The 57,671-nt window shown below is 68.6% G+C and carries 44 protein-coding genes, 2 tRNA genes and 1 pseudogene (1 of these 47 running past the window's edge); 8 read left to right on the top strand and 39 right to left on the bottom strand.

The genetic code is table 11. The annotated features are described in order from the left end of the window. From ACLZN2_RS15565 to ACLZN2_RS15510, 12 genes and pseudogenes are all read right to left on the bottom strand, one after another. Window positions 1-642: the 5' end (the start) of a hypothetical protein gene (locus ACLZN2_RS15565; protein WP_416979041.1), read on the bottom strand. It extends 918 nt beyond the left edge of the window; 642 of the gene's 1,560 nt are visible here — the first part of the coding sequence; it begins with the start codon at window positions 640-642; its stop codon lies beyond the left edge, outside the window. 183 nt (window positions 643-825) lie between these two features. Next, window positions 826-2,109 (bottom strand): nucleotide sugar dehydrogenase, encoded by a 1,284-nt coding sequence (locus ACLZN2_RS15560; protein WP_416979040.1) that lies wholly within the window; start codon window positions 2,107-2,109, stop codon window positions 826-828. A gap of 9 nt (window positions 2,110-2,118) precedes the next feature. Further along, window positions 2,119-3,765 (bottom strand): glycosyltransferase family 2 protein, encoded by a 1,647-nt coding sequence (locus ACLZN2_RS15555; RefSeq protein ID WP_416979039.1) that lies wholly within the window; start codon window positions 3,763-3,765, stop codon window positions 2,119-2,121. Beyond that, window positions 3,762-5,342 (bottom strand): glycosyltransferase family 4 protein, encoded by a 1,581-nt coding sequence (locus tag ACLZN2_RS15550; protein ID WP_416979038.1) that lies wholly within the window; start codon window positions 5,340-5,342, stop codon window positions 3,762-3,764. Before ACLZN2_RS15550 ends, ACLZN2_RS15555 begins: the two co-directional genes overlap by 4 nt. Further along, window positions 5,332-6,309, bottom strand: coding sequence for a Gfo/Idh/MocA family protein (locus ACLZN2_RS15545; protein WP_416979099.1), 978 nt, complete (start codon window positions 6,307-6,309; stop codon window positions 5,332-5,334). The genes ACLZN2_RS15550 and ACLZN2_RS15545 overlap by 11 nt, the downstream gene beginning before the upstream one ends. A 44-nt stretch (window positions 6,310-6,353) precedes the next feature. Further along, on the bottom strand, window positions 6,354-7,469 hold the full coding sequence (locus ACLZN2_RS15540; RefSeq protein WP_416979037.1) for a DegT/DnrJ/EryC1/StrS family aminotransferase: 1,116 nt from the start codon (window positions 7,467-7,469) through the stop codon (window positions 6,354-6,356). A 478-nt stretch (window positions 7,470-7,947) separates the two neighbouring features. Continuing rightward, window positions 7,948-12,231 (bottom strand): Rne/Rng family ribonuclease, encoded by a 4,284-nt coding sequence (locus tag ACLZN2_RS15535; protein ID WP_416979098.1) that lies wholly within the window; start codon window positions 12,229-12,231, stop codon window positions 7,948-7,950. 279 nt (window positions 12,232-12,510) lie between these two features. Then, window positions 12,511-13,307, bottom strand: a pseudogene (locus tag ACLZN2_RS15530) (TIGR03936 family radical SAM-associated protein); the annotation flags it as partial. A gap of 48 nt (window positions 13,308-13,355) precedes the next feature. Next, a complete protein-coding gene (locus ACLZN2_RS15525; RefSeq protein ID WP_416979097.1) occupies window positions 13,356-14,522 on the bottom strand; it encodes a hypothetical protein in 1,167 nt (388 codons plus the stop codon). A gap of 85 nt (window positions 14,523-14,607) precedes the next feature. Beyond that, window positions 14,608-14,964, bottom strand: a complete 357-nt coding sequence (locus ACLZN2_RS15520; protein WP_416979036.1) for a carboxymuconolactone decarboxylase — start codon at window positions 14,962-14,964, stop codon at window positions 14,608-14,610. A 6-nt stretch (window positions 14,965-14,970) separates the two neighbouring features. After that, window positions 14,971-15,324, bottom strand: coding sequence for a hypothetical protein (locus ACLZN2_RS15515; protein WP_416979035.1), 354 nt, complete (start codon window positions 15,322-15,324; stop codon window positions 14,971-14,973). 232 nt (window positions 15,325-15,556) lie between these two features. Continuing rightward, the gene (locus tag ACLZN2_RS15510; RefSeq protein WP_416979034.1) at window positions 15,557-15,967 is read right to left on the bottom strand and encodes a hypothetical protein; all 411 of its coding nucleotides are present in this window, start codon (window positions 15,965-15,967) and stop codon (window positions 15,557-15,559) included. A 280-nt stretch (window positions 15,968-16,247) separates the two neighbouring features. Here ACLZN2_RS15510 and ACLZN2_RS15505 point away from each other — a divergent pair, with 280 nt between their 5' ends. Next, window positions 16,248-16,784, top strand: coding sequence for a hypothetical protein (locus ACLZN2_RS15505; RefSeq protein WP_416979033.1), 537 nt, complete (start codon window positions 16,248-16,250; stop codon window positions 16,782-16,784). A 167-nt stretch (window positions 16,785-16,951) separates the two neighbouring features. On the opposite strand, the gene ACLZN2_RS15500 is transcribed toward ACLZN2_RS15505, so the two are convergent. Both ACLZN2_RS15500 and ACLZN2_RS15495 read right to left on the bottom strand, forming a co-directional pair. Then, window positions 16,952-17,404, bottom strand: coding sequence for a hypothetical protein (locus tag ACLZN2_RS15500; RefSeq protein ID WP_416979032.1), 453 nt, complete (start codon window positions 17,402-17,404; stop codon window positions 16,952-16,954). 49 nt (window positions 17,405-17,453) lie between these two features. Beyond that, on the bottom strand, window positions 17,454-18,083 hold the full coding sequence (locus ACLZN2_RS15495; protein WP_416979031.1) for a DUF6368 family protein: 630 nt from the start codon (window positions 18,081-18,083) through the stop codon (window positions 17,454-17,456). A gap of 326 nt (window positions 18,084-18,409) precedes the next feature. On the opposite strand from ACLZN2_RS15495, the gene ACLZN2_RS15490 reads away from it, so the two are divergent. Continuing rightward, a complete protein-coding gene (locus ACLZN2_RS15490; RefSeq protein ID WP_416979030.1) occupies window positions 18,410-20,029 on the top strand; it encodes a recombinase family protein in 1,620 nt (539 codons plus the stop codon). Window positions 20,030-20,252: 223 nt separating this feature from the next. Here ACLZN2_RS15490 and ACLZN2_RS15485 read toward each other — a convergent pair whose 3' ends face one another. The 4 genes from ACLZN2_RS15485 to ACLZN2_RS15470 all read right to left on the bottom strand — a co-directional run bounded on the left by ACLZN2_RS15485 (window position 20,253) and on the right by ACLZN2_RS15470 (window position 23,753). Continuing rightward, window positions 20,253-21,608, bottom strand: a complete 1,356-nt coding sequence (locus ACLZN2_RS15485; protein ID WP_416979096.1) for a replication initiator — start codon at window positions 21,606-21,608, stop codon at window positions 20,253-20,255. 299 nt (window positions 21,609-21,907) lie between these two features. After that, window positions 21,908-22,105: a hypothetical protein gene (locus ACLZN2_RS15480; RefSeq protein ID WP_340377378.1), complete on the bottom strand. Its 198-nt coding sequence runs from the start codon at window positions 22,103-22,105 to the stop codon at window positions 21,908-21,910. Further along, a complete protein-coding gene (locus ACLZN2_RS15475) occupies window positions 22,102-23,403 on the bottom strand; it encodes an FtsK/SpoIIIE domain-containing protein (protein ID WP_416979095.1) in 1,302 nt (433 codons plus the stop codon). Before ACLZN2_RS15475 ends, ACLZN2_RS15480 begins: the two co-directional genes overlap by 4 nt. Beyond that, on the bottom strand, window positions 23,403-23,753 hold the full coding sequence (locus ACLZN2_RS15470; RefSeq protein ID WP_416979029.1) for a hypothetical protein: 351 nt from the start codon (window positions 23,751-23,753) through the stop codon (window positions 23,403-23,405). The genes ACLZN2_RS15475 and ACLZN2_RS15470 overlap by 1 nt, the downstream gene beginning before the upstream one ends. A gap of 167 nt (window positions 23,754-23,920) precedes the next feature. On the opposite strand from ACLZN2_RS15470, the gene ACLZN2_RS15465 reads away from it, so the two are divergent. Then, window positions 23,921-24,700 (top strand): GntR family transcriptional regulator, encoded by a 780-nt coding sequence (locus ACLZN2_RS15465; protein WP_416979028.1) that lies wholly within the window; start codon window positions 23,921-23,923, stop codon window positions 24,698-24,700. A gap of 410 nt (window positions 24,701-25,110) precedes the next feature. Here the strand turns inward: ACLZN2_RS15465 and ACLZN2_RS15460 are convergent, their stop codons facing one another. After that, window positions 25,111-25,281: a hypothetical protein gene (locus ACLZN2_RS15460; RefSeq protein WP_416979027.1), complete on the bottom strand. Its 171-nt coding sequence runs from the start codon at window positions 25,279-25,281 to the stop codon at window positions 25,111-25,113. A gap of 443 nt (window positions 25,282-25,724) precedes the next feature. Further along, window positions 25,725-26,285, bottom strand: coding sequence for an ATP-binding protein (locus tag ACLZN2_RS15455; RefSeq protein WP_416979026.1), 561 nt, complete (start codon window positions 26,283-26,285; stop codon window positions 25,725-25,727). A 211-nt stretch (window positions 26,286-26,496) separates the two neighbouring features. On the opposite strand from ACLZN2_RS15455, the gene ACLZN2_RS15450 reads away from it, so the two are divergent. Next, entirely contained in the window at window positions 26,497-27,870 is a 1,374-nt protein-coding gene (locus ACLZN2_RS15450; protein WP_416979025.1) for a sporulation protein, read from the top strand. 3 nt (window positions 27,871-27,873) lie between these two features. Here the strand turns inward: ACLZN2_RS15450 and ACLZN2_RS15445 are convergent, their stop codons facing one another. The 13 genes from ACLZN2_RS15445 to ACLZN2_RS15385 form a co-directional block, all read right to left on the bottom strand. Continuing rightward, window positions 27,874-28,788 carry an aminoglycoside phosphotransferase family protein gene (locus tag ACLZN2_RS15445; RefSeq protein ID WP_416979024.1) on the bottom strand — a complete coding sequence of 305 codons (915 nt, stop codon included), beginning with the start codon at window positions 28,786-28,788 and terminating at the stop codon, window positions 27,874-27,876. 375 nt (window positions 28,789-29,163) lie between these two features. Further along, entirely contained in the window at window positions 29,164-32,493 is a 3,330-nt protein-coding gene (locus ACLZN2_RS15440; protein WP_416979023.1) for a type ISP restriction/modification enzyme, read from the bottom strand. Between the two features lie 647 nt (window positions 32,494-33,140). Further along, window positions 33,141-35,105 (bottom strand): TIGR03960 family B12-binding radical SAM protein, encoded by a 1,965-nt coding sequence (locus ACLZN2_RS15435; RefSeq protein ID WP_416979022.1) that lies wholly within the window; start codon window positions 35,103-35,105, stop codon window positions 33,141-33,143. Between the two features lie 77 nt (window positions 35,106-35,182). Then, complete coding sequence (locus ACLZN2_RS15430; RefSeq protein WP_416979021.1) at window positions 35,183-36,688, bottom strand: CHAD domain-containing protein; 1,506 nt, start codon at window positions 36,686-36,688, stop codon at window positions 35,183-35,185. A gap of 127 nt (window positions 36,689-36,815) precedes the next feature. Further along, complete coding sequence (gene rodA, locus ACLZN2_RS15425; RefSeq protein WP_416979020.1) at window positions 36,816-38,015, bottom strand: rod shape-determining protein RodA; 1,200 nt, start codon at window positions 38,013-38,015, stop codon at window positions 36,816-36,818. Continuing rightward, complete coding sequence (mrdA, locus tag ACLZN2_RS15420) at window positions 38,012-40,306, bottom strand: penicillin-binding protein 2 (RefSeq protein ID WP_416979019.1); 2,295 nt, start codon at window positions 40,304-40,306, stop codon at window positions 38,012-38,014. Before mrdA ends, rodA begins: the two co-directional genes overlap by 4 nt. Window positions 40,307-40,488: 182 nt before the next feature. Further along, window positions 40,489-41,160 carry a rod shape-determining protein MreD gene (gene mreD, locus ACLZN2_RS15415; RefSeq protein WP_416979018.1) on the bottom strand — a complete coding sequence of 224 codons (672 nt, stop codon included), beginning with the start codon at window positions 41,158-41,160 and terminating at the stop codon, window positions 40,489-40,491. 15 nt (window positions 41,161-41,175) lie between these two features. Next, complete coding sequence (mreC, locus tag ACLZN2_RS15410) at window positions 41,176-42,111, bottom strand: rod shape-determining protein MreC (protein ID WP_416979017.1); 936 nt, start codon at window positions 42,109-42,111, stop codon at window positions 41,176-41,178. Between the two features lie 185 nt (window positions 42,112-42,296). Beyond that, entirely contained in the window at window positions 42,297-43,316 is a 1,020-nt protein-coding gene (locus tag ACLZN2_RS15405) for a rod shape-determining protein (RefSeq protein ID WP_030779466.1), read from the bottom strand. Window positions 43,317-43,542: 226 nt separating this feature from the next. Then, window positions 43,543-43,956, bottom strand: coding sequence for a nucleoside-diphosphate kinase (gene ndk, locus ACLZN2_RS15400; RefSeq protein ID WP_416979016.1), 414 nt, complete (start codon window positions 43,954-43,956; stop codon window positions 43,543-43,545). Between the two features lie 106 nt (window positions 43,957-44,062). Next, complete coding sequence (locus ACLZN2_RS15395; protein WP_416979015.1) at window positions 44,063-44,401, bottom strand: DUF4233 domain-containing protein; 339 nt, start codon at window positions 44,399-44,401, stop codon at window positions 44,063-44,065. Window positions 44,402-44,412: 11 nt separating this feature from the next. Further along, window positions 44,413-45,897, bottom strand: coding sequence for a bifunctional tetrahydrofolate synthase/dihydrofolate synthase (gene folC, locus ACLZN2_RS15390; protein WP_416979014.1), 1,485 nt, complete (start codon window positions 45,895-45,897; stop codon window positions 44,413-44,415). Between the two features lie 161 nt (window positions 45,898-46,058). Then, a complete protein-coding gene (locus ACLZN2_RS15385) occupies window positions 46,059-48,683 on the bottom strand; it encodes a valine--tRNA ligase (protein ID WP_416979013.1) in 2,625 nt (874 codons plus the stop codon). A gap of 135 nt (window positions 48,684-48,818) precedes the next feature. Between ACLZN2_RS15385 and ACLZN2_RS15380 the strand changes: the two genes are divergently transcribed. Further along, the gene (locus tag ACLZN2_RS15380; RefSeq protein ID WP_416979012.1) at window positions 48,819-49,802 is read left to right on the top strand and encodes a hypothetical protein; all 984 of its coding nucleotides are present in this window, start codon (window positions 48,819-48,821) and stop codon (window positions 49,800-49,802) included. An 87-nt stretch (window positions 49,803-49,889) separates the two neighbouring features. Here the strand turns inward: ACLZN2_RS15380 and clpX are convergent, their stop codons facing one another. From clpX to ACLZN2_RS15355, 5 genes are all read right to left on the bottom strand, one after another. Continuing rightward, window positions 49,890-51,179, bottom strand: coding sequence for an ATP-dependent Clp protease ATP-binding subunit ClpX (gene clpX / locus ACLZN2_RS15375; RefSeq protein WP_390655279.1), 1,290 nt, complete (start codon window positions 51,177-51,179; stop codon window positions 49,890-49,892). A gap of 180 nt (window positions 51,180-51,359) precedes the next feature. Beyond that, window positions 51,360-52,040, bottom strand: a complete 681-nt coding sequence (locus tag ACLZN2_RS15370; RefSeq protein ID WP_359005208.1) for an ATP-dependent Clp protease proteolytic subunit — start codon at window positions 52,038-52,040, stop codon at window positions 51,360-51,362. 608 nt (window positions 52,041-52,648) lie between these two features. After that, window positions 52,649-53,257, bottom strand: a complete 609-nt coding sequence (locus ACLZN2_RS15365; protein ID WP_416979094.1) for an ATP-dependent Clp protease proteolytic subunit — start codon at window positions 53,255-53,257, stop codon at window positions 52,649-52,651. Window positions 53,258-53,500: 243 nt separating this feature from the next. Next, complete coding sequence (gene tig / locus ACLZN2_RS15360) at window positions 53,501-54,916, bottom strand: trigger factor (RefSeq protein WP_416979011.1); 1,416 nt, start codon at window positions 54,914-54,916, stop codon at window positions 53,501-53,503. 234 nt (window positions 54,917-55,150) lie between these two features. Continuing rightward, window positions 55,151-55,227: transfer RNA gene (locus ACLZN2_RS15355), tRNA-Pro, on the bottom strand. A gap of 166 nt (window positions 55,228-55,393) precedes the next feature. Between ACLZN2_RS15355 and ACLZN2_RS15350 the strand changes: the two genes are divergently transcribed. Both ACLZN2_RS15350 and ACLZN2_RS15345 read left to right on the top strand, forming a co-directional pair. Beyond that, window positions 55,394-55,464: transfer RNA gene (locus ACLZN2_RS15350), tRNA-Gly, on the top strand. Window positions 55,465-55,578: 114 nt separating this feature from the next. Further along, window positions 55,579-55,797 carry a hypothetical protein gene (locus ACLZN2_RS15345; RefSeq protein ID WP_416979010.1) on the top strand — a complete coding sequence of 73 codons (219 nt, stop codon included), beginning with the start codon at window positions 55,579-55,581 and terminating at the stop codon, window positions 55,795-55,797. 53 nt (window positions 55,798-55,850) lie between these two features. On the opposite strand, the gene ACLZN2_RS15340 is transcribed toward ACLZN2_RS15345, so the two are convergent. Next, window positions 55,851-56,045, bottom strand: a complete 195-nt coding sequence (locus ACLZN2_RS15340) for a hypothetical protein (RefSeq protein ID WP_189709090.1) — start codon at window positions 56,043-56,045, stop codon at window positions 55,851-55,853. A gap of 388 nt (window positions 56,046-56,433) precedes the next feature. Here ACLZN2_RS15340 and ACLZN2_RS15335 point away from each other — a divergent pair, with 388 nt between their 5' ends. Beyond that, window positions 56,434-57,585, top strand: coding sequence for an acyltransferase family protein (locus ACLZN2_RS15335; protein ID WP_416979009.1), 1,152 nt, complete (start codon window positions 56,434-56,436; stop codon window positions 57,583-57,585). The last annotated feature ends 86 nt before the right edge of the window (window positions 57,586-57,671 follow it).

The following is a 57,671-nucleotide window of genomic DNA, read 5'->3' as shown; positions in this document are numbered from 1 at the left end:
GAAAGGCGCCTGGCCCCCGACACGGTGCCCCATCATGCGCCGCAGGCCCTTGGCCAGGGGTGCGAGCTCCGGGTCGGCGGCCAGGTCCAGGACACGTACCTCGACGTCGGCGTGCTGCTCGTACCGCTCGGTGATGAGCGGGAGGAAATTGGCGTTGGCCCGATGGACGACGAGAAGCCTGAGGGGGCGGTCCTGCGGCGCCGGCGCGGCGGGCTCCTTGCGGCCGCGCGGCTTGGTTATCGCGCGCATGACACGGCTGCGGTGGATCGGGGCCGTGAAGCCCTCGGGATCCTCGGCCAGCGGCGAGGTCAGCCCGTCGACGTGCGGGACCCGGTGGAAGGCGAGCAGCAGCGCCTTCGCCGCCAGCCCTGCCGCGTTCACCCGTTGCCCCTCCTTGTACAGCGCGTCGGCGCAGGAGAGCTCGGCCGCGTAGGCCGCCTTCAGACGGCGTGGGGTGAGGCCGTGGGACAGCTCCAGGTCTGCGGCCTCGGCCAGCAGGTCGGCCTTCAGCCTGGCCTCACCCGCGTGCTTGGCCAGGACGTTCAGCAGGCGCGCTCCCGCGCTCGGGACCCCCGCTCCGGCCAGGCGGGAACTCAGCCAACGGGTAGGGGTGACGAACCGCTCAGCGGGAATCCGGTACACCGGCACAGCGTAGCTCCAGTCCGCGCACAGGACGCGAGGTCCAGCGCCGATCAACGACGAGTGGCACCTGAGGACGGCGGCTGTCCCCACCGGGCAAACCTGGACGTCCGTGGCCCGGAGGGGGCACGACGGGCGCGGCCCCGGCCGAGTGGCCGGGGCCGCATCCTACGACGGTCGGCTGTGTCAGCCGCCGATCACCACCCGGCGCACGCCCTTCCAAGCCTCCGGGTCCGTCGTACGACGCCCGTCGACGAGGACCGTGACGTCCGGCAGGTCGGCCGGGGTCAGGGTGCGGTACTCGGCGTGGTCGGCCTGGAGGATCGCCGCGGTGACCTTCTCGCCCTGGTGCGGGGTGAGGCCGTGCGCGGTCAGCTCCTCCGCGGTGTACATCGGGTCCGAGACGTACGGGACCGCGCCGCGCGCCTTGAGGGCCTCGACGGTCGGGAAGACGCCCGAGAACGCCGTCTCCTTGACGCCACCGCGGTAGGCGGCGCCCAGGACGAGGACGTTCACGCCGGTCAGGTCGCCGTAGGCGGCGGCCAGCAGGTCCACCGCGTACTCCGGCATCGCCGCGTTCGCCTCACGGGCGGAGCGCACGACGGTCGCGGACGGGTCGTTCCACAGGTACATCCGCGGATAGATCGGGATGCAGTGGCCGCCGACCGCGATGCCCGGCTGGTGGATGTGGCTGTACGGCTGCGAGTTGCAGGCCTCGATGACCTTCTTGACGTCGATGCCGTTCTGGTCCGCGAAGCGCGCGAACTGGTTCGCCAGGCCGATGTTGACGTCCCGGTAGGTCGTCTCGGCCAGCTTCGCCAGCTCGGAGGCCTCGGCGGTGCCCAGGTCCCACACGCCGTTGGCCTGCGGCAGGTCGGCGCGCTCGTCGAAGTCGAGGACCTGCTCGTAGAACTCCACACCGCGGGCCGTCGACGCCTCGTCGATGCCGCCGACCAGCTTGGGGTAGCGGCGCAGGTCGGCGAAGACCCGGCCGGTGAGGACGCGCTCCGGGGAGAAGACGAGGTGGAAGTCCTCGCCCGCGGTCAGGCCCGAGCCCTCGGCGAGCATCGGCGCCCAGCGGGTGCGGGTGGTGCCGACCGGGAGGGTCGTCTCGTACGAGACCAGCGTGCCGGGCCTCAGGCCCTGCGCGATCGCCTTGGTCGCCGCGTCCATCCAGCCGAAGTCCGGGGTGCCCTCGGCGTCCACGAACAGCGGGACGACCACGACGACGGCCTCGGACTCGGCGACCGCGGACGCGGTGTCCGTGGTCGCGCTCAGCAGACCGGCGTCGACAGCCTGCTTCAGCTTGACGTCCAGGTCGTGCTCACCGGGGAACGGCTCAACACCGGCGTTGACCAGCTCGACGACCTTCTCGTTCACGTCCGCGCCGATGACCCGGTGGCCCTTGGAGGCGAACTGCACCGCCAGCGGGAGCCCGATCTTGCCGAGCGCTACTACACAGATGTTCATGGAGGGTCGCTACTTCTTCCTTTTGGAACGGGACTTCAGTTTCCGGACAAGGCCCCCCAGCGCCCGCCGGACCACAGTCCTCTTCGGGGGGTACATCTGGGCCGTGTCGACCACCACGCGTCCCTTGGGGTTGACCAGGGCCGACGCCCGGTACGGGTCGTCGTCCCGGCCCCACTTGCGGGCCAGCGGCATGGGCAGACCCTTGCCGCGCACGGGGATCTCGTACGTGGAACCGGCCACGTCGACGTAGACGCGCACGCCCCACTTGCCGGTGACCGGCTCCAGCGGGACTCGGGCGTGCAGCACGGTGGCGGCGGTGCCGTTCTCGGCCGGCTCCACCCTCATCTCGCCCACCACGGGCGCGAGTTCGCGCTCGGGCTTCAGCCGGCGCGCGCCCGGCTTGTCCGCCGACTTGGGCATCGCGCCCTTCACCAGCCGCAGGGCGGCACTGTCGACGTCCCCGAGGACCGGCACCCGTACGGACGCCGTGTAGGCGAGCTTCTCGCCCTCCTGCTCCCACGCGGAGGACAGCAGGACGGTGCCCTTGGCGAGGCGGCCGGGGACGGCCTCCCCGACCAGCTCGTAGACCCGGTCGGACACCCCGATACGGGGGTCGCGGAAGCCGGGGTAGCGGGCGTAGGCGCGCTCGCCCTCCACGACGAACGGGGGCGCCCCGTGCTCCTTCTCCGAGGAGATCGCCTCGGCCAGCTCGTCGATGGCGACGGCCTGCGCCAGCGCGATCCGCACCCGGCGCTTGACGTCCATGGCGTCGCGGACACCGTCGGTGAGGTAGGCGTCCGCGAGCCGGCCGATGCCCGTGCAGAGCTGCCGCTGCAACTCCCGGTCCAGGGACGGGAAGTCGTCCTGAACGAGCTTGGCCAGCTCCCAGGTGAAGTGCCGGCGCAGGACGGCGTCCCGGCCCGGGCCCGCGTCGATCAGCCCGGCCGTGAAGTCCATGATCTCGGCCGCCGCCCGCAGCCGCGCCAGATGGTCCGCGCGGTAGGTGATGTTGCTGGCGTCACCGCGCTTGACCGCGTAGTAGCAGGTGTAGTCGGCCACCACCGAGATCTTCCGGGCGCGCACGCACGCCTCGATGGTGAACGGCTGGTCACTGCCCACGGGCAGGTGCTCGGGGAAACGCAGGTGGTACTTCTCCACCATGTCCCGCCGGAACAGCTTGGTGTTGGCCAGGGTGAACGGCAGCGCCGAGTCGTACAGGCTGACGTCCGCGACGTTCTCCTTGTACAGCGCCTGGTGCACATACCGGCCGTTGGTGCCGACCATCTTGCCGACGACGACGTCGGAGTCGTGGGCGTCGGCGCACTTCACCATGCGCTCCAGCGCCTCCTCGCCGAGGAAGTCGTCGGAGCCGATGAAGTAAACGTAACGGCCGGTGGCCACGTCAAGCGCACGGTTGCTGGGCGCGGCCGGGCCGCCGGAGTTCGGCTGGTGGATCACCTTCACGGTGTCCGGGTACAGCGCCGCGAACCGGTCCAGCTCGCGGCCGCTGTCGTCCGTGGAGCCGTCGTCGACGGCGACGATCTCCAGGCGCTCTCGGCCGATGCTCTGCCCGATCAGGGAGTTAAGACACTCCGTCAGGTAGGGCATCGTGTTGTACACCGCGACGACGACGCTGACGTCCGGTGTCCCGCTCATGCGTCGGCCTCCACCGTTCTGCGCGCGGCCGCCGGGCGGACGGCGCTGCCGGGAACCAGCCGGGTGTAGACCTTGTCGAGCAGCTCGGCCTGGGCCTCCCAGGTCCACTCGTCGAGCAGGCCGTCCTTGTCGTACACGGCCCGGTAACGGTCGGCGTCACCGAGCACCGACTTCACGGACCGCACGTAGTCCTCGACGTCCTCGGCCTTGAAGACCTCGCCCTGGCCGGTGCGCTGGACCATCTCGCCCATCGTCTTCACATCGCTGACGATCAGCGGCAGCCGGGCGTGCGAGTACTCGAAGAACTTGGTGATCAGCGCGATCTCGTGGTTCGGCCAGTGGTGGATCGGGATGACCCCGAGGTCCGCCGTCGCGAGGAAGCGCACCACCTGGTAGTGCGGCACGTACGGCAGGATGTGCAGCCGGTCGGAGACGCCCAGTTCCTCGGCGCGCTCGCGCAGGGTCCGCATGTACTCGGACTCGGTGTTGAGCACGACGAAGGCCGTGTGCACCTCGGCCAGCTGCGGCAGCGACTCGACCATGATGTCGAGGCCGCGCTGCGGGGCGGCGGCACCGCTGTACACGGTCAGCGGCACGTCCGGACCGATCCCGCACAGCTCGCGCAGGTCCGGGACCGGCTCGGCGGCCTGCTCCGGGGAGATCTCCGCGTCGGGCGCGTTGAGCACCACGGACGGGCGTTCCTTGAGGCTGTGCCGCTCCTGGAGCATCCCGGCGAGCGTGTCGGACACCGTGGTGACGGCGTCGGCGTGCCGCGAGTACTCCAGCTCGTGCGCGCACTGCGCCTTGTGCCAGCGCGGGTGCGAGTTCCACGGCTTGATGCCGGGCAGGAACTCGTGCGCGTCCCACACCAGCTTGACCTTGCGGCCGCGGGCCCGCCCGCGCAGGGTGGCACGGGCGCCGACGCCCAGCATGCGGAAGTCGTTGGCGTGGATCAGGTCCGGGTCGAGCTCGTCGATGACCTTGCCGTACGCCAGCTCCAGGTCCCACAGGTTCGGGTCGAGCCGACGCCAGCTGCGGGTGCCCATGGTCCTGTGCCAGAACGCGGTGGTGAAACGGTCCAGCGGCGAGTCCATGTCCTTGCGGCGCTTCTCCAGCGCGGCGGTCTTGCGCGCCCGCAGGTTCACCCAGTTCTGCACGAACCGGGACGCCAGCCGCGGCAGCACCAGGCGCAGCCTGGTGAGGAACGAGCCCTCCTGCTGGGCGAGGATCAGCCGGATGTTGAGATCGGCGCGCCAGGCCTTGATCTTCTGCCGGCGGTACGCGGCCAGCGGCCCCGGCTTGTACGCCAGCGGCGAGCGCAGCACGGCCCGGCGGTACTCATGACGGCGACGCTGCATCGGACTGGGCACCGGCAGCAGACGCACCTGCGCCTTGCCGATCTCCCAGGTCGTCTCGCTCTTCCCCCTGCCCTTGCCGAGCAGGATCACGTCCCACCCGGCCTCGGCGGCCGAGCGTGCTTCCTTCTGCACGCGCGAGTCGCCGTTCACCCCGTTGTCGACGAGCATGACGATGCGTCCACGCACCGCCGGCTGCGCCGACGTGTTCTCAGCTGCCATGAGTTGCCAGGTCCTCCACCTGAAGGGAAACGCTGCGGTTCTGTGTAGCCGACTCCAGCACGGCGGCCGCCACCTGAACAGTGCGCATTCCCTGGCGCAGGGTGCAGATGTCGGCTTCCTTGCCGAGCACCGCGTCCCGGAACAGCTCGTGCTCGACGAGCAGCGGCTCGCGCTTGGGGATGGCGTACCGGATCATGTCGCCCTCGGACACCCCGCGGAAGGCCTGGAGAGCCTCCCACTCGGTGGTGACGGCGGCGTTGGAGTGGAAGGTCAGGTCGGCGGTGAGGGTGTCGGCGATGAAGCAGCCGCGCTCACCGGTCACCGAGGTGAAGCGCTCCTTGAGCGGGCTCAGCCAGTTCACCAGGTGGTTCACCATGGTGCCGTCGTCGAGGCGGCCCACCGCGGAGACCATGTCCTCGTGGACTCGGCCGCTCTTGGAGACGGTGTGCGCGGCGATGGACACGTACTCGCGCCCGGTCACCCAGCCGGTCAGGTCGATGTCGTGGGTGGCGAGGTCCTTGACCACGCCGACGTCCGCGATGCGGTGCGGGAACGGGCCCTGGCGGCGGGTCACGACCTGGTAGACGTCACCGAGTTCACCGGCCTCCAGGCGGGCGCGCAGCGAGCGCAGCGCCGGGTTGCAGCGCTCGATGTGGCCGACACCGGCGACCAGAGAGCGCGACTCGAACGCCTCGACGAGGCGGCGGGCGCCGTCCACGGTCTCCGCGACGGGCTTCTCGATGAGCGCGCACACCCCGGCCTCGGCGAGCGCCAGACCGACCTGCTCGTGCAGGTGGGTGGGGCAGGCCACGACCGCGTAGTCGACGCCGAGGGCGATGAGCTCCTCGACCGTGTTCAGGATCGGCGCGCCCTGGGCGGCGCCGAACTTGTCGCCCATCGGGTCGACGACGCCGACCAGGTCGACGCCCTCCAGACCGGACAGGACACGGGCGTGGTGACGCCCCATGGAACCGAGGCCGACGAGTCCCGCGCGCAGCGGCTTCCCGGTGCTCACAGCTGCTCCCCCAGCGTGTTCACGGCGGCGGCGATCCGCTCGAGGTCGCTCGCGGACAGCGAGGGGTGGACGGGCAGCGACACGACCTCGGCGGCGGCGCGCTCCGTCTCGGGCAGGTCCCAGGTACGGCCCGCCTTCTGATCCGGCTCCCAGTACGGCTTCAGCCGGTGGATGGGGGTCGGGTAGTAGACGGCGTTGCCGATACCGGCCTCGGCCAGCTTCGCCATGGCGGCCTCGCGGTCGCCCTGGATGCGCACGGTGTACTGGTGGTAGATGTGCCGGGCGCCCTCGGCGACCTTCGGCGTGACCACGTTCGGCGCGGTGATGTGCTCGGTGAGGTACGCGGCGTTGGCGATGCGCTGCTCGGTCCAGCCGCCGAGCTTGCCGCGCTGGACACGGCCGATCGCGGCGGAGACGTCCGTCATCCGCACGTTGGCGCCGACGATCTCGTTGGCGTAGCGCTGCTCCATGCCCTGGTTGCGCAGCAGGCGCAGGGTGCGGGCGACCTCGGCGTCACCGGTGGAGATCATGCCGCCCTCGAGGCTGTGCATGTTCTTCGTCGGGTAGAAGCTGAAGGTGCCGGCGGCACCGAAGGCGCCGACCGGGGTGCCGTTCAGGGCGGCCGCGTGGGCCTGGCAGGCGTCCTCGACGACGGCGAGACCGTGCTGCTCGGCGATCGCCATGATCTTGTCCATGGCGGCGGGGTGGCCGTACAGGTGGACCGGCATGATCGCGGCGGTGCGCGGTGTGATGGCCGCCTCGACCGCGGCGGGGTCCAGACAGAAGGTGTCGGCGTCGATGTCGGCGAAGACCACGTCGGCGCCGACCAGCCGTACCGCGTTGGCGGAGGCCGCGAAGGAGAACGACGGCACGATCACCTCGTCGCCCGGGCCGAGGCCGAGGGCCATCAGCGACAGGTGGAGGGCGGAGGTGCCGGAGTTGACCGCGACGCAGTGACGCCCGTCGACCAGCTCCGAGAACTCCTCCTCGAAGGCGGCCACCTCGGGACCCTGGACGACCCGGCCACTGCGCAGAACACGCACCGCGGCCTCGATCTCGTCCTCGTCGATCACGGGTCTGGCGGCCGGTATGAACTCATGGGCGTCGGTCATCGACATCCCCTCCTCTACGGCGACCTCTGCAGGCGCACCACGTCATGCGGTCGGGAAGGGCCATGTCGATGCTCAGCACGGCCGCATCCCTGGTTGTCCATGGCCGCCTGTGGGCGGATGGACGGCTTGTACACAGGAGCCCGCCCCCCGAGGGTTCCTTGCGGGATTCAGCCGTGCCCGGCCTGACGACCGGATGTGCTCATCGGCTGTGGTCACGGTGTGCATGTCTTTGGCCACCGGGACCAGACTGCACGTTACCAGCACGCGGACGGCAATTTTCCCGGGCGTTACCACAGAGAAACCACCACCCTGGGTGCACTCGATCACAAGCAAGACACAGCGTAACTCTGCGGTAGACACAGTGCGACGCGAGGTGAGCGGGCGAGGTCCGAGGCCGGGGCCGGGTCGCCCGGACGACGGCGCGGGCGCCCGGTTCGCACCGGACGCCCGCGCTTTCGTCGCACCGCAGGTGAGGGGGTCAGCCCTCGGTCGCCTGCGCTGCCGCCGTCTTCTTCGCGGCCGTCGCCTTGGCGGCCGTCGCCTTGGCGGCCTTCTTGGCCGTCGTCTTCTTGGCGGCGGTCTTCTTCGCGGCCGTCTTCTTGGCCGTCGCCGTCTTCTTGGTGGCGGCCTTCTTCGCCGTGGCCTTCTTCGCCGTCTTGCGGGCGGCCGTCTTCTTGGCGGGAGCGGCCTCCTCCTCGTCGGCGACGGGCGCGGCTTCGGTGACCTCCGCCTCGACGGGCTCAGTCTCGACGGACTCGGCCTCGATGGACTCCGCCTCAGCCTCCGCCGCGGCCGACGGGACGACCACGACGGCCGTCTCCTGGGACGCGGTCGGCGCGGTGGCCTTGCGCACGGCGCGGCGCCGCGGGCGGGCCGGGGCCGCGCTCTCGGCGACCGGCTCGGCGGCCGGCTCGGCCTCGGCGGGCTCCGCCGGAGCGGCCGGGGCCTCCACGGCGGCGGCCTCGACGACCGTCACCACGGCGGCCTCGGCACCGGCGGGCGAACCGGCCGGCGCGGACACCTTGCGGGTGGCGCGACGACGGGTACGGCCCTTGGGCGCGGCCTCGTCGACAGCGGGCGCCTCGGCGGCGGGGGCCTCGACGACCGGGGCCTCCACCGCGACCGGCTCGGCCTCCACCGCGACCGGCTCGGCCTCCGTCTCGACGGTCACGGCCTGCGCCGTGGGCACCTCCGCGAGCGCCTCGACGGACGCTTCGGCGAATTCCTCGGCGGGCTCCTCCGCGACGAGCACCTCGCCGCGGCCCGCCCTGCGCCCGGCGCCCTTCGGCGCACCGGCCGGAGCGGACGCCCGGCGGCTCGCCCTACGACGGCTGCGACCACGTCCGGCCGCGGCCTCCGCCTCGGCGACGCTGCTGTACAGCTCCTCGTCGGGCGCGAAGTCGGCGGCGGACAGCGCGACCGGCTCGGCCACCTCGGCGGCGACCTCGGCCTCGCTCTCGGCCTCCTCCTCGACGCTCACCAGCGGCTCGGCCGTCTCGACGGCCACGGCCTCGTACTCGTGGGCGTCGCCGCCCCGGCCGCGCTTCTTGCGCTTGCCGCCGCCACCGACGGAAGTGGGCTGCTCCATGTGGACGATGACTCCACGCCCGTTGCAGTGGACGCAGGTCTCGGAGAAGGACTCCAGCAGACCCTGGCCCACCCGCTTGCGGGTCATCTGCACCAGGCCCAGCGAGGTCACCTCGGCGACCTGGTGCTTCGTACGGTCGCGGCCCAGGCACTCCAGCAGGCGGCGCAGCACCAGGTCCCGGTTGGACTCCAGCACCATGTCGATGAAGTCGATCACGATGATGCCGCCGAGGTCGCGCAGCCTGAGCTGACGCACGATCTCCTCGGCCGCCTCCAGGTTGTTCCTGGTGACCGTCTCCTCCAGGTTGCCGCCCTGGCCGGTGAACTTGCCGGTGTTGACGTCGACGACGACCATCGCCTCGGTCCGGTCGATCACCAGCGAACCGCCGCTGGGCAGCCAGACCTTGCGGTCCAGCGCCTTGGCGAGCTGCTCGTCGATCCGGTAGGTGGCGAAGACGTCGACCTCGGAGGTCCACCTCGACAGCCGCTCGGCGAGGTCGGGCGCGACGTGCGAGACGTACCCGTGGATGGTCGACCAGGCGTCGTCGCCGCTGACGACGACCTTGGAGAAGTCCTCGTTGAAGATGTCGCGGACGACCCGGACGGTCATGTCCGGCTCGCCGTACAGCAGCGTCGGCGCGTTGCCGTTCTTGGACTTCTTCTGGATGTCCTCCCACTGCGACTGGAGCCGCTCGACGTCACGGCGCAGCTCGTCCTCGCTCGCGCCCTCGGCGGCGGTGCGCACGATGACGCCCGCGTCCTCGGGGACGATCTTCTTCAGGATCGTCTTCAGCCGGGCCCGCTCGGTGTCGGGCAGCTTGCGGCTGATACCGGTCATCGAGCCCTCGGGGACGTACACGAGGTAGCGCCCCGGCAGGGAGACCTGGCTGGTGAGCCTGGCGCCCTTGTGCCCGATCGGGTCCTTGGTGACCTGCACGAGGACGGACTGCCCGGACTTCAGCGCGCTCTCGATGCGGCGCGGCCCATTGGCCATGCCCAGCGCCTCGAAGTTGACCTCACCGGCGTACAGGACGGCGTTGCGGCCCTTGCCGATGTCGATGAACGCGGCCTCCATCGACGGCAGCACGTTCTGGACCTTGCCCAGGTAGACGTTGCCGACGTACGAGGTCGACTGCTCCTTGTTGACGTAGTGCTCGACGAGCACGCCGTCCTCCAGGACGCCGATCTGCGTGCGCTCGCCGCTCTGGCGGACGACCATCACACGCTCGACGGCCTCGCGGCGGGCCAGGAACTCGGCCTCGGTGATGATCGGGACGCGGCGGCGGCCCTGCTCACGGCCTTCGCGGCGGCGCTGCTTCTTGGCCTCCAGACGCGTGGAGCCCTTGATGGACTGCACCTCGTCGGACGGCTCGGAGGGCTTGCGGGGCTCACGGACCTTGACGACGGTCCGCTCGGGGTCCCCGTCGCCCGGCTCGGTGTCGACGCCGGTGTCCCCGGCACGACGACGACGGCGGCGCCGGCGACGGCTGCCCGCGGTGGAGCCGCCGGCCTCGTCCTCGGCGTCCTCTTCCTCCTGCTCGGCGGTGTCCTCGGCGTCCTGCTCAGCCTGCTCGGCGGCGAGTTCGTCGGACTCGGCGTCGACGCCCTCGGCCTCACCGTCGGCGGCCTCGCCCCGGCGGCGACGACGTCCACCGCGGCGGCGGCGACGGCGCGAACCGGTCTCCTCGCCCTCCTCGTCGCCCTCGACACCGTCCTCGGCGGCCTCGTCGGCCTCCTCCGGCTCGGTCTCGTCCTCGGCGACGGGCGCGGCCTCGGTCCGCTCGGCGGCCTCGGTCTCCTCCGCGAAGGCGGCACCCCGGCGACGCCGGCGACGGCGCGAGCCGGTCTGCTCCTCGGCGGGAAGCTCCGCGGCGGGAAGGTTCTCGGCGGGAAGGTTCTCGGCGGGAAGGTTCTCCGTCTGCTCGGTCTCCTCGGCCTCCACCGGCTCCTCGGCGGACGCGGCGGCAGCCTCGGCGGCGGCGCGCTGCGGCGTCTGGAACTGCGGCTCGGCGAACACGGGCGCCTGGAACACGGCGACCGCGGGCCGCGCGGGCCGGCGCGGCGCGTCGCCCTCGCCGTTCTGCGCGGGCGCGGGCTCGGAGAACCCACCGGCGGCCCGGCGCACGACCCGCCGACGGGCCCGCCGCGTACCGGCCTCCTCGTCGGAGGGGGCCTCGGCGACAGCCGGGGTTCGGGTGGTGGCCTCGACGGCCGGGGCCTGGGCGGCGGCGGTCCGGGCGGTGGAGGCCGGAGCCTGGGCGGCGGGCTCGGGGACCTTCACCTCGGCAGCGGCGGGCTCGGTCTCGGCGGTCACAGCCGTCACGGCCGTCTCGGTCTCGCCCTCGGCAGCGGCACCGGCGGGCGCGGTCACCCGGCGGGTGGCGCGACGACGGGTACGCGGCGCGGGAGCGGCCTCCTCGGCCTCGACCTCGGCGGCGGCGGCCGGGGCCTCGGCGGGCGTCTCGGCCACGGACGGCTCCGTCTCCACGCTCACCGCGGTCTCGGCCGGAGCACCGGCGGGCGCGGACGCCCGACGGGTGGCCCGGCGACGGGTACGGGGCGCGGGAGCGGCCTCCTCGGCCTCGACCTCGGCGGGAACAGCAACCTCAGCCGCAGCCTCGGTCGCAGTCGCAGCCTCAGCCTCAGCCGCCTCGGCCTCAGCCTCAGCCGGGGCACCGGCAGGCGCCGACGCCCGACGGGTGGCCCGACGACGGGTACGCGGCGCGGGCGCGGCCTCCTCGGCCACCGGCACGACAGCCTCGACCTCCACCTCGGCGGCAGCAGCCACCGGCACCACCGTCTCAGCAGCAGCCTCAGCCGCCTCGGCCTCAGCCGAAACCGGGGCACCGGCGGGCGCCGACGCCCGACGAGTGGCCCGACGACGGGTACGCGGCGCGGGCGTGGCCTCCTCGGCCTTCTCCGCCACAGCCCCGATCTCCTCGGTCTCCTCGGTCACGGCGACCTCTTCGGTCTCGACGACCTCGTCCGCCAGTTGCTCGGCGGTCTCCACGGCCGGTATGGCCGGCGCGGTGATCTCGGCCCCGGCCTCGGCGGCACCGCTCGGCGGGCCGGCCGGGCGGGAAGCGGCACGGCGCCGCCGACGCGGCGGCAGGGTGTCGCTGGGGGTGTTGTTCTGTTCTTCGGAACCCTGGGTGGGTTCGGTTGGCTCGAGCATGCGGGTGTGTCTCCCGTCAGGCTCCCGGGCGCCGCACCGGGCCCGGCGCCGATCACGAGGGATCGGTCGCCGTTGACGTCCGCGGCTCGCGCTGTGCGCGGTGCCGCCGTCCGGGGCGCGGCCGCCGCACGGGAGCTCTCTGTGTCCTGTCTCGCCGGTTCCGTAGCCCTGTTGCGACGGCCTGGCGAAAGTCTTCTGGTGGGTGCGCTGCCCGACCCAGGTGGCTCCCGAGTACGAGGGCGGCGCTACGACGCCCGTCCCGATGCGGGACCTTCCATGCGCCGACGCCTTCGCGGCGGCAGTCGCTAGGCCGTTGTGAGGGCCTCGACTGCCTCGCGGTCGGGCGCGAGCGGGTCGGTCACCACGCCGGTCTCTTCATCGAGCAGCCCCTGCGCCAGCCTGGTCACCGCTGCGGGGACCGGCGGCGCCAGGTCGGCCACGGCGCGGAGACCGGACAGGACGTCGTCGGGTCGTACGGCAGGCGTCACGTGCCGAACAACCAGCCGCAGTATCGCACAGGGCCGGTCGGTCGGCCTATCAGCCGTTTCACTCAGTGTTTCGAGCTGCGTTTCGAGCTGCGTGTCGGGTTGTGTTTCGAGGTGTACGACCGCCGGGCGGGCGTCGAAGGTGCGCATGCCGTTCTTGGTCATGCGCTGGACCTCGACGGACTCGGCGACGTTGAAGACCTGGACGGCGCTTTCGGCGTCGGCCGGGTCCACTCCGTCGAGCCGCAGTTCCCACACGGAGGCCGTGAGCCGGTCGGCCAGGCCCGAGGTGCGGGCCTCGACCGCGTCGACGACGTCGAGTCCGGTGGGCAGCGACTCGTCGAGCAGCGCGCGCAGCGTCTCCGGTTCGCGCGCCGCGGTGAGGGCGATCTCCAGGTACTCCGCCTCACTGCCCGTGCCGGTGGGTGCGGCATTGGCGTACGACACCTTCGGGTGCGGCGTGAACCCCGCCGAGTACGCCATCGGCACCTCGGCACGGCGCAACGCACGCTCGAAGGCGCGCTGGAAGTCACGGTGGCTGGTGAACCGGAGGCGGCCGCGCTTGGTGTAGCGCAGTCGGATGCGCTGCACCGCGGGTGCGGGCGGCGGGCCTTCGGGCTGTCGCTTGCCCAGTGTCGTTCAGTCCTTCGTGAGGTTCGTGAGAGCGGTCGTACTGCTATCAAGAGTACGTGTGCCGAGCGGCCTCGGTTCCCGTCCGCGCACCTCTTCCCTCTCCCGGGGCCGTCCGGCCCGCTCCCGGGGTTCCCCGAGCAGCATCCGCCGTACGTCGGCCCGTGCCTGCCGTACGGTCTCGCGTGCGGAGGCGAGGGCCTGCCGGGTCGCCCGGCCCACGGCGCGCGCGGCCTGCGCGGCAGGCTTCAGGACGACATCGCGTACGACGTGCCCGACCGGGGTGAGGACGGTCCGGTACACCCATCGCACCGGCTCGACGAAGATCCATCGGAAGACGGCGGCGAGGAACCGCCCGACGGCGCGCGAGATGTGCCCCGCGATCCGCCAGGCGTGCCCGAGCGCGTCCCCGACCTCGCGCGCGAGGACGCCGAGGAAGCGCCACAGCGGGGCGAGCACCCAGCGCCACAGCGCGAGCGCGGGCAGCACCAGCAGCACCCGGGCGATCCAGTACGCGGCCACCCCGAGCCCCGTGACCAGCAGCCCGAGCAGCCGCCACAACCCCAGCGCGCACCAGGCGGCGGCCCGTCCAACAGGCGCGAGGATCCACTCGTACACCCAGAGGCCGGGTACGACGACCAGGTACCGGACCAGCCACAGCACGGGGACGACGACCGCGTACCGCACGAACCACAGCACGGGTACGACGACCCCGTACCGCACCAGCCACAGCACCGCGTGCCCGGCGGGCGTCAGCACGCGCGCGTACAGCCACTCCAGTCCCGCGGCGACGCCCCGCCCCAGCCAGCGGACGGCGTGCCCGACCGGGGTGAGGACGTACCGGTACAGGGCGACGACGGGGACCACCAGGAGCACCCGCCCGAGCCAGGCCAGTGCGCGGCCGGCCGGGACGAGGACGTACCGCCACAGTCCCACCAGCGGCCACACGAACAGCATCCGCCCCAGCCACAACAGGGCGCGGCCCAGCGGCCTGAGCAGGGTGTCCCGCAGGAAGCGGCCGGTGACGACCAGCGCGTCCCAGACCATCCGGACGGGCACGACCAGCACGAGCACCACGATCCGCACGGGCAGCCGGATCGCGACGACGAGACATCCGTCCGGCTGTTCCGACTGCTTCGGCTGCTCCGGCTCGGCGGGCGGTTTCTGCAGGTCCATACCGGTGTAGACGCCGCAGCCCGCCCGCTGGATGCACCGGATCAGCCGGACGGATGACAAGTGCGTGCCCGGCGTGGGCGGTGGTTCAGGACTTGCCGCGGCTCTGCGCCTCGGCGTTGGCGATGGCTTCCGCCTCGGCCTCGGCCATCGCGATGGCGACGCCGAAGGCCCGCGCGATGTGACCCGCCGCCGACATGACGCGTGCGCTGCCCACGACGGGTGCGATGGCGACGAGGACGTCCTGCAGTTCCTCGACGGTCAGTTCGGCCTTGATCGCCGGGTCGATGTGCGCGAGGTAGGAGACGGCCGGCGCATCGACGGCCACGAGTGCGGCGATGCGGGTGAGGATGAGCGTCCGGTCGTCCATGTGACAGCGCTCGACGGAGTCGATGGTCATGGCGGCGAGCGTGTCGAGAACGGGGGCCTCGGATGCAGTTGCCATGTCGAATCACCTTTCTACGTTTCCTGCGTTTCCTGCGTTTCCCGTGTTGTACGGGGTCGGTGTCAGGCGCTGCGCCTGGCCAGGGTCTTGCCCAGCTCCCGCTCCAGGTCGAGCTGAACTCCACGAGCATCCCCACACGTCGGGGCCACGGACCGCGCCGGACAGCTTCTGGCGTTCGAGGTTCTCCGGGTGCACCCGCACCGCCAGGACCTCCGCCGCCAGCCGCCGCTGATGGTCGGCGAGCAGTTCGACGCCACACTGCAGCAGCTCGAGCCGCACCTTGCTGCCGGGCTCGCTGCCGGGCTCGACCCGCAGCGGACGGACGAACTCCGCGATCCGCTCGGCCCTCTCGTCGCCCATCGCCCGCTCGTCCCTTCGCCACCGTGGCCCCCGATCCCCACAGCAGGATCGACCCGACCGGCGAGGCGGGCCTCACCCTCTACGGGTGGTCCGCCCGGGCCCGCGCCCGTCGTAACCGCAGCGCCAGAAAAGCCACGCCAGCACGCCGCGGACGCGCCCGATCAGCCCACCCCGGCTCCCAGCCGACTGCTTCACCCCTGTCAAGGCCGATCCGGACCAGCCGCCAACCGGCTCAGAAGTCGGCAGTACGGTTGAAGCTTGTGATGTTGAGTTTGATCCCCTTTACGCTGTTGAGCGTTGTGGGGTACTCACCCCGGGCAGTCTGACCCGGTCGCACATCGGTCTCCAGTTGCGTTCCGTTCTCCAGCCGGGTGCCAGTGGCGTCGACCGCCTCCCAGTCCCACGAATAGTCGGACCTCTCGCTGCTGCTGTTCTTGATTGTCCAAACGACCCAGACGTCGGTGATACCGGCCTGTGACCGGTCGTCCAGCTGAAAGCTGATGAGGTCCGCTCGTTCGCCCAGGGCCTCTCGCGTCTTCTCCTGCGGCGACTTCTCAGTGGTGGTGCCGCTGGGCGCAGCCGCGGTGGTCTCATCACCGTCGCTCTGGGCGGTCACCAGCACGACCACGACGATGACGGCCACCGTGGCCAGCGCGCCGACGCACCCCCAGAGGCAGCCACGACCCCTCGGTCGCCTCCGCGGTCGCCCTGGGGGAGACGTCCACTGCCCAGGCGGCTCACTTTCCGGCATGCCGACCTCCCTCGTAGCGGATACCGCCACGTTAGGAAGCCGGCCAGAGGCTTGCGAACGGTGAGCAGCCACTCAGGCGACAGCCACCAAGGAGGCCGGCCGGCGAATGACTCGCATCCGCGACCGGAAACTTATGTTCACATCATCGACTTCGGGTAACTAAAGTTGTCACATGACCTTGCATGAGATCACCCCCGAAGAACAGGTAGAGCTCGACAAGGCCCTCTACGACGCTCTCAACCCACTCGCATCGGCCATGCGCTCCCGAGCCTCCGGGCTACCCGGAGACCGCAGGTGGGAGGCCGACCCGGTCGAAGTCGCGCTGTCCGCACTCGCCACCTGGAAGGTCGTGGACACCGAGGTCAAGCGGTTGACGGCGATCGCAGCAGGAACCGCTGGTTCCTACGGTGCGAGCTACGAGCAGATGGGAGCCGTCTGGGGTATCACCCGGCAAGGCGCCCGCAAGAAATGGCCTGACGCCATCAGCCGCGCGACAACCACCACAGCCACAGCAAGCGCTCCACTCGAACTGTGCGGCGGGAGGGCCGAGTTGATGCAGGACCCTTCGTCCGGCGACTGGAGGTGGACAGGCAAGGGCGCCGACGGAACGCACGGGGCGGCCGAAGGTGACACCTGGTACGCGACGAAGGAAGAGGCCGCAGCCCATGCAGGGGCCTTTCTGAGGGAGCATGCCGTCCATCAGCCCTGAGGACAGCGTCCCACCGTCAAGAAGCTCCTCGGAGTTCACGTCCGAGGGGCTTCCTGCACTCACATCCACTCCACCTCCGCCGCAGTGGTCGGAGCGGAGTTCTTCACCCTCAGCGGCAGCAGCTTCTTGCCACTGTTGCTCAGTTGCGGCCATGTGTCGTACTGGGGCTACAACGCAAACCACACGCCCAGATCACGGGGCGCCCCCGTCTGGATGAAGCTGCGCACTACAGCCCATGCGTGGTCGACACTCAGGACAAAGTCACCCGTGAACTCTGCTGGGTCATCCATGATCGGAACGTCAACCAAGGCATCCACGGGGACAGTGCCATCTCCCACGAGGAGTGACATCCCCTCAGCGTCATCGATCAGATGGATCACCGCGTGATCACCTCGGAAGCCGAGGGTCAGCCGAGGAAGCTCCCTGTCCGGCAACCGGACCTCGACGTACCCCTGACCACGGGAACGCAGTTCGCTGAAGCGGTCCACCAGATCCCTCACATCCGAACGTCTCTCGCCTGCGGAGAACCGTCCCGATTCCGGCGACGTCGTCGCCCACACCACGCTCAGAAAGGCATCCGCCGGGGCGGCCGACCCGCTCGCCGCATGATCAGGCAACATGGCGAACGTTCCAGGTCACAGCACCACCTCCGCTGCGGATCTGTCCGAGCTACTTGACCAGCCGGAAGGCGGGGTGCCCAGCCCAGGCCCGCAGGAACTCCGCCGTTCCCAGCGCCATGCAGTCGTCCGCGATCCCCAACACCCCCGGAAGGGCAGCGACGACCGACGCCTGTCCGTCCAGCAGTTCGGCGTTGGCCACGCCTCCGATGACGTCCATGACAGCGGCGGTCAGCAGGGCCGTGGTCACGTGGTCGATCTCGCGATTGCAGCAAGCGCTGACATTGACGGCATGGGTCGGTCTGAAGCCGAGGATGGCCTCCACCTCGGGCTCGTCCGCGTGCTCAGCCTCGAAGGTGCTCTCGTCGCCGACACCCGGCCCCATCAAGTAGACCAGGAAGGGCCGACGCCAGTCCTCGCGCTGCGGATTGAATCCCACCAGGGCCGTGAGCTCCTCGTCCGCGATGGTGTTACCGAGGAGTGGAAGCGGGAACGGCTTTCGCCAGTCCTTCTCTCGCCTGTCCTCGACGCCCAGTCGCTCTGCGGGCACGTTGACGTCGAAGAACCCAGGCCGCTTCTCGTCGAAGTGGGAGGAGAGCCCCACCATCAACGCGCGGAACTCCCGCAGCGCAGCCGGGGAGAGCGGCTCCGCCAACTCGATCACCAACGTCGGACCAGACATGCTGGGAGCCTAGTTTGATCGGCTCCGCGACCGCTCAAATTATTCCCACACCGAGTCCAGCCGGCCCGAGCCCTGACGCCGCCGACCTACCCGTCGCGCCTTCAGAACCCCGAGAGAGCCAAGCGCCGCGGCCACCTCATCCGTGGCCTCCGCCACAGCCTCAGTGATCCGCCGCAGCGCCTCACTCACCCCGCCCCCGCTCCAGCCGACCGGAGCCGACTACTTCACCGTCAGCGGCAGCAACTTCTTGCCGGTCGGGCCGATCTGAATTGAGGTGTCCATGGCAGGGCATACACCAACGGCTCTAAATCCAGTACCGTGCCGCCATGGCTACCCGATCCAGGAAGCGCACCCCAACTCACTTACAGGCGTACGACGTCGACACCGAGTGGACCGCAGCAGACTTGGCGGTCCTGGAGGACCTGAAGAAGGCCGAAGCCCTGTTGCCGGACGACGCCCCCAGGGCGTTGCTCTCCATCCGCCTGTCGGTCCTCACCGACGAGACGACCTCCCCCATCCGCCAGGAACTCGATCTGCGGAAGCTGGCCCTGGAGCGAGGCCGCCGAGTCGTCGGTGTCGCCAGCGACCTGAACGTGTCGGCGACGAAGGTCCCGCCCTGGAAGCGCAAGGAGCTGGGCGACTGGCTCAACAACCGCGCGCCGGAGTTCGACGAGATTCTGTTCTGGAAGCTGGACCGTTTCGTACGACGCCTCACGGACCTCAGCACCATGATCGAGTGGTGCCTGAAGTACGGGAAGAACCTCCTGTCAAAGCACGACTCGATCGATCTGACCACGACGGCCGGAAAGATCATGGTCACGATCATCGGCGGTATCGCCGAGATCGAGGCGGCCAACACCAGCACGCGCATCACGAGCCTGTGGGACTACGCCAGGACCCAGACGGATTGGGTCGTGGGCAAGCCGACGTACGGCTACGAGACGACGGAGAACGAGGACGGCAGAGTCGTCCTCGCCATCAATGAAGAGGCATACAGAGCACTGCACTGGTGTCGCCGCGCCGCCCTGCGGCCGAAGCCTGCATCCGCGCGACGCATGTCCAGGGTGCTCATCCGTGCCGGAATCTGCGGACCGGGCCTGACAACGTCGACGATGCTCCGCCGGCTCAGGAACCCCGGGCTGATGGGGTACCGCGTGGAGGAGAACAAGGTCGGAGGCGTACGCCGCTCGAAAATCGTGCTGGGCAACGACGGGAAGCCCATCCGTGTCGCGGACCCGATCTTCACGGAAGAGGAGTTCGAGACCCTGCAAGCGGCCCTGGACCGGCGAGGGAAGAACCAGCCCACCCGCGCCCCCGGCGGAGCGACACGGTTCCTGGGGGTGCTGCTCTGCGACGACTGCGGCAGCAACATGACCGTTCAGAAGACCACGCACAAGGGCCGGCACTACGAGTACCTGCGATGCGGCATGTGCAAGAGCGGGGGCCACGGCGCACCGAACCCCCACCACATCTACAGCAAGTTCGTCGAAGACGTCCTGAAGGTTCTCGGCGACGACCCCGTCATGGTGCGGGAGTACCGCCAGGGCGCCGAAGCCCGCAAGGAGCAGAAGCGTCTTGAAGAGTCCATCAGCTACTACATGACCGGTCTCGAACCTGAGGGGCGCTTCACGAAGACGCGCTTCACACGGGAGCAGGCCGAGAAGACCATGGACGACCTGATCAAGCAGTTGGAGGCCATCGACCCAGAGTCGACGCAGGACCGGTGGGTGGCCGTGCACAACGGCAAGTCGTTCCGGGAACGGTGGGAGGAAGGCGGCATGGAGGCCATGGGCGCCGATCTTCTCCGGGTGGGCGTGAAGTGCAGGATCACGCGAACCAAGGTGAAGGGGGTACGCGCTCCGCACATCCACATGAAGCTCTTGATCCCCAAGGACGTACGGGACCGTCTGATACTCAAGGAAGACGACTTCGCGGAAGCCTTCTGACCCGAGACAGGCAGCGAACGACTGAAGCCGCCTTCCCAGCAGGTATGGGAAGGCGGCTGCTTCTGTCAGGAGAACCACAACGCCGGATCAAACGGTTCTTCCGTCCCGTCGTCGGTCACGATGACGATTTCGCTTTCAATGACTGTGAGAGTTTCGCTGTCACCGCCCCTTGGCATTGGCAGGGGGCTGACGTGCTGCGTAGCGCGCTTGGGAAGAGCCGCCGTCAGAGCAGTTCCCCCTCTCGTTGCACTTCCACGGCAAGCCGTCTGGACTCCGCGAGGTCTTCGGCGACTCCGGCCGCGATGAGGGCCGCGCCTGGGGTGTGGCCGGAGCCGACGTAGCGCCAGTTGTGTTCGGTGATCGCGTCAGGGGTGTCCATGTGGCCCATGTGGTGGGCGCGTTCGGCGCGCAGTGCTGCGTAGGTGGTGGAGTAGGCGCGGGATTTGGTGAGGATGTGGCCGCGGTAGCCGAGGGTGTGGGTCCAGGGGCGGAGGCGGAGGGGTTCGTACTCGGGGAGGCCTCCGAGGCGCCAGCAGGCGCGCATGAGGGTGCGGACGTGGGTGCTGACGGACGCCGACTCGATATCAGCCCGTGTGGTCGGGGGATGGTCGAGGCCAGCGCCGGTTTCGCCCGCTCCCTTGGTCACGTACTTGGCCACGTACGCGGCCACGGCGTCGTCATCGGGGCCGTCACCGTCGGTGCGCAGTGGCCGAGCGTCGATCTGCTCACCCCAGCACAAGGCCCTCTCACCCACGGCCGGGCTGTAGGACGAGTGGACCAGGACGCGCCGGGCGGACTTGCATACGGCATCGATGAGGAGCTGCACAGTGCCCCAGGCCGGGGGTTCGTCGTCGGATCCGTTCGGTCCGTCGAGGCGGACGACGGCATGGACGTGGACGGCCGCGCGCTTCTGGTACTCGGCGACGCGGGCGAAGGAGAGCCGGGCGTGTTCGGCGAAGCGGGACTGTACGAGGCCGACGGAGGAGGCCAGGCGCCGCCGGACGTCGATGACGAAGCGGTCCCACAGCTTGGAGGCGTGCGCGTGCCACAGGACGTGCCCTGTGTAGTCGTAGCAGTCGGGGCAGAGCGGTTGGCCGATGATCGAGGCATCTGGGGCGTGGAGGGTGCCGCAGTCGAGGGGGCGCGCGTGCTCGCAGGTGCGGCGATCTCGGCGGGGTCGGCACTGTTCCCCGGCACGGTGGACCGTTCCGAAAGAGGGGGCAGTGAGCGTGACGAACAGTCGAGGCCGGTAACGGACGGCCGGGGGAACGTTCTTGCCTCCGAGGAGGCCAGCGCGGACGAGGTGGAAGGTGTCTCCGGCGTGGAGCCGGGAGCAGGCCGGGCAGATGGTTGCACGGCGGTTGCGGCAGCGGACGAGGAGACGTTCGCCGGGTTCGTTGCGGGTGTCGTAGTGGCGGAGGATCTCGCCAGTCGCTCCGTCCAGGGTGGTGGTGGAGCCGGAGAGGTGGATGGGGTGGGCGCATCCGCCGGTTGCGGTGATCTGCTCCAGCCAGCGCACGAACTTCGGGTCTTGGGCGAGGCGTATGGCGTCGCGGTCGGTTTCGGGGAGCTGACGCAGGCGCGCCGCGCGGTCGAGGGCGGCGCGCCAGTCAGCCGGGGTGTACTCCGGGGTGATGGTGGTGACCTTCCAGGGCGGGCCGCCGAAGCGGCCGGGACGGTAGTGGGTGGTGCGCCGTGGGACATGGGGATCACTCCCTTGCGTTGGTCGGGGTGTGGAGACGGGGTCAGCGGATGGTGCCGGTGCCGCGGCAGATGCGGCAGCGCCGGATGCGTCCGGTCCAGGTGCGGCGGGCGCCGTCGCCCTTGCAGTGGGGGCACCTCACGCGAGGCATGGGCATGGTCGGGTGTCCTTTCTGCTCAGGTGTGGGAGAAGCCGCTGATGAACCAGGTCACGAGTCCGTGGATGGTGAAGATCACCGGGGTCTGGCCGAGGTAGACGCCGAAGAGGCCGACGCAGACCGCTTCCCAGGCGCGCACGTCGCGGGAGCGGACGAGGAGGACGGTGATGATCCCGAAGATCACCGCGAACGTGAACGCCGTACCTTCGCTGATCACTTCGACTCTCCTTCCAGCGCCGCCAGGGCGCGGGTGACGAGGGGCAGTTCCGGGGTCATCGCGCCGTACTTGCGGGCCGTGGCCACGGCCTCATCCGTGGGGGTCAGGTGGGAGCGGGCGCGGCTCCAGCCGCCGTCCGGGCCGGTACAGACGGCCACCCCGCGCTCTTCCGGTGTGATGGCTTGGGCGACGGCCACGGCGTCCTTGTTGAGGTCGCCGAGGGTCATCTCTGCCGTGCCGGGGTCGTTGACCCGGTGGCAGATCCGGCCGCCGAGCTGGGCGCGCAGCGCGGTGACACCAGGCCCGAGGTCGGATCCGACCCGTTGGCCGGCCACGACCAGGTGAATGCCGAGGGCGGCCCCGAGCTGGGCAAGGCGCAGTAGGAGTGTGGAGCACTGTTCGGCTTCCGCCCTGCTCTCGCGGGTGCCGTCGGACAGGTACAGCTCTGCGATTTCGTCGACCAGGACCACGACCGGCACGGGGCGGAGCTTGTCCGGGAGCTCCCAGATCGAGCGGACCCCGGCCGACCGGCACGCGCTCATCCGGTCCTGCATGTCGACCACCAGCGCGGACAGCACGGCCACGGCCTCACGGCGGCAGGTGGCCAGTGCGGTCAGGCGTGCGGTGAACAGGCCGAGTTCCATGCCGCCCTTGCAGTCGATGCCCACCAGGGCGACGCGCTGTGTGGCGAGTTGCGAGATGAGCCGGGCCAGCAGCGTCGACTTACCCGAGCGAGTAGCCCCGGTGATCAGCCAGTGCGGGACCAGGCGCAGGTTCATCACCCACGCCCCGCCGGTCTCCAGCGCGCCGATGAGCGCGGAGAGGAGTTCGGCCGGAGCGGTAGCTAAGCCCGGCCGCTCCAGCGGATCGCTTGCCATGGCGGTCAGCAGCACGAGGCCGCGTTCCGGGGAGGTGACCCGCACCGCGTGCACCTTCCAGGCGTGGACGAACGCGTCCGCCGCTTTCAGGTAGGTCGCCGGGGTCTGGCCCGCGTGCAGCCGCACCAGCACGGACAATCCCATCGGGGTGAGGTGGGGGAAGGAGCAGCGCGGAGCCACCGGCCGCACCGGGTCACCCTTCACCAGCAGGTGACCGACGAGCGTGCGCGCCGGGAGCCGGGACACCGCCAGGTCGTTGAGCACGGCGACGCGCCGCCAGGTGGACACCACCCGCCACGCGGTGACCGGGTAGCCGACGAGGTACCAGTGCCAGAGCGGCCGGTGCCGGCGCACCAGGTCACCAGCGACGAGCATCCAGGCGAGCACGGCCAGGGCGAGGGCGATGATGTACGGCTCCATCACGCCTCACCACCCTTGCGCGCCGCCGCCGGAGCACCATGCACGGGCGTGATCGCATCGGCGCGGAAGCTGACGCCGTGCCGGTCACCCATCGACCACATGAACGCCACCAGCCCGGTGACCTTGACGATCTGTCCTTCCTCGATCCCGGTCGGCTCACCGCTGACGGCGATCTCGATGACGGAGATCCGCCGCCCGTCCTGCCGCACGGTCACCGCGACGGTGTAGACGGGGTTGCCGTCCCGGTCCTTCTTCACCTCCTGTGTCTCGGAGTTGCTGATCTTCACTTCCGGAGCGATGGCGCACCGCAGTACGCCCAGCCGCGCCGTGTCCACGGGAATGGACTGCATTTCTTCGGCCTCCCTGGCCAGTCACGACGCCAGACTTCTACTGACGTCACTTGTCCTTACGAGTAAAGAGTGTGGAGTGCTGTACGGCGAATGCGCAACTACTTATGCTGACGAGTGACGCCGCACGTGCGACGTGCCTATGACCCCGACCCGTCGGAGATGCCCAGATGTCGGAGATCCAGCGCCCCGGAGCCCTCTACCAGCAGGTGGCCGCCGCCATCCGCGAAGCGATCCTGTCGGGCGAGTTCGCACCCGACTCCCTGTTGCCGTCCGAAGCCCAGCTCATGGCCCGCTACGCCGTGTCCCGTCCGACCGTCCGCAACGCCATCGCGGCCCTGCGAGCGGAAGGGCTGATTGACGTCCGCCACGGCAAGGGCAGTTTCGTGCGCTCCGACGGACAGCCGTCGTTGACGATCGAGCGCCGGATCAGCCGCACCGCCGACGGCCGGTTCGTCATGCCCAACGGCGATGTCTGGCAGGAGACCGAAGAGGCCAGCGCCTACCGGACGCACACCACCAAGGCCACCGGCCGACTCCTCGAACTCGGCGAGGAAGAGGCCCTGTACGGCTGTGACCGCTTGCTGTTCGACCCGAGCACGGGCACCCGCGCCATGCACCGCACGCTGATCCCGTTCGCCGTCGCCGAAGCGGTTCCGATGCTGGCCGAGGAGCCGTGCAAGCGCCCGGCAGCGTTCTACCGGCAGCTCACCGAGGCCGGCCACAAGCTCACGTGGTCGGAGACCGTACGCGCCCGGATGCCCCTGCCCGACGAGCGCACCGCGCTCCAGCTCCCCGACGCGACGCCGATCCTGCACCTGTCCCGTGTCACCCACGACTCCGACGACCGGCCTCTGATTCTCGAAGAACTCCGCATCGGTGCCGACCGGGCCGAACTCACCTACCGGATCACCGCCGACAAGCAGCCCGCGCGACGCACCCGCCCCTGAGCTGCGAGCCTGATCGGTCGAAACAGCCTTCACTTCCTCAAGGGCGCGCCGGCGGCGCGCCGGGGCGCCCGGCCGCCCCGGCCGGGCGTGCGGCGTGACCGCCGGTCCCGGCCGAGCGCCGGACGCCCCACACGACAGCACGCCCGAGGAGTCGAGGCGAGGACCGGCCGCCCGGGGCCGGAGTCCACGGGGCCGGGGGTCGCCGGCCGGAGAGATTTTAGGCAGCTCCCATGGGGCGAGCCTCGAAGAACAGGGGGCCAATCGGGCACAACCGCGGGCAGGTGCACCACCTGCCCGATTCGCCTGAGCAGCGTAAGGCCCCCTGTTCACTCGCCCCATGGCAGCTACCGCCCAAAATCTCTCCGTCCGACGACGTGCCCACGCGCACCGATCCCCAGCGGAAACACCCTTCACGGCGCACCGCCGTCACCGTCCACGAGCCCCGCCAGGAGCCCCGCGAGCCGCACGGCCGCACCGGGCACGCCCACCAGACGGACCATCCCGCGTCCCTCGTCGTCCGTCGAAGCCACCGCGCGCAACTGCGACGGCTCGAACTCCGCCGTGAGAAGCGCAAGGTTCACCTGATCAGCAGCCGCCCTCGCCACACGCCAGCCCGCCATGTAGTCCACGCCACGCACCCAAAGGCCGTGATCCGCACCTGTCACGTCAGGCCCGTCGTCCGGCCCGTGATCACCAGTACCGATTGCCTTGCTCACTTCAGACCCCGATCTAGGTAACGGATCGTCAACTTCCTTTGACCGGGGCAGAAACGCAGCACGACGGCCCCGGTACCATCAGGCACCGGGAACCGCCGTGTTCCCAGCCGGGCCACCCTTCGCTTTCCAGGGCATACGGGGTGGCCCGGTCTCGGTATTGGGTTGTGAAGCGCGGCCCCTCGCTCAAGGGGATTGGGAGAGCCCCGGCGAGGGGCCGCACCTCTTGGCCGGAGTGGTCACCTCCAGCCGGGACCGGGCCGCCGTCCACTCCCGATCGCGTGGGAGTGGTAGGGGTGACGGCCCGGAGATCAGCAGGGTTTTCGCTCGGTGGCGCCGCCGTCACGGTCGAAGCGGCACCAGATGGTCTTGCCGCCCTGATCACCGGGACGCCACCAGACCGACGAGGCCAGCCGCTGAACGATGAAGAGGCCACGGCCGTTGTCCGGCAGGACCGCTTCCGACAGCTCCCCCGCCAGACCGGGCGAGAACGCGTCTCCGAGCGGCAGGAGCGGGGGCGAGGAGTCCTCATCCGCGACGCCGATGAACACCCACTTGGGCCAGACCTTGAACGTCATGTCGATACGCCGGGCGCCACCAGGACGAGCGAGACCGCGTTCCGGCACCACATGGTTCACCACGTTGCCGACCAGTTCGGACACGACCAGCCGGGCGTCATCCACGAACTCACCCGCGCCCGCATCCGTCAGGAACACGGCCGTCGTGTCACGAGCGACCCGTGCCGTGTTCGGTGACTCGGCGAACAGCGAGGCCGTCAGGAAGTGCCCGCCGGCCGACGGGTCCGGCGCCGCGAACCAGTGGTCGAACGCGTCCACCTCACGCGCCAGGCGTTCAGCTCTTCTTGCCTCCATCACGTCCCTCTCCGGGCCCCGTACGGCCCCTCACGGCACCGCTTGCATCACGCAAGCCAGTACACGGGCAGACGGACGTGACCGGGAGCGTTCACCAGGGAGTTCACATGAACACCGGCAAAGGCCAAGGGGGTTCACCAATGAACCCTCTTGGGTGAAACTCCTGTGACAGGATGAACACTCGCCGTCATTCTCGGGTTGGCAGGGGAGCATGAACCGGGAGCAGAACGCGCACTTAATCGCAGTCATGGCCGAAGCCCAGGTCTCGAACAAGGGACTGGCCAAGCGCATGCAGGACGCCGCCGCACAGCGCGGCATCAGTCTCGGGACGACACACATCGCAGTGCAGCGATGGCGCGACGGCTCAGGCATCAAGCCCGAGACGGCAGCGATCATGGCCGACGTGCTCTCGGCCAAGCTCGGACGACGAGTCTCCCCCGGCGATCTCGGCTTCTTCGATCACACCAGGGCAAGCGCTCCGGAGCCGACTGGCTACCCCAGCACGCTCCCGGAAGCCCTAGATGTTCTTGACGGACTCGCCCAGGAGCGCGCCGACGCCTGCACGACAGACCGGCTGATCATCGCGGACGCAGACCTCAGCTCCGCAGTCCTGTCATGGATGATCGCCCGTCCCGACGGCATCGAGGCCGACCGGCCGGCACAACAGCGCGTCGGCATGCGCGACGTGCGCGCGATCAGGGACGCCGCCGCCACCTTCATGCAACTCGACTTCAAGTACGGCGGAGGCCATGGCCACCGGGCGTTACGCCACTACTTCCGCTACGAGGTCCTCCCCCTGCTGAGCGTGAGCTACAGCACGAAGGTGGGAACGGCCCTGTTCGGCGCCGCAGCCGAGGTCTCCCAGTTACTCGCGTGGACCGCGTATGACACTGGCAACCACCGACTTGCCCACCGTTACCTCACGTCCACGCTGCGCCTGTCCCAGGTCATCGATGACCGCATGTTCGGCGCGCGGATCCTGGGCAACCTCAGTCACCAGGCGAACTACCTGGGCAACCACACCCAAGCCATCCAGCTCGCCCGCGCAGCCGTCGAGGGCGCCAAAGGGCGAGCCACCCCACGCGCCATGGCGAACTACTCGGCCATGGAGGCACGCGCCCTGTCCAACGCAGGCGACCGCATCGCAGCCACCCGAGCGATGAACGAGGCCGCACGACACTTTGAGCGCGCCGACACCGCCGAGGACCCGGCTTGGCTCGCCTACTTCGACGAAGCCGAACTCATGGGCGAACTCTGCCACTGCTTCCGCGACCTCAAGATGCGCCGCGAAGCCGTCGAGCAGGCCCAGCGAGCCGTGGACAGCACCGACCCGAAGTACGCCAGAACCCTCGGTTTCTGCCGCATGGTGCTGGCCCAGAGCCAGCTACTCAACGGCGAGGTAGAAGCCGCCCTCACCACCGCGAGCCTCGCAGTCGAGGGCGGCGACTCCCTTCAGTCCTCACGCTTCCAGCGCTACGTCACCGACTTCCAGCGAGAGGCCGGCACGCACGCAACGAGCCCAGCCGTCGCCGCCTTCAACGAGAAGGTACGCGACGCGTTCGCCCGCCTGGACGACGACGAGTAACGGCTACCAGGGCCGCCAGTCCCGAGGCGCCTGATCATCGCGAAGGCCAGCAATACGCCGCCGGTACTCAGCCGCAGTCTCCTCGCTCTCCCGAACGTTCTGCATCAGCCACGTCGTCATGCCGAACTCTTGCAGCCCACGCAGGGTCTCGTATCCGCGCCAGTCGTACAGATCCCGCCCATACGCGGCGACAAAATCGGCGTACTGCGCGTCGGTCTGCCAGCCGAGGCTGTGATGCTCCACCGCGGTCACCATGAGATCCCACTCAGGATGGTCGAAGCAGAACGCCTCGAAGTCGATCAAGATCACCCGCCCCTGGTCGTCCACCATGAGGTTCTGCACGTGCGCATCCCCGTGCACCGGCCCCTTGGGCGACTCAAACCGCAGCTCCTCGTACTTATCCCATAGCTCCCGCCACTGCTTCCGCAGGAAGGCCCGATCATCCTCAGGGATCGCAGCCTTGTCGATCCGCAGTTCCTGCTTCCCGAAGGGATCGAACGACGGCAGAGCAAGGCCGGCGGGAACGGTGAGCGAGTGCAGATCCCGCAGGATGCCGCCCAGCTCCCGGTACGTCGCCTTGCGGTCACCCTCAACGATCAGATGCCAGAACGTCACTGGGTGCCCGTCGATCAAGAGCGGCTGTTCCACATCCTCCACGATACGAGCCGCCGAGAACCCCTCCGCCGCCAACCACCGGGCAACGGCAACCTCTTTACGAGCGGTGGCCACCCACTCCTCGCCCCGCGCGATGCGCACGACGACCGGCACCGAGTCCAGCCGGAACAGCGCGTTCTCCCCGAAACGAATCAGCTCCGCGCCCCTGTCGTCGAGCCCCGCCGTTCGGCACGCGGCACGTAACACCCGCGCAGCCCCAGCCGACGTGAACCCCTCATCCGTGCGAGCAGCGTCAACCGCCATGCCCGTACCAGCTCCCCTAGTCGCGCGCGATCAACCAGCGCACGCCCACGGGTGACCAACCCGACGCACGCCAGACACGCTTCCGACCGTATCTAGGAAAGAGCTGCAGCACGAGAGGCACTCGTGCCAGCCACTCTGATCGCATTCGGAGCCACTAGCGGTAAAGTCTTGTGCCAGTATCTTCGTTCAGGCAATTCGGCCGTGTTCGGAGTGAAATAGAACGAGTGCGGCCGGGCGATCCTCCGGCCCGACTCGACCCAATCGGCCAGTACGCGACTCCGGACCCCGAGCTCATAAACCAGATTCGGAGCGCCCCTCACCCGTTGATGTTCAAGTCATCCAAATGGCCTCTCAGCGACCCTTTTGTTTGATCTTCTAGAACAGCGCTATCTCTCCCTCCATCTCACCACGCCCCCTATTACGCCCCTGCCGACCCTCGGGTCGATTTCGCGGAACATCTCCAATATTAACTTGGGAGCCCGAAATGATCTGCTCCAGAATACGATTCTGCTCTTCCTCATGCTCAACAAGGAGACACAGCACGTTTAGCAGGTCAATTAGATCCGCGGTGTATTCAGGAAGCCAGCGATCTGCCTGCTCCACAGCAAGTTCTGAGATTTTACGGTTCCCGATCACTGGGCGCTCTCGGTTTCGACGCCGATAGCTAAACCACTTATCCAGAACATTGACGCCGGAAATTTCATAGTCCTTGACGCGCTTAGGCACGTTGCAGATCCTCCCCTCCCCCACAATCAATTCTTTTCGCAGGTCATCGTAGTCAATCCGGTCAGGCATTTCTTCCGGGTTGGATGGAATCGGATTTTCTCGCATAACTCGCGGATTATTACCGGAACTGACCCTCGGCGCCGATGCCGGCCTCCCTGCCGCTGGATCCACGAACCTCTGCCCGTACGTGTGGAGCCAGATAATTCGCTTACCCAGCTGTACAGCTTCGTCAAAGGTTTCCACATCTGCCGTGAGAGGAATGCGGATTCCTGGTTCGCGCAGATACTGGCGGAAGTGCGAAACGTACCCAGGGTGAGCTGCCACACATGCCAGGTAGGCGAAAACCTCCTCCGGAAATATTTCCCTGGAGTACACGGTCGCGAGATGGGCCAGGAAATCTAGAGAGATATTGGGTGTCTCTGCCGCAGAATCCCCCCACAACGGATAGGCGCGTCCACTACCATGCCCCTTGTAGTGATCCTGGTCCGGAATAAGAGCAGTGAATGTCACAGCCGGGCCATTTGTGGGGGACGAGCGATTCAGCACAGTCAGATAGACCTGACTGTCGGACTGGATACTCCATAGGGTCGGATTCGGTCGGTTAATCAGCCGCTTATCCGGAATGATCCATTGGCGATCAAATGAACGGTATCCAATCCTTATGGCATCCGGCATACTTCCGCTTTCGCGACCAATCGGCGTCCGAGGCATCGGGTAGCCTGGAAGCCCGGACTTCAAAACCGTTTCAAGGGTGCGGTCCTCGTGTTCGCTAAGCATATTCCTCTTGCGCTGAACATCACTGGTGCCGATGAGTAGATCCCAACGATTCCGCAGAGTCCCCACATCAGGAGCGTAAACCCACGTCCGACCGGGCATCATCCCTGAAGCGGAGTAAGCGAAGATATCATCGAGCGATGCATAATTCGCCCAGGCCTGCTCAGCGATGGGAGTAAACGGGGCCCGCCAATCATCTGAAACTGGCGCCCAATTTCCACCCACCAAAGAAATCGATTTGAGCGCCTCGAATTTTGTGTCTCTGTGTCCCTCAGGAAGAGACGCCCACAGCACTTCAGCCGGAGTCTCTGCGTCAGTCGACCCGTCTCTAACCGCCACAACGATGCAGACGGGGTGCTGAACTGCTTGAAAAATTCGCGTATTGACTGCTGGCTGATGTCCTTCCGGCGAACAATCCACGACCCAAATACGGTCGGCCTGCCGTCGCAAGGATGCTCGCATCATCTGAAATCCGTCGCCGTCCAGGAAGCCGGCAACGGTAATGTAGCAGATTACTCCCTCACTGTTTTCTGAACGCTGCTCAAAAACCTTCCATGTTGCCCAACGCCAGAAGTAGACGTACAGGTTGTAGAGGTGCTTGGCATGGTTTCCGACATTCCAGTGTGTGGGAGGCATGTAGGACTTGAGCTTCGCAGGGCCGGTGTCGTCGCTTCCTGCTTCAATCCAGCCACCTCGCCCCCTGGCCTTCTCCTTGTATGGAGGGTTGCCAAGAACTACTACGACTTCCTCATCCTTCTTGACCTTATTCGCCTGCCTTCGGGATACGGCTATCGGCTCGTACCAAGCCCCGAGCAGGTTGTCCTCTACATACGGATTACTAAGCGTGTCCGTGACGTAAGTACGAAGATCTTTAGGCCGCGAACCAGCACCGAGTTCGGCAAGCTCTGCTAGTAGCCGCAGCTGAGCAACAGCATAAGGGCCCAGTTGGATTTCGAATCCAATGATTCTCTTGAGAGACTCTTCGAGTACAGGTCCCACTGCACCCTCGCCTTGATCTTCGGCGATGCGATCAGCAATTTTTCGAAGTACTGCTAGCAAGAAAGTTCCGGTACCCATCGCCGGGTCCACCAAGGTAACGGATTCGTCAGCGAGGCCGGCAGAGCGCCCAAGGAATGTCGACAGCACCTCATCAGTCCAGCGCGTCATGGACTCCACTACCGGAGGCGGGGTGTAGTACGAACCTGTTCTACGGCGCAGAGCGCTATCGTATTCCGCGAGGAAGTGCTCATAGAAATAGAGCCAGACTTCCGGGTCTCCGTTAGATAGGGTGGGCCAATCAACCACTGAAAGAACTCGCATCAGCGTACGGACGGACGTCGCCAAAGTTCCTTCCGAAACAGCCGTATCGGTGAGAATGCTGACGGCACGACCAATCAGTGAATTGGTAGTTCCTAGCTCTCGCGCAACGAAGTCAATTCCGTTTTCGAAACTGATCTCCCGCGCTCTCGCAAGAAGAAGTCCGAAGGTAACCGCTTGGGCATAGCCGTCAGCGAATTCATCATTCGTTGCCTGCGGAAAAAGAAGATGTCGCCAGTCAACAGCTAGATCCACCAGGGCGGGAGCTCCAAGAGCGAGCTGCTCACCCACTTCGTCTCTCATTAGACGACACAGGCGAGCACTCGTCTCCGCGAGCTGTTTCGGCGTCCGGGGAGGCAACGGAACCCACTGCAAGAATTCAGCGAAGAGCCTGAGCAACCCAGGGCCAGGCTTCAGCGCACTCCCAGATGTCTCAACGTCGCCGTCGAGGATCTCAACCCGGCCTACGATATTGCCATTCTGCCAAAGACTGAACGAGTTACCGTCGGAAAACATCACATTGGGCAGAGAGCGAAGTTTCTTGCCTTGGTTCTTGTCGTGCCCGTCAGTGAAGCGGCGAGGGTCGGCTCCTTTTCCTGGGGCCTTTAGCTCAATATAGCCGACGAGTGCATTTGAATACGTAACCGCGTAATCGGGCCTAGTTGCAAGGTCCTGCAACGTGTTCTCGCCAACCAGGACGACTTGTCCTGGGTTGAGCCCGCAGGCATTCGCCATCGCTTTCACCAGGGCTTCAAAGGGCGCTCGCAGTTGATCTTCAGGCGATCCCTTAGCTGTGGGCACGGCAAACTTCGCCTTCACAGACGCTCCGAACGCGGCGACCGCTTGCACGACAGGGGTGGAACCAGCCGTAGCCTCAGAGTTTGTCATGTATCCAACCCCCATCTGATCAACACTGTGCCTTGTTGAAGATTAGGACACCTCACGCCATCCCGCCTCGCATCTGAACAGATCGAGCTGCGTCACTACACCCACGCAGGACGGGTCGGCATAGCCTACGGACTCGTTGCTTACGGCGCATACGCTGAGAGTGCCGCCCTGAAGGAGGGGGCAGCCCACCGAGGTGCAGCAGCGAAGACAGCTCACACGGCCCCAAGGCCGCCAACTTACTGCTGTACGAAGAGCAGAGATCGATCAGCCGGGGTGATGTTGCCGCTGACACGCAGCTCGCCAAAGCGGGCCGACAGATCCCCCACGTCCGAACGTCTCTCGCCCGGGGAGAACCCTGCGGACTCCGGCGACGTCGCCGCCCACACCACGCTCATCCAGCCACCACCAGTCACCATCAACGATCCACGGCCACCGAGACCGAGCCGGGATCGCCTTTCGAGAGCTAAACCCACTCCACCTCGGACTGAATGCCCGCACGGCCCGCAGGAGCCGGCAGTGGCGTTCTCGAAACCTCCCGGGGAACCCGCCGCGCCTTCAGAACCCCGAGAGAGCCAAGCGCCGCGGCCACCTCATCCTCCGTGACCTCCGCCACAGCCTCAGCGATCCGCCGCAGCGCCTCACTCACCTCAGTGCCCGTGCCCGTGACTGTGTCCGCTGGTCGCAGCGTCCTTCTTGACCGTGAGCGGCAGCAGCTTCTTGCCGCTGTTGCTCAGTTGTGGCCATGTGTCGTACTGGGGACAGACCCCACAGTCGAAGCAAGGCGTCCAGCGGCAGTCCTCGACCTCTGTCTCGTCCAGGGCGTCCTGCCAGTCCTCCCAGAGCCAGTCCTTGTCGAGGCCGGAGTCGAGGTGGTCCCAGGGGAGGACTTCCTCGTACGTGCGTTCGCGGGTGGTGTACCAGTCGACGTCCACGCCGAAGGCGGCCAGGGCCTTGTCGGAGCACTGCATCCAGCGGTCGTACGAGAAGTGCTCGCGCCAGCCGTCGAAGCGGCCGCCGTCCTCGTAGACCGCGCGGATCACGGCGCCGATGCGGCGGTCGCCACGGGAGAGCAGGCCCTCGACGATGCCGGGCTTGCCGTCGTGGTAGCGGAAGCCGATCGAGCGGCCGTACTTCTTGTCGCCGCGGATCTTGTCCCTCAACTTCTCCAGGCGCGCGTCCGTCTCCTCCGCCGAGAGTTGCGGGGCCCACTGGAACGGGGTGTGGGGCTTCGGGACGAAGCCGCCGATCGAGACCGTGCAGCGGATGTCGTTGGAGCGGGAGACCTCGCGGCCCTTGGCGATGACGTTCATCGCCATGTCGGCGATCTGGAGGACGTCGTCGTCCGTCTCCGTCGGGAGGCCGCACATGAAGTACAGCTTCACCTGGCGCCAGCCGTTGCCGTAGGCCGTCGCGACGGTGCGGATGAGGTCCTCCTCCGACACCATCTTGTTGATGACCTTGCGCATGCGCTCCGAGCCGCCCTCGGGGGCGAAGGTCAGGCCCGAGCGGCGGCCGTTGCGCGTCAGTTCGTTGGCCAGGTCGACGTTGAAGGCGTCCACCCGGGTGGAGGGGAGGGAGAGGCCGATCTTGTCTTCCTCGTAGCGGTCGGCCAGACCCTTGGCGATGTCGCCGATCTCCGAGTGGTCCGCGGAGGAGAGGGAGAGGAGGCCCACCTCCTCGAAGCCCGTCGCCTTCAGGCCCTTGTCGACCATCTCGCCGATGCCCGTGATCGAGCGCTCACGGACCGGGCGGGTGATCATGCCCGCCTGGCAGAAGCGGCAGCCGCGCGTGCAGCCACGGAAAATCTCCACCGACATGCGCTCGTGGACCGTCTCGGCCAGGGGGACCAGCGGCTGCTTGGGGTACGGCCACTCGTCGAGGTCCATGACCGTGTGCTTCGACACGCGCCATGGGACGCCCGACTTGTTGGGCACCACACGGGCGATACGGCCGTCGGGGAGGTACTCGACGTCGTAGAACGCCGGGATGTACACCCCGCCCGTCTTCGCCAGGCGGAGGAGGACCTCCTCGCGGCCGCCGGGGCGGCCCTCCGCCTTCCACTCCTTGATGATCCGCGTCATGTCGAGGACGGCCTGCTCGCCGTCGCCGATGACCGCCGCGTCGATGAAGTCGGCGATCGGCTCGGGGTTGAAGGCCGCGTGGCCGCCGGCCAGGACGATCGGGTCGTCAAGCGTTCGGTCCTTGGACTCCAAGGGGATGCCGGCCAGGTCCAGGGCGGTGAGCATGTTCGTGTAGCCGAGCTCGGTGGAGAAGGACAGGCCGAAGACGTCGAACGCCTTCACGGGGCGGTGGCTGTCCACCGTGAACTGCGGGACGCCGTGCTCCCGCATCAGCGCCTCCAGGTCCGGCCACACGCTGTAGGTGCGCTCGGCCAGGACGCCCTCCTGCTCGTTCAGCACCTCGTAGAGGATCATGACGCCCTGGTTGGGCAGACCGACCTCGTACGCGTCCGGGTACATGAGCGCCCAGCGGACGTCACAGGACTCCCACGGCTTGACCGTGGAGTTGAGCTCGCCCCCGACGTACTGGATCGGCTTCTGCACGTGCGGGAGCAAGGCTTCGAGCTGCGGGAAGACCGACTCGACAGACATCGCGGCGTTACCTTCGTGAGCTGACTGGGGTGACCATCAAGCGTAACGCCCTCTCAGGGGTCCCCTCACACGTCCATTCACACGTCCATCGAGCCGCTGGTCGTCTTCCACTCCCCCGGCACGGCCTCCTCGGCCTTCTCCGCGCGCCGCTCCTCCCGGGCGTACAGCACCCCGTACGTGAAGGAGTTCTCCCCCGCCGCGTGCGCCACGGCGGCCAGCTCGCCCAGGGTGGTGCGGGCCATGACGCTGTCCTGATGTTCGCCGAGCAGGGTCTGGAGCGACTTCATGGTCTTGACCAGGCCCTTCGCCGGGCGGCCGAGGGCGGGAGCGGATGTCTCCGCCGCGTACCGCGTCCGCTTGGCCTTCTTGCGGGCCTCGTGCAGCGCGAGGTCGCGGTCGGCACCGGGCGGCTGCTCCATGGCCTCCTCGATCAGCGCGGACACCTTCGCGAAGTCCTTGCGTACGGCCTTGGCGAGCACCTTCTCCGGCTTCTTGCCGGCCGCCTTCAGCACCGGCGGGTCGGCGACCAGCGCGTCCAGGGTGTCGAGCAGCGTCAGATAGCGCGAGGAGTCCAGTACGCCGAGCAGCCGGCGCCGCGAACCCTTCTCCCCGGCCTTCGTCCAGGTCCGCAGACGTTCCCGGACCGGGCCGGAGACCAGGGTGGCGGGCAGTTCGTCGAAGGCCGCCTGCAGCCGCTCGGCCAGGACCTCGTGGTCGCGGCCCACGCCCAGCTCCCCGGCCAGCCACTTCAGCTCGTCGGCGATCGGGTCGGTGACCTCCCGGTCGAGCACCTTGCCGAAGGACCGGAACGTGCTGCGCATCCGGCGGGTGGCGACCCGCATGTCGTGCACCGACTCCTCGGCGTCCCGGCGCACCGCCGGGTCCAGCGCGACGATCGCGTCCCGCTGGGCGCGGACGTACGCCAGGACGTGGTCGCCGGCGGTGACGGGCTCGGCGGGGCCGTCGTCCTCGGGGCGCGGATGTCCGCCCTTGGTCTCCGCGAGCGCCCGCGCCAGCTTCGACGCCGACTTCGAGGGCCGTACGCCCGCCTTGCGCAGCCGTTTCTCCACCTTGTCGAGGAGGGCCGGGTCGGCGTCGTCGGCCAGCTCCACCTCGATCTCGCTCCACTGGGCGCTGCCCTTCCCGCCGAACAGCCGCTCCGCCCGTACGGTGTCCACGCTCGCCTCGGCCAGCAGCCTGCCGTCGGTGTCCACCAGGTCCCGTACGTCCCGTGCGGAGCGCAGCCGGACCACCGCCACCAGCTGTCCCTCGCGCACCCGGGAGCGCACCAGGCCGGCGAGCTCGTCCGGGACGGTGTCGGAGAGCGGAGCTTGGATCTCGTCCCGGATACCCGGGCCGACCGGGAACTTCAGATGCCATCCGGCGTCGGAGCCGCCCGTGCGACGGCGCAGGGTGATGGAGGCCGAGGCGAGGCGCAGGTCGGAGGTGTCGTAGTAGGTCGCGTCCAGTTCCGCGGTGCCCTTGTCGAGGACGTTCGCGACCCCGGCGACGCCGGTCAGGTCGGGCAGCCCACTGTCGTCGGATTCGTACTTGCGCTCGATCTCGCGTTTCGTCTCCGCCATGAAATGAATCTAGTCGCAGTCGGGCCGTGACGGCAGGGTCAACTTCCGTTGAATTCCATACCAGCGGCTGGAAAACCCGGTTACGGCGCCCGTTCCCGGCCTGCCGCCGGCTCGACCGCGGTACCGCCTACGCCGACATGGGCCGCTGCACACGGATGGACTGCAGCAGCCCCACCGCCACCCACACCGCGAACATCGACGAGCCGCCGTACGAGACGAACGGCAGGGGCAGACCGGTGACCGGCATGATGCCGAGGGTCATCCCGATGTTCTCGAACGACTGGAACGCGAACCACGCCACGATCCCGGCGGCGACGATCGTGCCGTACAGCTCGGTCGTCTCGCGGGCGATGCGGCAGGCGCGCCACAGGACCACGCCGAGGAGCAGGATGATCAGGCCCGCGCCGACGAAGCCCAGTTCCTCGCCCGCGACCGTGAAGACGAAGTCGGTCTGCTGCTCGGGGACGAACTGGCCGGTGGTCTGCGAGCCGTGGAACAGGCCCGCCCCGGTCAGTCCGCCGGAACCGATCGCGATACGTGCCTGGTTGGTGTTGTAGCCGACGCCGGCCGGGTCGAGGCTGGGGTTGGCGAAGGCGGCGAAGCGGGCGATCTGGTAGTCGTCCAGGATGTGCAGCTGCCAGACGGCGACCGCGCCGGCCGCGCCCGCGCCGAGCAGTCCGAAGACCCAGCGGTTGGAGGCGCCGGAGGCGAGCAGCACACCCAGCACGATCATCACCATCACCATGACCGACCCGAGGTCGGGCATGAGCATCACGATCAGCATCGGGACGGCGGCGAGCCCGAGCGCCTGCACGACCGTGCGGTGGTCCGGGTACGGCTTGTCGCCCGCGTCGACCCGGGCCGCGAGGAGCATGGCCATGCCCAGGATGATCGTGATCTTCACGAACTCGGAGGGCTGGAGCGAGAAGCCGCCGCCGAGCACGATCCAGGAGTGCGCGCCGTTGACCGTCGAGCCCAGCGGGGTCAGCACCAGCAGGATGCCGAGCAGCGAGAGGCCGTAGAGGACGGGTACCGCGTTGCGCAGGGTGCGGTGGCCGAGCCAGATGGTGCCGATCATCAGGGCGAACCCGATGCCGGTGTTCATCAGGTGCCGGATCAGGAAGTAGTAGGGGTCGCCCTGGTTGATCTCGGTGCGGTTGCGGGTCGCGGAATAGACCAGCACCGAGCCGATCAGGGAGAGGGCGGCGGCCGACAGCAGTATCGGCCAGTCCAGCCGCCGGGCCAGCGAGTCACGGGCGAAGGCCCGGGTCCAGCCGGCCCGCGCGGGCCCGTATCCGGAGACGGAGAAGCTGTTGACACCGGTCATGCGAGCGACCTCCTGCCGACCGATCGCCGGCCTGCGGCGCCCCCGCATCCGTCGCCCCGCCGTCGCCGTCGCCGGCGTTGTTGTCGGCGGGTGTTCTGGTCGGTGGTGTTCTGCTGGGTGGTGCCGGCCGGCTGCGACGCGTCCGCCTCGGGGGCGGCCTGCTGGCTGGCGCGCTGGTCCTTGGCCGGGTCCTTGGCGACCTTCGGGGACTTGATCGTGCCGTCCGTCTGAACGGTCGGCAGGCCCTTCTGCGGGGTGGGCAGCAGGGCGTTCTTCTTGTCGATCGAGCCGTCCGCGGAGACGCCGTAGAGGGCGTTGTAGATGTGGCGCACGGCCTCACCGGAGGCGCCCGAACCGGTACCGGCCTGGGCGATGGTCATGATGACCGTGTAGTCCTTGCTGTAGGTGGCCAGCCAGGACGTGGTCTGCTTGCCGTAGACCTCGGCGGTACCGGTCTTGGCGTGCAGCTCGATCTCGTCCTGCGGCCAGCCGCCGAACTTCCAGGCGGCCGTACCCCGGGTGACCACGCCCGCGAGGGCGTCGTCCATACCGGCCAGGGTGGCCTTGCTGACGGGCAGCTTGCCGGCCTTCTTGGGCTTGATCTCGGTGACGGTCCTGCCGTCGGCGCTGATGATCGCCTTGCCGATGGACGGCTCGTACATGGTGCCGCCGTTGGCGAGGGCGCCGTAGATCACGGCCTCCTGGATCGGCGTGACGAGGGTGTCGCCCTGGCCGATGGAGTAGTTGATCGAGTCGCCCTCACGCATCTTGTTGCCCTCGAGGCAGTTCTCGTAGGCGATCCTCTCGACGTAACTGCCGTTCTTCTTGCCGGACTTGCACCAGGCGTCCTTGTTGGCCTTCCAGTAGGACTCCTTCCACTGGCGGTCCGGGACCCGGCCGGTGACCTCGTTCGGCAGGTCGATACCGGTCTCCTTGCCGAGGCCGAACTGGTGGGCCGCCTTGTAGAAGTAGTCCTTGGGCTCACCCTTCTTCGGGTTGATGCCGCCGTCCTTCTTCCACTCCCGGTCCGCGAGGGCGTAGAAGACGGTGTCGCAGGACACCTCCAGGGCACGGCCGAGGGAGATCGGGCCGAAGCTCTCGCCCTCGAAGTTGTTGAAGACCTGGCCGCCCACCGAGTACGAACTGGTGCACGGGTAGCCGCCGTCCCAGACGTAGCCGGCCTCGACCGCGGCGGCCGTGGAGACCACCTTGAACGTCGAGCCGGGGGCGGCCTGACCCTGTATGGCCCGGTTGAGCAGCGGGTAGTCGGAGTTCTTCCCGGTGAGCTTCTTGTAGTCCTTGGCGGAGATGCCGCCCACCCAGACGTTCGGGTCGTAGGTGGGCGCGGAGGCCATCGCGACGATCCGGCCGGTCTTGGCCTCCATCACGACGACGGCGCCGGAGTCGGCCTTGTAGTTGGTGCCGGTGATCTTGTCGAACTGCTGGCGGGCGACCTTCATCGCGTTGTTCAGCTCGTACTCGGCGACGCGCTGGACGCGGGAGTCGATGCTGGTGACCAGGTTGGAGCCGGGCTGTGCCGGGGTGGCCTCGGCCTGGCCGATGACCCGGCCGAGGTTGTCGACCTCGTAGCGGGTGACGCCGGCCTTGCCGCGCAGCACCTTGTCGTACTCGCGCTCGAGGCCGCTGCGGCCGACCATGTCGGAGCGCAGATAGGGCGAGTCGGTGTCCTGGGCCTTGGTGAGCTCGTCGTCGGTGACCGGGGAGAGGTAGCCGAGGACCTGGGCGGTGTTGGACTTGCCGGGGGCGGGGTAGCGGCGCACGGCCTCCGGCTCGGCGGTGATGCCGGGGAAGTCCTCGGCGCGCTCACGGATCTGCAGGGCCTGCTTGGCGGTGGCCTCGTCGGTGATGGGGATCGGCTGGTAGGGCGAGCCGTTCCAGCAGGGCTGGGGGGTCTTCGCGTCGCACAGCCGGACCTTCTGCAGGACCTCCGTGGGGTCCAGGCCGAGGACGCCCGCGAGCTTGGTCAGGACCGCCTTGCCGTCGTCCGGCTGCTTCAGCAGGTCGGTGCGGGAGGCGGAGACCACCAGCCGTGTCTCGTTGTCGGCGAGGGGCACTCCGCGCGCGTCCAGGATGGAGCCGCGCACGGCGGGCTCGACGACCTGCTGGACGTGGTTGCCGGAGGCCTCCTTGGCGTACTCCGCGCCCTCGCGGATCTGGAGGTACCACAGGCGGCCGCCGAGGGTGCCGAGGAGGGAGAGGACGAGGATCTGGATCACGACGAGCCGGATCTGGACGCGTGGCGTCCGGCCGGTCTCGGGAATGTTGGTCACTGCGGCTGCCTCCCCCTCTCAGTTCGCGAACGCATGTGCGCGGTTGTGTGTGCGTACGCCGGTGCGTACACCTTCGAATGCGCGTGTGCGCACAAACGAATGTGCGCGTACGAATGATGAACGATCAGCCTGTGAGGCCGCGTTCCGCCGGAAGTGACCCGTTCGGGTGAACTTGGCCGCGCTCACAGCCGCTTGACCCCCTTGATGCGCCCGGCCCGGGTCGCCCGCGCCTTCGCCGCCCTCATCTTCAGGCCGCCGCGCTGCCGGCCGATCCTCAGGCCCGTCCCGGAGGACAGCCAGCCGGAAGAGATGTCCGAGGCCCTGGACGCGGAGTTGGCCTCCGCGAGCGGGTCGTTCTCGGCCCGCCGGGCAAGGAACATGACCCCGGGGACCACGAACGGGGCGAGGAGCAGGTCGTAGAGGGCGGCCGAGAACAGCAGCCCGGTCAGGCCGACATGACGGGCCGCCGTGTCGCCGACGAGGGCGCCGACGCCCGCGTACAGCAGGGTGGAGCCGACCGCCGCGGCGACCACCACGACCATGGGGCCGGTGGCCGACTTGATCTGCCCGGTCTCCGGCTTGACGAGCCCGGCGAGATAGCCGATCACGCACAGCACGAGGGCGTACCGTCCGGCCGCGTGGTCGGCGGGCGGCGCGAGGTCGGCGAGGAGGCCCGCGCCGAAGCCGATGAAGGCGCCGCCGACATGGCCGTACACCATGGCGAGGCCCAGGACGGTGAGGAGCAGCAGGTCGGGGACGGCGCCCGGGAGGTGGAGGCGGGCGAGGACGCTCACCTGGATCACCAGGGCGACGACGACCAGCGGGACGGAGAGCAGGATCCGGTTGACGCGCATGGGGGTTGTCAGCTCCTACTGCTGCTCTTGCTGCTGGCCGTCGGCGTTCGGGGTCACGGTGACGGTGACCGTCGGGGTGGGCACCGGCTTGGGCTTGGCCGGGAGCACGGTGTCGCGCGGGTCCTTCTTCGGGGTCTGGACGACCACGCCCACGATGTCGAGCTTGGTGAAGCTGACGTACGGCGTGACGTAGAGGGTGCGCGTGAGGTCGCCGCCGGAGGGGTCGACGCGGGAGACCACGCCGACCGGGACGCCGGGCACGAACGGCCTGTCGGCCTGCGAGCCGAAGGTGACCAGGCGGTCGCCCTTCTTCACGTCCGCCTTGCCGTTGAGGAGTTCGACGCGCAGCGGGCTGTCGCCCTGCCCGGAGGCGAAGCCCAGTTCGTCGTTGCCCTCCATCCGGGTGCCGACGGTGAAGTCGGGGTCGTTGGCGAGGAGCACGGTCGCGGTGTTCGGGCCGACGGTGGTGACGCGGCCGACCAGTCCGTCGCCGTTCAGGACGGTCATGTCGCGCTTGATGCCGTCGTTCGCGCCCACGTCGACGGTGATCGTCCAGGAGAAGCCCTGGGCCGCTCCGATCGCGATGACCTCGGCGCCCTTGATGCCGTACTGGCCCTCGCCCGCGATCCTCAGCATCTTGTCGAGCTGGGCCAGCCGGCTGCGGTTGCGGTCGTCGCTGCCGAGCTTCGCCTTGAGGGCCGCGTTCTCCTTCTCCAGCTCCGCGAGCCGGTCATGGCGCTCACCGGAGTCGCGGACCGCCGAGACGGCGTTGCCGACCGGGTCCACCGCCGAGGACATCCCGTCCTCGATCGGGCCGAAGACCGCGGCCGCGGCCTGCCGGGCACCGTCGACCGGGGAGTCCTCACCACCGCGGATGTCCACCGTGATCAGCGCGAACGCGATGGCGATCAGCAGCACCAGGAGCAGCCGGCTCTCTCGTGTGTCCCTCACGTGCGGCGGCCGTGCCCTTCCTCGATAGGAGAATCAGCAACCCGGATGCAGGAACCCGGATGCAGGGAAATCGGGTAGCCCCGGGCCAGGATGACCAAGGGCGCTTTGTGGGAGCTTATGCCGGAATACCAACGATCCGCCGCACGAGGGGCGATCATCCCGTACGGCGGAACCGAAGCGTTACGTCATCTGCGGGGCGCGGCGTCCAGGACCTGCTGGAGCGCCTCGAACTCCTCGACGCACTTACCGGATCCGAGGGCCACGCTGTCCAGCGGGTCCTCGGCGATGTGGATCGGCATACCGGTCTCCCGGCGCAGCCGCTCGTCCAGACCGCGCAGCAGCGCTCCGCCGCCGGTCAGAACGATTCCGCGGTCCATGATGTCGCCGGACAGCTCCGGCGGACACTTGTCGAGCGTGGTCTTCACGGCGTCGACGATCGCGTTGACGGGTTCCTCGATCGCCTTGCGGACCTCGGCGGCCGAGATGACGACGGTCTTGGGCAGACCGGAGACGAGGTCCCGGCCGCGGATTTCGGTGTGCTCGTCGGAGTCGAGGTCGTACGCCGAGCCGATGGTGATCTTGATCTGCTCGGCCGTCCGCTCACCCAGAAGGAGGCTGTACTCCTTCTTGATGTGCTGGATGATCGCGTTGTCCAGCTCGTCGCCCGCGACGCGGATGGACTGGGCGGTGACGATGCCGCCGAGCGAGATGACCGCGACCTCCGTGGTGCCGCCGCCGATGTCCACCACCATGTTGCCCGTGGCCTCGTGGACCGGCAGGCCGGAGCCGATGGCCGCGGCCATGGGCTCCTCGATGATGTGCACCTGCCGGGCGCCGGCCTGGGTCGACGCCTCGATGACGGCACGGCGCTCGACACCCGTGATGCCCGAGGGCACACAGACGACGACCCGCGGACGAGCCAGATACCGCCGCTTGTGGATCTTCAGGATGAAGTAGCGGAGCATCCGCTCGGTGATCTCGAAGTCGGCGATCACGCCGTCCTTCAGCGGCCGCACGGCGACGATGTTGCCCGGCGTGCGGCCGATCATCTTCTTCGCTTCGGCGCCGACCGCGAGGATGCCACCGGTGTTGGTGTTGATCGCGACGACGGACGGCTCGTTGAGTACGATCCCGCGACCCCTGACGTACACCAGCGTGTTGGCGGTCCCGAGGTCGACAGCCATGTCACGGCCGATGAACGACATTGAGTTCCCCATCAGGATTCGACTGGCCTTCCATGAGCTTTTGAGGGCTTTTCAGGTCGGCGAGGTGGGTGCTGTGACGTGAAGGCTTCCATCGTAGACGCGCCTTCTCGGACACTGCGGAAGGGTCCTGGCCATTGTCAGCAGATGCTGTGTGGGTTCGCTTCCGGAGACGGGCGTTCGGGGAATCCCGTTCCCTCGATCGCCCGTTTCAGTCGTCTCGGAACGGTTACGCGCGACCCGGGAAGAAGATCTTGACCTCGCGCTCCGCGGACTCCTCGGAGTCGGAGGCGTGGATGAGGTTCTCGCGGACGATGACGCCGTAGTCGCCGCGGATGGAGCCGGGCGCGGCCGCGATCGGGTCGGTCGGGCCGGCGAGCGCGCGCAGGCCCTCGATGACCCGCTCGCCCTCGACGATGAGCGCGACGACCGGGCCGGAGGCCATGAACTCCACGAGCGGCTCGTAGAACGGCTTGCCCTTGTGCTCGCCGTAGTGCTGCTCCAGCGTGTCCTGGTCCAGGGTGCGCAGCTCCAGCGCGGTGATCCGCCAGCCCGCCTTGCGCTCGATACGGCCGATGATCTCGCCGGTCAGGCCGCGACGGACCGCGTCGGGCTTGAGGAGGACGAGGGTGCGCTGGCTCACGGGAGACTCCTTAGGACTGCTGAGGTGCACTACTGCCGGGGTGCGGTGGGACGAGATTACAGGGCGTGTCCGTGAACCTGTCACACAGCGTCAGCAGGATCGGCGGTCAGGTCCCGGCCTGCGCCGCGAAGCGGGCCCTCGCCTCGTCGATCTTGCGCCCATAGTGCACCGAGGCCCACCACAGACCGGCGAACAGCAGCCCCACGACGAACATCATCGGGACGAAGAAACCGGACGCGACCAGCGCGATCTGCAGCGCCCAGCCGAGGGCGACGCCCCCGGGCCGGGTGACCATGGCGCACAGCAGCACACTGAGGAACATCGCGATCCCGCACACCGTCCACACCGTGGTCATGGACAGGTCGGGGTCCTTCATGGCGACCAGACCGGCGAACCCGATGATGAAGAACTCGCCGATCAGGGTCGAGGAACAGAGCGTACGCATGGCCGGGGTACTCAGCCCTTCCCGAGGAGCAGTCGGGCCTCGCCGACCGTGATGACGGAACCGGTGACCAGCACACCGCCGCCGGCGAACTCACCCTCCTCCTCGGCGAGCGTGATCGCCGCCTCCAGGGCGTCCGGCAGCCGCGGCTCGACCTGGACGCGCTCGTCGCCGAACACCTCGACGGCGATGGCGGCGAGTTCGTCGGCGTCCATGGCGCGGTGGCTGGAGTTCTGGGTGACGACGACCTCCGCGAAGATGGGCTCGAAGGCCTCCAGCACCCCGCGGACGTTCTTGTCGCCACTGGCGCCGACGACCCCGATCAGCCGGCTGAAGTCGAAGGCCTCGCCGATCGCGTCGGCGGTCACCCGCGCGCCCGCCGGGTTGTGGGCGGCGTCGAGGACGACGGTCGGGGAACGCCGTACGACTTCCAGACGGCCCGGCGAGGAGACGGCCGCGAACGCCTTGCGGACGGTGTCGATGTCGAGCGGCTCGGGCCGCTGGGAGCCGACGCCGAAGAACGCCTCCACGGCGGCGAGCGCGACGGCCGCGTTGTGCGCCTGGTGCTCGCCGTGCAGCGGCAGGTACACCTCGGGGTACTCGCCGCCCAGCCCGCGCAGGGTGACCAGCTGTCCGCCGACGGCGACCTGCCGGCCCACGACGCCGAACTCCAGGCCCTCGCGGGCCACCGTGGCATCGACCTCGACGGCCTTCTTCAGCAGCACCTGGGCCGCGTCGACCGGCTGCTGGGCCATGATGACCGTGGCGTCCTGCTTGATGATCCCGCCCTTCTCCCCCGCGATCTCGGCCGGGGTCTCCCCCAGCCGGTCCGTGTGGTCGAGGTCGATGGGCATGACCACGGCGACATCGCCGTCGATGACGTTGGTGGCGTCCCAGGAGCCGCCCATGCCGACCTCGACGACGGCGACGTCGACCGGCGCGTCCGCGAAGGCGGCGTACGCCATGCCGGTCAGCACCTCGAAGAAGGACAGCCGGTACTCCTGCTGCGCGTCGACCATCTCGACGTACGGCTTGATGTCGTCGTACGTCTCGATGAACCGCTCGGCGGAGATCGGGGCGCCGTCGAGGCTGATGCGCTCGGTGACGGACTGCACGTGGGGGGAGGTGTAGCGGCCGGTGCGCAGTTCGAAGGCGCCGAGGAGGGCCTCGATCATGCGGGCGGTGGAGGTCTTGCCGTTGGTGCCCGTGATGTGGATCGAGGGGTACGTGCGCTGCGGCTCGCCCAGGACGTCCATCAGCGCGGAGATGCGGCTGACGGAGGGCTCCAGCTTGGTCTCGCCCCAGCGGGTGGCCAGGTCGGCCTCGACCGCGCGGAGGGCCTTGTCGACCTCGGGGTCCTCGGGGCGCGTGGGGACGTCCGAGGTCGGGGTGGAGCCCTGGGTGCGCAGGGTTCGGCTGCCGGCCTCGATCACCGCGAGATCCGGGTCGCGGTCGGTCTCGTTCGCGATGATCTCGTCGAAGGGGTCGCTGTCGCTCACGGGGTCAGTCTACGGAGCGTCGGTGACAGACGTGGACGAAGGCCCCCGGAGCCTGGTGGTTCCGGGGGCCTTCGGTTGCCGTCGGGGTGGGGCCGCTCGCCCCGCGCTGGCGGGTGCCGCCGCGCCCACCCGTGCCGCCCCAGCGGCACGACTGCCCGCGGCTAGGCGGAGGGCAGGCGCTCCAGCTGGGTCTGGATCCTTGTGATGTCCTCATTCGCCTTCGCCAGGCGGCCTCGGATCTTGTCGACCACGTTGTCCGGGGCCTTGGCCAGGAAGGCCTCGTTGCCGAGTTTGGCGTTCGCCTGGGCCTTTTCCTTCTCGGCTGCCGCGAGGTCCTTCGCGAGGCGCTTGCGCTCCGCCGCGACGTCGATCGTGCCGGAGAGGTCGAGGGCGACCGTGGCGCCGGCGACCGGGAGGGTCGCCGTGGCCGAGAATGCCTCGCCCTCCGGCTGGAGGCGCAGGAGCTGGCGGATGGCGGCCTCGTGGGGCGCCAGCGCCGTGCCGTCGAGGGTCAGGCGGGCCGGGACGCGCTGGCCGGGCTGGAGGCCCTGGTCGGCGCGGAAGCGGCGGACCTCGGTGATCACCGACTGGAGGGACTCGATCTCCTGCTCGGCGGCGGTGTCCCGGAAGCCACTGTCCGTCGGCCAGTCGGCGACGACGATCGACTCGCCGCCGGTGAGGGTGGTCCAGAGGGTCTCCGTGACGAACGGGACCACCGGGTGCAGCAGCTTCAGGGTGACGTCGAGGACCTCGCCGAGGACGCGCCGGGAGACCTTCGCCGGCTCGCCGCCCGCCTGGAACGTCGTCTTGGACAGCTCGACGTACCAGTCGAAGACCTCGTCCCACGCGAAGTGGAAGAGGGCGTCGGAGAGCTTGGCGAACTGGAAGTCCTCGTAGAACGCGTCGACTTCGGCGATGACCGAGTTGAGGCGGGAGAGGATCCAGCGGTCCGTCGCCGACATGGCGGAGGCGTCCGGCAGGGGACCGTCCACCGTCGCGCCGTTCATCAGCGCGAAGCGGGTCGCGTTCCAGATCTTGTTGGCGAAGTTGCGGGAACCCTGGACCCAGTCCTCGCCGATCGGGACGTCGACACCGGGGTTGGCGCCGCGGGCGAGGGTGAAGCGGAGGGCGTCGGAGCCGTACTTGTCCATCCAGTCCAGCGGGTTGACCGCGTTGCCGAAGGACTTCGACATCTTCTTGCCGAACTGGTCGCGGACCATGCCGTGCAGGGCGATGGTGTGGAACGGCGGGGTGCCGTCCATCGCGTACAGGCCGAACATCATCATCCGGGCGACCCAGAAGAAGAGGATGTCGTAGCCGGTGACCAGGACGGAGTTCGGGTAGAACTTCGCGAGCGACTCGGTCTGTTCGGGCCAGCCGAGGGTGGAGAAGGGCCACAGGCCGGAGGAGAACCAGGTGTCGAGGACGTCGGTGTCCTGGCGCCAGCCCTCGCCGCTCGGAGCCTCGTCGTCGGGGCCGACGCAGACGACCTCGCCGTTCGGGCCGTACCAGACGGGGATGCGGTGGCCCCACCACAACTGCCGTGAGATGCACCAGTCGTGGAGGTTGTCGACCCAGTCGAAGTACCGCTTCTCCATGTCCTGCGGGTGGATCTTGACGCGGCCGTCGCGGACCGCGTCACCGGCGGCCTTGGCGAGCGGGCCGACCTTGACCCACCACTGCATGGACAGGCGCGGCTCGATCGTGGTCTTGCAGCGCGAGCAGTGGCCGACGCTGTGGACGTACGGCCGCTTCTCGGCGACGATCCGGCCCTCGGCGCGCAGGGCGGCGACGATGGCGGAGCGGGCCTCCAGGCGGTCGAGCCCCTGGAACGGGCCGTGGGCCGTGATGACGGCGTGCTCGTCCATGATCGTGATGGCCGGCAGGTCGTGCCGCTGGCCGATCTCGAAGTCGTTCGGGTCGTGCGCCGGGGTCACCTTGACGGCGCCGGTGCCGAACTCCGGGTCGACGTGGGTGTCCGCGACGACCGGGATGGAACGGTCCGTCAGCGGCAGCCGGATCTGCTTGCCGATCAGGTGCTGGTAGCGCTCGTCGTCGGGGTGGACGGCGACCGCGGTGTCACCGAGCATCGTCTCGGCGCGGGTGGTGGCGACGACGATGGTGTCGTCCCCCTCGCCGTACTTCATGGAGACGAGCTCGCCGTCGTCGTCCTGGTACTCGACCTCGATGTCCGAGATGGCGGTGAGGCAGCGCGGGCACCAGTTGATGATGCGCTCGGCGCGGTAGATGAGCTCGTCGTCGTAGAGGCGCTTGAAGATGGTCTGGACGGCCTGGGAGAGGCCCTCGTCCATGGTGAAGCGCTCGCGGGACCAGGCGACGCCGTCGCCGAGGCGGCGCATCTGGCCGCTGATCTGGCCGCCGGACTCGCCCTTCCACTGCCAGACGCGCTCGACGAACGCCTCACGGCCCAGGTCGTGGCGGGACTTGCCCTCCTTGCCCAGTTCACGCTCGACGACGTTCTGCGTGGCGATGCCGGCATGGTCCATGCCGGGCTGCCACAGCGTCTCGTGGCCCTGCATGCGCTTCCTGCGGGTGAGGGCGTCGATGAGGGTGTGCTCGAAGGCGTGGCCCAGGTGCAGGCTGCCCGTGACGTTCGGCGGCGGGATGACGATGGTGTACGGCGGCTTGTCGCTTTTCTCGTCCGCCTCGAAGTAACCCCGCTCTACCCAGCGCTCGTACAGCGGCCCCTCTACGTCGGCCGGCGCGTACTGGGTCGGCAGTTCGGTGTGGGGCGCTGATGGCTGCTGCTGAGCGTTCTCGGTCACGGGGCCAGTTTAGGGGTGTCACGGGGCCGTCCCGAAACGTGTTTGCCTTGTAACGGTCGGGGCCCCGCCGCCGAGCAGGTACTGGGTTTAAGCCAGGATGTGAAAATCACATAAGCATCTGGAGGGGAACCCAGAATGAGTCACAACCAGCCGGGCCCGTACGGCGGGCAGCCCCAGCAGCCCGGACCGTACGGCCAGCCCGGCCCGTACGGCCAGCCGCCGCAGGCGCCCCAGCCCGGCTACGGGTACCCCCAGCAGCCCCCGGCCCCGCAGCCCGGTTACGGCTACCCGGGCCAGCCCCCGCAGGGCGTCCCGCCGCAGGCCGGGCCCTACGGCCAGCAGGCCGGACCGTACGCCCAGCAGCCGCCGACCGCCGCATACGGCCAGCAGCCCCCGTACGGCCAGGCCCCCTACGGCGTCCCGCAGCCCCCGGTGCCCGGCGGCGGCAAGAAGAAGACCGGCATCATCATCGGCTCGGTCGCGGTGGTCGCTGCGATCGGCGTGGGCGCGTTCTTCGTGCTCGGCACGGGCAGCGGCTCGGGCGGTCTGGAGGACGACGGGCCGCACAAGCTGACCGCGCCGGCCTCGCTCCTCTCCGACAAGTACAAGAGGATGGGCGACTCGGCGGCCAAGGAGCCGAGCTCCAGCGACGCGAAGGACCTCGCGAAGGCCGGAGTCACCGACGCCACCTCGGTCGTGGCCATCTACTCGACGATGGACCTGACGTCCCTGGACACCAGCGACCCGAACGCGCTGGTCGAAGCGCAGGCCGCCGAGAACGTCACGTTCGCCGGCGTCTACGGCAAGGTGGCGGACCCGCAGCAGGCGCTGGACATCACCTTCACCCAGATGAAGGCGGAGTCCGACGACGACGTCACGCTGATCGGCGACGCGGAGACCGTCGAGCCGGACGGCCTGGACGGCGCGGTGATGAAGTGCCAGCAGGCGGAGACCGAGAACGCCGTCACGGAGAAGACGCAGAAGACCTACCTGTGCATCTGGGCGGACTACAGCACCATGGGCGTGGTCGAGCCCACCGCGGGCGCCAAGACCTACACGCTGGACGAGGCGGCGAAGATCGCGGCCGACGTACGCAAGGAAGCCCGCGTCAAGGCGTAGCCGCCGCGGTGACGCAGTGACATGGGAGGGGCCCCGGTCGGTCGACCGGGGCCCCTCCCATGTGTACCGGCTGTGTGCCGACGGGCCTTACGCCGTCTTCTGCTCGCCCGGTCCCCGGCCGCCGCGCGCCTCGCGGGGGATGAGGGTCGGGTTGACGTTGGAGTGGACGACGTCGGCCGTGATGACCACGCGGGCCACGTCCTTGCGTGACGGGACCTCGTACATCACCGACATCAGGACCTCCTCCATGATGGCGCGCAGACCGCGGGCGCCCGTCTGGCGGAGGATGGCCTGGTCGGCGATGGCCTCCAGGGCCTCACGCTCGAAGTCCAGCTCCACGCCGTCGAGTTCGAACAGCCGCTGGTACTGCTTGACCAGCGCGTTGCGCGGCTCGACCAGGATCTGGAGCAGGGCCTCGCGGTCCAGGTTGTGGACCGAGGTGATGACCGGGAGACGGCCGATGAACTCCGGGATCATGCCGAACTTGACCAGGTCCTCGGGCATGACGTCCTCGAACTGGTCCTTGGCCTCCAGCTCCCGCTTGGAGCGGATCGTCGCGCCGAAGCCGATGCCCTTGGCGCCGGCCCGGGACTCGATGATCTTCTCCAGGCCCGCGAAGGCGCCGCCCACGATGAACAGCACGTTCGTCGTGTCGATCTGGATGAACTCCTGGTGCGGGTGCTTGCGGCCGCCCTGCGGCGGGACCGAGGCCGTGGTGCCCTCCAGGATCTTCAGCAGCGCCTGCTGTACGCCCTCACCGCTCACGTCGCGCGTGATGGAGGGGTTCTCGCTCTTGCGGGCCACCTTGTCGATCTCGTCGATGTAGATGATCCCGGTCTCGGCCTTCTTGACGTCGTAGTCGGCGGCCTGGATGAGCTTGAGGAGGATGTTCTCGACGTCCTCGCCGACGTACCCCGCCTCCGTCAGCGCCGTGGCGTCGGCGATGGCGAACGGCACGTTCAGCATGCGGGCGAGGGTCTGTGCGAGGAGGGTCTTGCCCGAGCCCGTGGGGCCGAGCAGAAGGATGTTGGACTTCGCCAACTCGATGGCGTCGTCGCGGCCCTGGGCTCCGCCGTTCTCACCGGCCTGGACCCGCTTGTAGTGGTTGTACACCGCGACCGAGAGGGCCTTCTTCGCGGCCTCCTGGCCGACGACGTACCCCTCCAGGAACTCGTAGATCTCGCGGGGCTTGGGGAGTTCCTCCCAGCGCACCTCGCTCGTCTCGGCGAGTTCCTCCTCGATGATCTCGTTGCAGAGATCGATGCACTCGTCGCAGATGTACACACCGGGCCCTGCGATGAGCTTCTTGACCTGCTTCTGGCTCTTGCCGCAGAACGAGCACTTGAGCAGATCGCCGCCGTCACCGATGCGTGCCACGGTGTGCTTCCCCTTCGCCTGGGAGACGCCTGGACACTTTCGAATCCAGCGGCTCCTGGTGCTGCCTTATTCCGACGGTACCTTGCCGGGACCCCCGTTCGGGCCCCCCTTGGCACGGTTCACTTCCACGTGGACCGTGTCACACCGTGCCAAGGGGTACGGACGAGAGGGCCCAGTGCGTCAACGCAGAGTGCTGTTGTTCATCTTCCGGGTGGAGATGATCTGGTCGATCAGGCCGTACGACAGGGCGTCCTCGGCCGTGAGGATCTTGTCGCGCTCGATGTCCTCGCGGATCTTCTCGATCGGCGTGGTCGAGTGCTTGGCCAGCATCTCCTCCAGCTGCGCACGCATCCGGAGGATTTCGTTGGCGGCGATCTCCAGGTCGGAGACCTGACCGCGGCCGGTCTCACTGTACGGCTGGTGGATCAGCACGCGCGCGTTCGGCAGGGCCATGCGCTTGCCCGGCGTACCGGCGGCGAGCAGGATCGCGGCGGCGGAGGCCGCCTGGCCCATGCAGACCGTCTGGATGTCGGGCTTGACGAACTGCATCGTGTCGTAGATGGCCGTCAGCGCGGTGAAGGAACCGCCGGGGCTGTTGATGTAGACCGAGATATCCCGGTCGGGGTCCATCGACTCCAGGCACAGCAGCTGCGCCATGACGTCGTTGGCGGACGCGTCGTCGATCTGCACGCCGAGGAAGATCACGCGCTCCTCGAAGAGCTTCGCGTACGGGTCGTACTCGCGGATGCCCTGGGAGGTGCGCTCGACGAAGCGGGGGATGACGTAGCGGGACTCGGCGCGGGGGCCGGTGTACTCGGCCGCCGTGCGGGCGTAGAGGCCGCTGCCGGGGAAGTCGTTCACGGTGTCTCCTGGAGAGGGGGTGGGGCGGTGGGCTGGAAGGGGCGGGCGGGACTCTGACGGCAGGATCCCTCTGGGTCTTCGACGGCGGCGTCCGCGCGGGGCACGCGGGGCTGACGGGTCCGGGGCCTGGGCCTTTACGGGTCCGGGTCCTGGGCCCTTGCGGGTCCGGGTCCCGAGGCCGGGCTGGTCCGGGTCCCGGAGCCCTGGAGGGCTCCTCCGGCTCCGCAGGGGCCTTGAGGGCTCCGTGGGCCTCAAGGGCTCCGTGGCGGCCTCCTGGGGCCCACGCGGGGCCTGTGAGGCGCCTGCGGAGCCCGTGACGGCCTTCGCGGAGCTTCCGGGGCTCGCGGGGCCACGGGGCTCACGGGGACCCCTACGGGGCCTGCCGACCCGTCCGGGACCTCGCCGAGCCCTCCGGGCCCCGCGAGCTGCCTGCGGGGCCGGCGACGGGCGCTGCCTCAAGTCTCCAAGACCCTGGTGGGATCACGCGAACCCCGGTGGCCGAGGGACCCTGCGGGGGCTCTGCGAGCCCGGCGGGTCGGGCGCCCCGGGTGGTCGCCGGAACGTCGACCGGCCGTCGGACCCGTGGGACCGTGCCGTCGGTCGTGGTCCTACGCCGCCCCGGTGCCGCCGCCGCCCGGCATGCCCGCGGCCGTCGGGATGACGTCGTCGATGAGGCCGTAGTCCTTGGCCTCGAACGCGTCGAACCAGCGGTCGCGGTCCGAGTCACGGGTGACCTGCTCGACCGTCTGGCCGGTGTGCTGCGCGGTGAGCTCGGCCATGCGCTTCTTGGTGTGCAGCAGCCGCTCGGCGTGGATCTTGATGTCCGAGGCCGAGCCGGCGAGACCGGCGGACGGCTGGTGGATCAGGATCTCGGCGTTCGGCAGCGCGAAGCGCTTGCCGGGGGTGCCCGCGCTGAGCAGGAACTGGCCCATGGAGGCGGCGAGGCCCATGGCGATGGTCACCACGTCGTTCTTGATGAACTGCATGGTGTCGTAGATCGCCATGCCGGCCGTGATCGAGCCGCCGGGGCTGTTGATGTACAGGTAGATGTCCTTGTCCGGGTCGGCGGCAAGGAGCAGCAGCTGTGCGGTGATCTTGTTCGCGATGTCGTCGTCGACCGGCTGGCCGAGGAAGATGATCCGCTCGTTGAGCAGCCGGTTGTAGACCTGGTCGCCGAGGCCACCGCCGATGGAGGGCTCGCCGGCGGCGGAGGGCATCAGATTCGTCACGTATCCACCTGCTCGTCTTACGACGGCGCCGGGCCGTCTCACGTGTACTGCCGGGGGCAACGGGGACTCCCCTGCCCTCGTATTCATGGACCCTAACGCGCGGCTCCCTCCGGAGAATCCCGGAGAGAGGGGTGTTCGCCCGGGGCGTAGCGGCGCGTCACGGTGCGCATATGCGGACGGGCCCCGGAACACAGGGTTCCGGGGCCCGTCACGGCGAAGCGGTGACGCGGATCAGGCGTCGGCCTTCTCGTCGCCCTCGCCCTCGGCCTCAGCCGCGGTCTCGGCGGCGCCCTCGACGGCCTCGACCGTCTCGGTGGCGGCCTCGACCTCGTCCTCGTCGTCCAGGTCGATGACCTCGCCGTTGGTGTCCTTGACCGTGGCGGACTCGACGACCGTGGCCAGGGCCTTGCCGCGGGCGACCTCGCCGACCAGGAGCGGAACCTGGCCGCCCTCGACGACCGCCTGGGCGAACTGGTCGGGGGACATGCCGGAGGAGGCGGCGCGGCGCATGAGGTGCTCGGTGAGCTCCTCCTGGTTCACGTTCAGCTTCTCGCGCTTGACGAGCTCGTCCAGGACGAACTGGGTCTTGATGCCCTTGACCGCGGCCTCACGGGTCTCGGTGTCGAACTCCTCGGCGGTCTTGCCCTGGATCTCCAGGTACTTGTCGAGGGTCAGGCCCATCTGGCCGAGCTGGTGGTGCTCCAGGTTGTGCTTGCGGGTGTTGATCTCGTCCTCGAGCAGCTTCTCGGGGACGGGCACCTCGACGAGGTCCAGCAGCTTCTCCAGGACGCGCTCCTGGGCCTGCGTGGCCTGGTCGTACTGCTTCATGTTCTCGAGGCGCTTGCGGCTGTCCGCCTTCAGCTCCTCCAGGGTGTCGAACTCGGAGGCGAGCTGCGCGAACTCGTCGTCCAGCTCAGGCAGCTCGCGGGCGGCGACCTGGGTGACCTTGACGGTGACCTCGGCCTCCTTGCCGGCCGCCGAGCCGCCCTTGAGCTCGGAGGTGAAGGTGGCCTCGCCACCGGCCTCCAGGCCCTTGACGGCGTCGTCGATGCCCTCGAGGAGCTCGCCGGAGCCGATCGTGTAGGAGACGCCGTTCGCGACGCCGTCCTCGAGGACCTCGCCGTCGACCTTGGCCTCGAGGTCCACGGTCACGACGTCGCCGTCCTCGGCGGCGCGCTCGACCGGGGAGGTGGAGGCGAAGCGCTCACGGAGCTGCTCGACCGACTTGTCGATGTCCTCGTCGGTGACCTCGACGGCGTCGACCTCGACCTCGATGGAGGAGAAGTCCTCGGGGAGCTCCAGGGCGGGGCGGACGTCGACCTCGGCGGTGAAGTTCAGCGTCTCGCCGTCCTTCAGCTCCGTGATGTCGACCTCGGGCTGGCCGAGGACGTCGATCTCGGCCTCGTTGACCGCCTCGGTGTAGAACTTCGGAAGCGCGTCGTTGACCGCCTCCTCCAGGACCGCACCGCGGCCGAACCGCTGGTCGATGACGCGGGCAGGGATCTTGCCCTTGCGGAAGCCCTTCACCGTGACCTGCTGGTTGATCTTCTTGTACGCCGCGTCGAGGCTGTCCTTGAGCTCCTCGAAGGGCACCTCGACAGTGAGCCGAACCCGGGTCGGGTTCAGGGTCTCCACGGCGCTCTTCACGGTTCGGTCTCCTTGTGGCTGACTTCTTGGGGTCCGCCGGAGCCCGACAGGCCCGGCGATTCGCCGCCCGGGAGGATTCACCGGCCGAGTGGGCCGGGACACACGAGCGCGCAGCTTGCATAGTAACCGCAGCGGCTGAGCCACCCAAAAGACGATCACCGGCCAGGTCCGGGGGCTGATCGCACAGGTGGACGGCGCTCATGATCGCGCAGGTGGTCGGCACGAACGTGCAGATGGTCGGGGTGGCGGGATTTGAACCCACGGCCTTCCGCTCCCAAAGCGGACGCGCTACCAAGCTGCGCCACACCCCGTCTGGTGCGACACGTAGGGTACATGCCCGCAGGCCACCTGACCGCCGCATTTTCGGAGCACGGGGAGCGGACGGGGGCGCACGCCGGGAAGGGGTGTGCGGGCAGTGGTGTCGACCCGCTACGATGCGTGCAGTGCCGCGGTCGGCTGACCTGCGGCGCGACACATGCGGGCGTAGCTCAATGGTAGAGCCCTAGTCTTCCAAACTAGCTACGCGGGTTCGATTCCCGTCGCCCGCTCTGTACGCCGAAGGCCCGGTGGGAGGCTGATTCTCTCCCCCGGGCCTTCAGCGCGTCCCGGTCGCGCCGCTACCGTGGGCGGCAAGGGCGGAACACGCGCACACGGGGGCTGCGATGGTCGAGCTGGGGATCCTGTTCGGAGTCATGATCGCGCTGGCGGTCTTCCTGATCGTGAAGCTGCTGCGCCGGGGCAGCGGCGTCACCGAGAACGTCGACGGGCTCCTCATCGAGCAGGAGCGCCGGCTGCGGGCACACCACGACCGCGTCTCGTACAACGCGCTGTCGATGGACGGCACCTCGCCGACGCAGAGCGACAGCTACCGCCGTACCTAGTACCGCTGGTACCGCTGCACCGGCGGGCCGCCGTGCCGCCGGGCCGCCGGGCCTCAGAAGCTGATCGAGTTGATCGTGTCGGCCAGCGAGTCGAGGAAACGGTTGATCGACGGCGCCATGCCGGTGGAGGCGAGGAAGAAGCCGAAGAGGACGGCGACTATGGCGGGGCCCGCCTTGATGTTCCCCCCTCTGATCAGCACCACCAGGATGATCGCCAACAGCAGCACCACTGACAGTGAAATCGCCACGACTGATCACACACCCTCGGTAGGTCCGCACTCCCGAGACCATCGTGCCACCAACACGGCCCCCCTATGCGGCCCGTGACGCATCATCGCGGCCACCGTTCGGGCACGGATGTGCAGCACAACAATTCGAGGCGTACGCGTCACGGGAATTGAGGGAGATCGTTTCCGTGACCGTTTCCGTCTCCGCGCAACGTGTGCGCAGGTATTTCGAATTACAGCCGACGGCACGTCAACACCAGCCCCACAACGGGCGTTATGCACCTTTTAGTCGGGATGAATCCTGACATCACGGACAGACGGGCGGTGGGGTCGCAGGCGGGCGCGGGTAATTGCGAGAACGACCTGGGGCGTTTTACGAATACACACAAGCAACGCTAGGGTGCCTCAAATGTTCCACGCCGTCTCGTCTCTCGTTCAGAGCCCGCGCTCGTCCCAGAACCAGAACGACCAGCACCACCCGGCCCCGGACAGATCCACCGGGCAGCCGTCGCAGCGGCCGTCGGGCCGGCGCGACGCGTTCTTCGACAACGCCAAGTTCATGGCGATCGTGCTGGTGGCCGTGGCCCACTCCTGGGAGCCGCTCAAGGGCGACAGCCGGGTGCTGCAGGCGGCGTACATGGTCGTGTACGCGTTCCACATGCCGGCGTTCATCATCGTCTCCGGGTACTTCTCCCGGAGTTTCGACGCCGGCCCGAACCGGATGAAACGGCTGGTCACCGGGGTCGTCGTGCCGTATGTCGTCTTCGAGACCGGCTACTCGCTCTTCAAGCGCTACGGCGACCACAGCCCCGGCCAGGAGCTCAGCCTCCTCGACCCGTACTACCTGACCTGGTTCCTGATCGCCCTGTTCATCTGGCGGCTGACCACCCCGCTGTGGAATGCGCTGCGGCATCCGCTGCCGGTCGCGCTGGGCATCGCCATGCTGGCCTCCGTCAGCCCGGACATCGGGGACGATCTGGATCTTCAGCGGGTGCTGCAGTTCCTGCCGTTCTTCGTGCTGGGGCTGTGTCTGCGGGCCGAGCACTTCCGGCTGGTGCGGCGGCGTTCGGTGCGGATCGCGGCGGTGCCGGTGTTCATGGTCTCGCTGGCCTTCGCCTGGTGGGCGGTGCCCCGGATGAACAACGCCTGGTTCTACCACCGCGACTCCGCGCAGGAGCTGGTCGCTCCGTGGTGGGTGGGGCCCGTCATGCAACTCGCGTTGTTCGGGTGCGCGTTGGTGCTGACCGCCTGTTTCCTCTCCTGGGTGCCGGGCCGGACGCTGTGGTTCACCTCGCTGGGGGCGGGGACCCTGTACGGGTATCTCCTGCACGGGTTCCTCCTCAAGGGTGCGGAGTACCGGGGGTGGTTCGAGTACTCCTGGCTGCACGGGCCTGTCGGGGAGATCGCCGTGAGTCTTGGCATCGCCGTCGCCGTCACCTTGTTGTGCACCTCGCCTGTGCGGTGGGTGTTCCGGGGGGTGATCGAGCCTCGGATGGAGTGGGCGTTTCGGAAGGATCCCCTGCGGGTTGCGCGGGCGCGCGGGAGGGTGACGTCCGCCTAGGGCGTGTTTCGAAAGTAGCGTCGTCCGCCCGTAGGGCGGGCCCGGCGGCGTCTGGTGCGTGCGATCGCAAGGCGGAGGGTCGCCCC

This window comes from Streptomyces sp. T028, from assembly GCF_048159505.1.
In the GTDB taxonomy this organism is placed as follows: Bacteria; Actinomycetota; Actinomycetes; order Streptomycetales; family Streptomycetaceae; genus Streptomyces.
Note: the sequence above shows the minus strand (reverse complement) of the source record. Positions and strands in the feature narration are given on the sequence as shown.

Coding starts and splice junctions, on each gene's coding strand:
- ACLZN2_RS15560 (WP_416979040.1), bottom strand. CDS start 2,109: ATGAACATCTGTGTAGTAGCGCTCGGCAAGATCGGGCTCCCGCTGGCG.
- ACLZN2_RS15490 (WP_416979030.1), top strand. CDS start 18,410: ATGGCTACCCGATCCAGGAAGCGCACCCCAACTCACTTACAGGCGTAC.
- ACLZN2_RS15505 (WP_416979033.1), top strand. CDS start 16,248: ATGACCTTGCATGAGATCACCCCCGAAGAACAGGTAGAGCTCGACAAG.
- ACLZN2_RS15525 (WP_416979097.1), bottom strand. CDS start 14,522: ATGGACCTGCAGAAACCGCCCGCCGAGCCGGAGCAGCCGAAGCAGTCG.
- ACLZN2_RS15535 (WP_416979098.1), bottom strand. CDS start 12,231: ATGCTCGAGCCAACCGAACCCACCCAGGGTTCCGAAGAACAGAACAAC.
- ACLZN2_RS15450 (WP_416979025.1), top strand. CDS start 26,497: ATGAACCGGGAGCAGAACGCGCACTTAATCGCAGTCATGGCCGAAGCC.
- mreD (WP_416979018.1), bottom strand. CDS start 41,160: ATGCGCGTCAACCGGATCCTGCTCTCCGTCCCGCTGGTCGTCGTCGCC.
- ACLZN2_RS15515 (WP_416979035.1), bottom strand. CDS start 15,324: ATGGGCGACGAGAGGGCCGAGCGGATCGCGGAGTTCGTCCGTCCGCTG.
- ACLZN2_RS15470 (WP_416979029.1), bottom strand. CDS start 23,753: ATGCAGTCCATTCCCGTGGACACGGCGCGGCTGGGCGTACTGCGGTGC.
- rodA (WP_416979020.1), bottom strand. CDS start 38,015: ATGACCGGTGTCAACAGCTTCTCCGTCTCCGGATACGGGCCCGCGCGG.
- ACLZN2_RS15520 (WP_416979036.1), bottom strand. CDS start 14,964: ATGGCAACTGCATCCGAGGCCCCCGTTCTCGACACGCTCGCCGCCATG.
- ACLZN2_RS15440 (WP_416979023.1), bottom strand. CDS start 32,493: ATGACAAACTCTGAGGCTACGGCTGGTTCCACCCCTGTCGTGCAAGCG.
- ACLZN2_RS15365 (WP_416979094.1), bottom strand. CDS start 53,257: ATGCCCTCCGCCGCCGGCGAGCCCTCCATCGGCGGTGGCCTCGGCGAC.
- ACLZN2_RS15475 (WP_416979095.1), bottom strand. CDS start 23,403: ATGGAGCCGTACATCATCGCCCTCGCCCTGGCCGTGCTCGCCTGGATG.
- ACLZN2_RS15435 (WP_416979022.1), bottom strand. CDS start 35,105: ATGTCTGTCGAGTCGGTCTTCCCGCAGCTCGAAGCCTTGCTCCCGCAC.
- ACLZN2_RS15430 (WP_416979021.1), bottom strand. CDS start 36,688: ATGGCGGAGACGAAACGCGAGATCGAGCGCAAGTACGAATCCGACGAC.
- ACLZN2_RS15345 (WP_416979010.1), top strand. CDS start 55,579: ATGGTCGAGCTGGGGATCCTGTTCGGAGTCATGATCGCGCTGGCGGTC.
- ACLZN2_RS15540 (WP_416979037.1), bottom strand. CDS start 7,469: ATGACCGACGCCCATGAGTTCATACCGGCCGCCAGACCCGTGATCGAC.
- ACLZN2_RS15555 (WP_416979039.1), bottom strand. CDS start 3,765: ATGAGCGGGACACCGGACGTCAGCGTCGTCGTCGCGGTGTACAACACG.
- ACLZN2_RS15465 (WP_416979028.1), top strand. CDS start 23,921: ATGTCGGAGATCCAGCGCCCCGGAGCCCTCTACCAGCAGGTGGCCGCC.
- ACLZN2_RS15455 (WP_416979026.1), bottom strand. CDS start 26,285: ATGGAGGCAAGAAGAGCTGAACGCCTGGCGCGTGAGGTGGACGCGTTC.
- ACLZN2_RS15495 (WP_416979031.1), bottom strand. CDS start 18,083: ATGTCTGGTCCGACGTTGGTGATCGAGTTGGCGGAGCCGCTCTCCCCG.
- ACLZN2_RS15380 (WP_416979012.1), top strand. CDS start 48,819: ATGAGTCACAACCAGCCGGGCCCGTACGGCGGGCAGCCCCAGCAGCCC.
- ACLZN2_RS15500 (WP_416979032.1), bottom strand. CDS start 17,404: ATGTTGCCTGATCATGCGGCGAGCGGGTCGGCCGCCCCGGCGGATGCC.
- ACLZN2_RS15395 (WP_416979015.1), bottom strand. CDS start 44,401: ATGCGTACGCTCTGTTCCTCGACCCTGATCGGCGAGTTCTTCATCATC.
- ACLZN2_RS15550 (WP_416979038.1), bottom strand. CDS start 5,342: ATGGCAGCTGAGAACACGTCGGCGCAGCCGGCGGTGCGTGGACGCATC.
- ACLZN2_RS15545 (WP_416979099.1), bottom strand. CDS start 6,309: ATGGGGCGTCACCACGCCCGTGTCCTGTCCGGTCTGGAGGGCGTCGAC.
- ACLZN2_RS15335 (WP_416979009.1), top strand. CDS start 56,434: ATGTTCCACGCCGTCTCGTCTCTCGTTCAGAGCCCGCGCTCGTCCCAG.
- ACLZN2_RS15405 (WP_030779466.1), bottom strand. CDS start 43,316: ATGTCGTTCATCGGCCGTGACATGGCTGTCGACCTCGGGACCGCCAAC.
- ACLZN2_RS15445 (WP_416979024.1), bottom strand. CDS start 28,788: ATGGCGGTTGACGCTGCTCGCACGGATGAGGGGTTCACGTCGGCTGGG.